The sequence below is a fragment of the Candidatus Merdisoma sp. JLR.KK006 genome, from assembly GCF_036941035.1.
Lineage (GTDB): Bacteria > Bacillota > Clostridia > Lachnospirales > Lachnospiraceae > Laedolimicola.
In genome coordinates, this window is sequence record NZ_JAYMNS010000013.1 from 1 (window position 1) to 57,671 (window position 57,671).

General features: G+C 44.5%; 55 protein-coding genes and 3 pseudogenes (1 of these 58 running past the window's edge). 45 read left to right on the forward strand and 13 right to left on the reverse strand.

What is annotated here, in order from left to right; genetic code table 11:
* Positions 1–342 (forward strand): LuxR C-terminal-related transcriptional regulator (locus VSQ61_RS11480; protein ID WP_334344567.1); only part of this gene is annotated, 342 nt, incomplete at its 5' end.
* A 1-nt stretch (position 343) separates the two neighbouring features.
* Here VSQ61_RS11480 and VSQ61_RS11485 read toward each other — a convergent pair.
* The 3 genes from VSQ61_RS11485 to VSQ61_RS11495 all read right to left on the reverse strand — a co-directional run bounded on the left by VSQ61_RS11485 (position 344) and on the right by VSQ61_RS11495 (position 2,805).
* Positions 344–886, reverse strand: coding sequence for a trigger factor (locus VSQ61_RS11485; RefSeq protein WP_334344568.1), 543 nt, complete (start codon positions 884–886; stop codon positions 344–346).
* Positions 887–955: 69 nt separating this feature from the next.
* Entirely contained in the window at positions 956–1,846 is an 891-nt protein-coding gene (locus VSQ61_RS11490; protein ID WP_334344569.1) for a 3-methyl-2-oxobutanoate hydroxymethyltransferase, read from the reverse strand.
* Positions 1,847–1,875: 29 nt separating this feature from the next.
* Positions 1,876–2,805, reverse strand: coding sequence for an SDR family NAD(P)-dependent oxidoreductase (locus VSQ61_RS11495; protein ID WP_334344570.1), 930 nt, complete (start codon positions 2,803–2,805; stop codon positions 1,876–1,878).
* A gap of 404 nt (positions 2,806–3,209) precedes the next feature.
* Here VSQ61_RS11495 and VSQ61_RS11500 point away from each other — a divergent pair, with 404 nt between their 5' ends.
* The 12 genes and pseudogenes from VSQ61_RS11500 to VSQ61_RS11555 all read left to right on the forward strand — a co-directional run bounded on the left by VSQ61_RS11500 (position 3,210) and on the right by VSQ61_RS11555 (position 16,182).
* Positions 3,210–4,100: a LysR family transcriptional regulator gene (locus tag VSQ61_RS11500; RefSeq protein ID WP_334344571.1), complete on the forward strand. Its 891-nt coding sequence runs from the start codon at positions 3,210–3,212 to the stop codon at positions 4,098–4,100.
* Positions 4,101–4,211: 111 nt separating this feature from the next.
* On the forward strand, positions 4,212–4,382 hold the full coding sequence (locus VSQ61_RS11505; protein WP_334344572.1) for a hypothetical protein: 171 nt from the start codon (positions 4,212–4,214) through the stop codon (positions 4,380–4,382).
* A gap of 72 nt (positions 4,383–4,454) precedes the next feature.
* On the forward strand, positions 4,455–5,165 hold the full coding sequence (locus VSQ61_RS11510) for a flavodoxin (RefSeq protein ID WP_334344573.1): 711 nt from the start codon (positions 4,455–4,457) through the stop codon (positions 5,163–5,165).
* A 47-nt stretch (positions 5,166–5,212) separates the two neighbouring features.
* Entirely contained in the window at positions 5,213–5,902 is a 690-nt protein-coding gene (locus tag VSQ61_RS11515; RefSeq protein ID WP_334344574.1) for a DUF4405 domain-containing protein, read from the forward strand.
* Between the two features lie 230 nt (positions 5,903–6,132).
* Positions 6,133–7,479, forward strand: a complete 1,347-nt coding sequence (locus VSQ61_RS11520) for an MATE family efflux transporter (protein WP_334344575.1) — start codon at positions 6,133–6,135, stop codon at positions 7,477–7,479.
* A gap of 59 nt (positions 7,480–7,538) precedes the next feature.
* Positions 7,539–7,799, forward strand: a pseudogene (locus tag VSQ61_RS11525) (flavodoxin); the annotation flags it as partial.
* 416 nt (positions 7,800–8,215) lie between these two features.
* A complete protein-coding gene (locus VSQ61_RS11530) occupies positions 8,216–9,526 on the forward strand; it encodes a hypothetical protein (RefSeq protein WP_334344576.1) in 1,311 nt (436 codons plus the stop codon).
* Positions 9,527–9,989: 463 nt separating this feature from the next.
* Positions 9,990–10,289: pseudogene (locus VSQ61_RS11535) on the forward strand (DUF4393 domain-containing protein); the annotation flags it as partial.
* Positions 10,290–11,127: 838 nt separating this feature from the next.
* Positions 11,128–12,081 carry an HNH endonuclease gene (locus tag VSQ61_RS11540; RefSeq protein ID WP_334344577.1) on the forward strand — a complete coding sequence of 318 codons (954 nt, stop codon included), beginning with the start codon at positions 11,128–11,130 and terminating at the stop codon, positions 12,079–12,081.
* 324 nt (positions 12,082–12,405) lie between these two features.
* The gene (locus tag VSQ61_RS11545; protein ID WP_334344578.1) at positions 12,406–15,351 is read left to right on the forward strand and encodes a TOTE conflict system archaeo-eukaryotic primase domain-containing protein; all 2,946 of its coding nucleotides are present in this window, start codon (positions 12,406–12,408) and stop codon (positions 15,349–15,351) included.
* Between the two features lie 110 nt (positions 15,352–15,461).
* Positions 15,462–15,680 carry an AAA family ATPase gene (locus VSQ61_RS11550; protein WP_334344579.1) on the forward strand — a complete coding sequence of 73 codons (219 nt, stop codon included), beginning with the start codon at positions 15,462–15,464 and terminating at the stop codon, positions 15,678–15,680.
* Between the two features lie 25 nt (positions 15,681–15,705).
* Entirely contained in the window at positions 15,706–16,182 is a 477-nt protein-coding gene (locus VSQ61_RS11555; protein ID WP_334344580.1) for a PD-(D/E)XK nuclease domain-containing protein, read from the forward strand.
* Positions 16,183–16,236: 54 nt separating this feature from the next.
* On the opposite strand, the gene VSQ61_RS11560 is transcribed toward VSQ61_RS11555, so the two are convergent.
* Positions 16,237–16,836 (reverse strand): TetR/AcrR family transcriptional regulator, encoded by a 600-nt coding sequence (locus tag VSQ61_RS11560; protein ID WP_334344581.1) that lies wholly within the window; start codon positions 16,834–16,836, stop codon positions 16,237–16,239.
* Positions 16,837–17,010: 174 nt separating this feature from the next.
* Here VSQ61_RS11560 and VSQ61_RS11565 point away from each other — a divergent pair, with 174 nt between their 5' ends.
* The 3 genes from VSQ61_RS11565 (at position 17,011) to VSQ61_RS11575 (ending at position 18,678) form a co-directional block, all read left to right on the forward strand.
* Positions 17,011–17,781 (forward strand): ATP-binding protein, encoded by a 771-nt coding sequence (locus VSQ61_RS11565; RefSeq protein WP_334344582.1) that lies wholly within the window; start codon positions 17,011–17,013, stop codon positions 17,779–17,781.
* Between the two features lie 78 nt (positions 17,782–17,859).
* Positions 17,860–18,045: a hypothetical protein gene (locus VSQ61_RS11570; RefSeq protein ID WP_334344583.1), complete on the forward strand. Its 186-nt coding sequence runs from the start codon at positions 17,860–17,862 to the stop codon at positions 18,043–18,045.
* A 117-nt stretch (positions 18,046–18,162) separates the two neighbouring features.
* Complete coding sequence (locus VSQ61_RS11575) at positions 18,163–18,678, forward strand: DUF3786 domain-containing protein (RefSeq protein WP_334344661.1); 516 nt, start codon at positions 18,163–18,165, stop codon at positions 18,676–18,678.
* A 2-nt stretch (positions 18,679–18,680) separates the two neighbouring features.
* Here the strand turns inward: VSQ61_RS11575 and VSQ61_RS11580 are convergent, their stop codons facing one another.
* Together VSQ61_RS11580 and VSQ61_RS11585 are read right to left on the reverse strand one after the other, a co-directional pair.
* Positions 18,681–19,589 (reverse strand): helix-turn-helix transcriptional regulator, encoded by a 909-nt coding sequence (locus VSQ61_RS11580; protein ID WP_334344584.1) that lies wholly within the window; start codon positions 19,587–19,589, stop codon positions 18,681–18,683.
* Entirely contained in the window at positions 19,558–19,965 is a 408-nt protein-coding gene (locus VSQ61_RS11585) for an ArsR/SmtB family transcription factor (RefSeq protein ID WP_334344585.1), read from the reverse strand. Before VSQ61_RS11585 ends, VSQ61_RS11580 begins: the two co-directional genes overlap by 32 nt.
* 177 nt (positions 19,966–20,142) lie before the next feature.
* Here VSQ61_RS11585 and VSQ61_RS11590 point away from each other — a divergent pair, with 177 nt between their 5' ends.
* From VSQ61_RS11590 to VSQ61_RS11625, 8 genes are all read left to right on the forward strand, one after another.
* Complete coding sequence (locus VSQ61_RS11590) at positions 20,143–20,361, forward strand: cation transporter (protein ID WP_334344586.1); 219 nt, start codon at positions 20,143–20,145, stop codon at positions 20,359–20,361.
* Between the two features lie 242 nt (positions 20,362–20,603).
* Positions 20,604–22,529 carry a heavy metal translocating P-type ATPase gene (locus VSQ61_RS11595; protein WP_334344662.1) on the forward strand — a complete coding sequence of 642 codons (1,926 nt, stop codon included), beginning with the start codon at positions 20,604–20,606 and terminating at the stop codon, positions 22,527–22,529.
* Positions 22,530–22,667: 138 nt separating this feature from the next.
* Positions 22,668–23,552, forward strand: a complete 885-nt coding sequence (locus VSQ61_RS11600; RefSeq protein WP_334344587.1) for a class I SAM-dependent methyltransferase — start codon at positions 22,668–22,670, stop codon at positions 23,550–23,552.
* A 134-nt stretch (positions 23,553–23,686) separates the two neighbouring features.
* Complete coding sequence (locus VSQ61_RS11605; protein ID WP_334344588.1) at positions 23,687–24,904, forward strand: NADP-dependent isocitrate dehydrogenase; 1,218 nt, start codon at positions 23,687–23,689, stop codon at positions 24,902–24,904.
* On the forward strand, positions 24,894–26,348 hold the full coding sequence (locus VSQ61_RS11610; RefSeq protein ID WP_334344589.1) for an MBOAT family O-acyltransferase: 1,455 nt from the start codon (positions 24,894–24,896) through the stop codon (positions 26,346–26,348). Before VSQ61_RS11605 ends, VSQ61_RS11610 begins: the two co-directional genes overlap by 11 nt.
* A gap of 153 nt (positions 26,349–26,501) precedes the next feature.
* Positions 26,502–27,500, forward strand: a complete 999-nt coding sequence (locus VSQ61_RS11615) for a hypothetical protein (protein ID WP_334344590.1) — start codon at positions 26,502–26,504, stop codon at positions 27,498–27,500.
* 309 nt (positions 27,501–27,809) lie between these two features.
* A complete protein-coding gene (locus VSQ61_RS11620; protein WP_334344591.1) occupies positions 27,810–28,172 on the forward strand; it encodes a BlaI/MecI/CopY family transcriptional regulator in 363 nt (120 codons plus the stop codon).
* Positions 28,169–30,439 carry a M56 family metallopeptidase gene (locus VSQ61_RS11625; protein ID WP_334344592.1) on the forward strand — a complete coding sequence of 757 codons (2,271 nt, stop codon included), beginning with the start codon at positions 28,169–28,171 and terminating at the stop codon, positions 30,437–30,439. The genes VSQ61_RS11620 and VSQ61_RS11625 overlap by 4 nt, the downstream gene beginning before the upstream one ends.
* Positions 30,440–30,634: 195 nt before the next feature.
* On the opposite strand, the gene VSQ61_RS11630 is transcribed toward VSQ61_RS11625, so the two are convergent.
* The 6 genes and pseudogenes from VSQ61_RS11630 to VSQ61_RS11655 all read right to left on the reverse strand — a co-directional run bounded on the left by VSQ61_RS11630 (position 30,635) and on the right by VSQ61_RS11655 (position 35,005).
* Positions 30,635–31,990, reverse strand: a complete 1,356-nt coding sequence (locus tag VSQ61_RS11630; protein WP_334344593.1) for a sensor histidine kinase — start codon at positions 31,988–31,990, stop codon at positions 30,635–30,637.
* Positions 31,981–32,640 carry a response regulator transcription factor gene (locus VSQ61_RS11635; RefSeq protein ID WP_334336757.1) on the reverse strand — a complete coding sequence of 220 codons (660 nt, stop codon included), beginning with the start codon at positions 32,638–32,640 and terminating at the stop codon, positions 31,981–31,983. Before VSQ61_RS11635 ends, VSQ61_RS11630 begins: the two co-directional genes overlap by 10 nt.
* Before the next feature lie 33 nt (positions 32,641–32,673).
* Positions 32,674–32,811 (reverse strand): annotated as a pseudogene (locus tag VSQ61_RS11640) (YccF domain-containing protein); the annotation flags it as partial.
* 14 nt (positions 32,812–32,825) lie between these two features.
* The gene (locus tag VSQ61_RS11645; protein ID WP_334344594.1) at positions 32,826–33,578 is read right to left on the reverse strand and encodes a lantibiotic immunity ABC transporter MutG family permease subunit; all 753 of its coding nucleotides are present in this window, start codon (positions 33,576–33,578) and stop codon (positions 32,826–32,828) included.
* Positions 33,571–34,299: a lantibiotic immunity ABC transporter MutE/EpiE family permease subunit gene (locus VSQ61_RS11650; protein ID WP_334344595.1), complete on the reverse strand. Its 729-nt coding sequence runs from the start codon at positions 34,297–34,299 to the stop codon at positions 33,571–33,573. Before VSQ61_RS11650 ends, VSQ61_RS11645 begins: the two co-directional genes overlap by 8 nt.
* Positions 34,277–35,005 carry a lantibiotic protection ABC transporter ATP-binding protein gene (locus tag VSQ61_RS11655; RefSeq protein ID WP_334344596.1) on the reverse strand — a complete coding sequence of 243 codons (729 nt, stop codon included), beginning with the start codon at positions 35,003–35,005 and terminating at the stop codon, positions 34,277–34,279. The genes VSQ61_RS11650 and VSQ61_RS11655 overlap by 23 nt, the downstream gene beginning before the upstream one ends.
* Positions 35,006–35,611: 606 nt before the next feature.
* On the opposite strand from VSQ61_RS11655, the gene VSQ61_RS11660 reads away from it, so the two are divergent.
* The 21 genes from VSQ61_RS11660 to deoC all read left to right on the forward strand — a co-directional run bounded on the left by VSQ61_RS11660 (position 35,612) and on the right by deoC (position 56,341).
* A complete protein-coding gene (locus VSQ61_RS11660; protein ID WP_334344597.1) occupies positions 35,612–36,253 on the forward strand; it encodes a histidine phosphatase family protein in 642 nt (213 codons plus the stop codon).
* A complete protein-coding gene (locus VSQ61_RS11665) occupies positions 36,219–36,734 on the forward strand; it encodes a methylated-DNA--[protein]-cysteine S-methyltransferase (RefSeq protein ID WP_334344598.1) in 516 nt (171 codons plus the stop codon). The genes VSQ61_RS11660 and VSQ61_RS11665 overlap by 35 nt, the downstream gene beginning before the upstream one ends.
* Positions 36,735–36,808: 74 nt before the next feature.
* Positions 36,809–37,531: a DNA alkylation repair protein gene (locus tag VSQ61_RS11670; RefSeq protein WP_334344599.1), complete on the forward strand. Its 723-nt coding sequence runs from the start codon at positions 36,809–36,811 to the stop codon at positions 37,529–37,531.
* An 83-nt stretch (positions 37,532–37,614) separates the two neighbouring features.
* The gene (locus VSQ61_RS11675) at positions 37,615–37,854 is read left to right on the forward strand and encodes a hypothetical protein (RefSeq protein WP_334344600.1); all 240 of its coding nucleotides are present in this window, start codon (positions 37,615–37,617) and stop codon (positions 37,852–37,854) included.
* Positions 37,855–38,032: 178 nt separating this feature from the next.
* Positions 38,033–38,743 (forward strand): response regulator transcription factor, encoded by a 711-nt coding sequence (locus tag VSQ61_RS11680; protein WP_334344601.1) that lies wholly within the window; start codon positions 38,033–38,035, stop codon positions 38,741–38,743.
* Complete coding sequence (locus tag VSQ61_RS11685) at positions 38,736–39,653, forward strand: sensor histidine kinase (protein WP_334344602.1); 918 nt, start codon at positions 38,736–38,738, stop codon at positions 39,651–39,653. The genes VSQ61_RS11680 and VSQ61_RS11685 overlap by 8 nt, the downstream gene beginning before the upstream one ends.
* Before the next feature lie 169 nt (positions 39,654–39,822).
* Positions 39,823–40,017, forward strand: coding sequence for a helix-turn-helix transcriptional regulator (locus tag VSQ61_RS11690; RefSeq protein ID WP_334344603.1), 195 nt, complete (start codon positions 39,823–39,825; stop codon positions 40,015–40,017).
* Positions 40,018–40,035: 18 nt separating this feature from the next.
* Positions 40,036–40,743, forward strand: coding sequence for a hypothetical protein (locus VSQ61_RS11695; RefSeq protein WP_334344604.1), 708 nt, complete (start codon positions 40,036–40,038; stop codon positions 40,741–40,743).
* Positions 40,695–41,063 carry a hypothetical protein gene (locus VSQ61_RS11700; protein WP_334344605.1) on the forward strand — a complete coding sequence of 123 codons (369 nt, stop codon included), beginning with the start codon at positions 40,695–40,697 and terminating at the stop codon, positions 41,061–41,063. Before VSQ61_RS11695 ends, VSQ61_RS11700 begins: the two co-directional genes overlap by 49 nt.
* Before the next feature lie 425 nt (positions 41,064–41,488).
* Positions 41,489–42,163, forward strand: coding sequence for an ABC transporter ATP-binding protein (locus tag VSQ61_RS11705; protein ID WP_334344606.1), 675 nt, complete (start codon positions 41,489–41,491; stop codon positions 42,161–42,163).
* Between the two features lies 1 nt (position 42,164).
* Positions 42,165–44,771: an FtsX-like permease family protein gene (locus VSQ61_RS11710; protein ID WP_334344607.1), complete on the forward strand. Its 2,607-nt coding sequence runs from the start codon at positions 42,165–42,167 to the stop codon at positions 44,769–44,771.
* A 339-nt stretch (positions 44,772–45,110) separates the two neighbouring features.
* Positions 45,111–46,226 carry a BMP family lipoprotein gene (locus VSQ61_RS11715; protein ID WP_334344608.1) on the forward strand — a complete coding sequence of 372 codons (1,116 nt, stop codon included), beginning with the start codon at positions 45,111–45,113 and terminating at the stop codon, positions 46,224–46,226.
* A 227-nt stretch (positions 46,227–46,453) separates the two neighbouring features.
* On the forward strand, positions 46,454–47,980 hold the full coding sequence (locus VSQ61_RS11720) for an ABC transporter ATP-binding protein (protein ID WP_334344663.1): 1,527 nt from the start codon (positions 46,454–46,456) through the stop codon (positions 47,978–47,980).
* Positions 47,973–49,040 carry an ABC transporter permease gene (locus VSQ61_RS11725; protein ID WP_334344609.1) on the forward strand — a complete coding sequence of 356 codons (1,068 nt, stop codon included), beginning with the start codon at positions 47,973–47,975 and terminating at the stop codon, positions 49,038–49,040. The genes VSQ61_RS11720 and VSQ61_RS11725 overlap by 8 nt, the downstream gene beginning before the upstream one ends.
* Before the next feature lies 1 nt (position 49,041).
* A complete protein-coding gene (locus VSQ61_RS11730) occupies positions 49,042–49,977 on the forward strand; it encodes an ABC transporter permease (RefSeq protein ID WP_334344610.1) in 936 nt (311 codons plus the stop codon).
* 195 nt (positions 49,978–50,172) lie between these two features.
* Entirely contained in the window at positions 50,173–51,717 is a 1,545-nt protein-coding gene (locus VSQ61_RS11735; protein WP_334344611.1) for a YjjI family glycine radical enzyme, read from the forward strand.
* A 65-nt stretch (positions 51,718–51,782) separates the two neighbouring features.
* Positions 51,783–52,568 (forward strand): uridine phosphorylase, encoded by a 786-nt coding sequence (udp, locus tag VSQ61_RS11740; protein WP_502877033.1) that lies wholly within the window; start codon positions 51,783–51,785, stop codon positions 52,566–52,568.
* A gap of 11 nt (positions 52,569–52,579) precedes the next feature.
* A complete protein-coding gene (locus VSQ61_RS11745) occupies positions 52,580–53,815 on the forward strand; it encodes a phosphopentomutase (RefSeq protein ID WP_502877034.1) in 1,236 nt (411 codons plus the stop codon).
* A 104-nt stretch (positions 53,816–53,919) separates the two neighbouring features.
* Positions 53,920–54,759, forward strand: coding sequence for a YjjW family glycine radical enzyme activase (locus VSQ61_RS11750; RefSeq protein WP_334344613.1), 840 nt, complete (start codon positions 53,920–53,922; stop codon positions 54,757–54,759).
* A gap of 14 nt (positions 54,760–54,773) precedes the next feature.
* Complete coding sequence (gene deoD / locus VSQ61_RS11755) at positions 54,774–55,484, forward strand: purine-nucleoside phosphorylase (RefSeq protein WP_334344614.1); 711 nt, start codon at positions 54,774–54,776, stop codon at positions 55,482–55,484.
* A 191-nt stretch (positions 55,485–55,675) separates the two neighbouring features.
* The gene (gene deoC, locus VSQ61_RS11760; RefSeq protein ID WP_334344615.1) at positions 55,676–56,341 is read left to right on the forward strand and encodes a deoxyribose-phosphate aldolase; all 666 of its coding nucleotides are present in this window, start codon (positions 55,676–55,678) and stop codon (positions 56,339–56,341) included.
* 91 nt (positions 56,342–56,432) lie between these two features.
* Here the strand turns inward: deoC and purF are convergent, their stop codons facing one another.
* Positions 56,433–57,671, reverse strand: the 3' portion of a protein-coding gene (gene purF / locus VSQ61_RS11765) for an amidophosphoribosyltransferase (protein WP_334344616.1). It continues 177 nt past the right edge of the window; only the last 1,239 of its 1,416 coding nucleotides appear in the window; the start codon falls outside the window, past its right edge — the gene reads right to left on this strand; it ends in the stop codon at positions 56,433–56,435.

The window sequence follows — 57,671 nt, forward strand, 5'->3', positions numbered from 1 at the left end:
TGTATTCGCTGCATCTTATCTTTGGATCGTATTAAAGATCATCGCTATTCCGAGGATGAGATTGCATTTGTTAGATTTCTTCACCCGTTATTGAATAATTTATTTACAAAATTTTTTACAAACCCACCAAAAGCATTTTCGCACAGAGATTTTATGCTTGTAGAGGCCTCTCTTACAAAACGAGAGCAGGAGATTGCTGGACTGATGTTGGGAGGATCTTCTCCTGCCAGCATTGCAGAGAGGCTTTTTATTAGTAAGAATACAACTTATAAACATATTGCGAATATGTATAAAAAGCTAAAGGTTTCAAATCGTCAAGAATTTTTCGCAAAACTAAAATAAGTTATTCGTTTTGGATCACCACACTATCCATTATAAGGCGGATTGCCTTTTCAGTTAGGAGCTCCCTCTTTAACGGCTCAAGATTCGAACCCATGAAATCTTTTATCTCAGAAATAGATACATTCTGTCGTTTTGCCATAGCCTTAACTTCTTGCTCCAATTCTTCTGATGAGATGGTCAGATGTTCTGCTTCTATAATATATTGAAGCACCATACGAATTTTTACATTGATGTGGGCTTGAATACGGATTTTCTTATCTTGCTTGGCTGTTTCATCAGGAAGGAAAGGCTTATAATCTCCGCAGCCAAAGAGCTGATTGTGTCTTTGCTGATCCAGCTCCATATAGAGTTCATCCATTTCCTGTTCTATAAGGGTCTCCGGAATAGGAAAGTCATTATTTGCAGCCAAGCTTTGCAGCACCGTTGTCTCAAAGTTTATGTTTTTTCCGGAAGGGATAGAACCATGCCATGTGATGGGTAAATGCTTATATTGAAGATTTTGAAGCATTATTAGAGGTCCTTTCATAATATTATTTTGGATCACATAGAAGACGGCAGGAATCCTGCCGCCTTTCTTATAGGGATCTGGCCTAATATGTAAAGGCTGAGATGCCTATGATTTTTTGATATTCGGGTACTTTTTGTCAAGTTCGTTCTGGAATTTTTCGAATTCAGCAGTATCCATACCCCATCCATGTTCTTCAGCAGGATAGATCTGTCCCTTTACTTCATGATCAAAGGACATAAAAGCATTCATACAGTCATCAAAGGTGCCGGTGTAGTATTTTCCGTGCTTAGCCTGAGCCGCCTTCGGTACAAAACCGAGCAGATCAAAAATTACCATTTCGGAGCCATCGGCCACGCCGCCTGCTGCTACCTGAATGACTGGAATGCGAAGCTTCTTGGCAATGAGATTTGTGAGTTCTCTGGAAGTCATTTCAGTGGTCATGCCCACCATGCCGGATTCCTGATATTCATAGGCCATTCGGAATACTTGCATGGCTTCCTCGGCAGTCTTTCCCTGACGGCGATAGCCGCCGAACTGGCCTGTCTGCCATCCGGAGAGACAGCCTACATGCCCAAATACAGGAATGTAATGGTTAGACATATATTCAACTGTATCAGCCGGAACTCCCATGGGCATTACAGAGTCGGCACCATCGCCCAAAAGAACGGCAGCTTCTTTTACAGCCGTATATTTGTCCGCATACTGCTGTGTCTGCATTACTGCATTCAGGCAAATATTCGGGGCACTCTTACGGATCATTCGAGTCCACATAGGCATAAGCTGTGCCCTTTGCTGAGAGTTTTCGGCAGGGCAGGTATAACGTACCAAGTCAATACCGGCTTTTTCGCACATCATAACATAGATGGGATCCAGATAAGCCGTACCAACCATAGAAATCAGCTTACCTTCATCCTTCATTTTCTGGAGATGCCAGATCGTTTTTCTTTCGAGAGAGATGGGCATCATTTCAATATCAGTTCCTTTTCCTTTTGGCATTGTTAAAATCTCCTTTCAAGGTTTTTAATTTATTTTGTGTTTGGGCCTGGAATACAGCCTTCCACAGTATAACTTAAGGGTGAAGTCTGGAATTTCAGCATAGTACCGCCGTTGACATTGATTATTTCTCCATGCATAAAATCAGACATAGGTGTGCACATGGCGAATACCACACGCCCAACCTCATCCGGATTCATGGCAAGAGGTGTTTCAGGAGCCGGATTTTTTTGGGCTTCTTGATAGGCGGGACCATATTTGGCAGGATACTCCGTGCCTTGAGAAAATATACCAGCTGAAAGCATTCCTCCTGGGGCAACACAGTTGACGCAGATACCATATTGCTTCAATTCTTCCGCAGCACCTCGGGTAAGTCCGGTTACACCTGCTTTAGCTGCCTGGTAGTAGGTGTTCATAACAAGATTGGAGGGCCCCTCCCCTAAGTGGGCTGCTGATGAGATAAATACAATTTTCCCTTTGATTTTGTTGGCAACCATATGACGGGCTGCTGCCTGTCCCATAAAGTAGGAGCCTTTCAGATCCACATCTAAAATATGGTCATAAAGTTCTTCTGAGACATCCAGATAAGAACAAGAAGACCATCCGGCCGCATTGGATACCAGAATATCCACCTGACCATAGGTTTTTACAGCAAAATCTACTGCTGCGTAGCAGTCTGCCACTACAGAGACATCTGTCTGAACCCATACCGCTTCATAACCTTTCTCCTTAAAATCAGCCACGGCCTGCTTTCCTCTTTTTTCATTTCTCGAAGCTATAACAACTTTTACTCCCGCCTCACAGAGGCGGTTTGCCACACTGTAGCCAAGGCCCGTGGCTCCGCCGGTTACAATAGCTGTTTTTCCCTTCATGGAAGTTTGGAAGACTTCTTCGTTGGAAGGAGTCTTTGCTATATTCATTTTGGCAAGAGCTTCCGGATCCAATTGTTTTGGATCTACCATAATCATATCCCTCCTTTTGGAATAGCTTTTATGTTGGCAATTATATAATTTTGTGCAGGTAACGGAAATAATCAATTTTAAGTATTTATTTCAAGAATCTATATCTACCCGGGAAAACATGTTGAGGTTCTGTTCACAATTACGGTTGATGATATGAAAATACCCTCCGGGGCATACACTTCCATGTCCGAAAAAGGAGGAGAATGGAGGGAAAGGATGGAGTAATGGTTAAGCAGTAGAAGTGTTTGTGCATGAACCCTCCCAACAGAAATTTGAACCCTTTGTTTCTAAAAATTTGAACCCTCTAAAGGCAAAATCAAACGATATGGTTGTATTGCTTAAAAGGCATAAAAATGTTATAATACAATCTGCAAAGCATGGATAAGGCTGAGAGGAGTTTGCATATGGAAATCAGGGTTCTTCGCTATTTTCTTACCGTAGTCAGGGAAGAAAGCATTACAAAAGCCGCAGAAGTTTTACATATTACACAGCCGACGCTTTCCCGCCAGCTTGCACAGATGGAGGAAGAAATTGGTGTCAGGTTGTTTGACAGGGGGACACGGAAGATTCGGCTGACGAATGAAGGCCTGCTGCTCCGGCGTCGGGCAGAGGAAATTCTACAGTTGGTTGATAAAACAGAAAAAGAATTGGTAGAGCAGGAAGAACAGGTAGAGGGAAAGATTTCTATTGGATGCGGGGAAGTTGCGTCTGTGCAGATGCTCCCGGATCTGATTCGGAATTTCCATCAAAAATATCCCCTTGTTACTTTTGATCTGTTTACAGCGACTGCGGATCTGGTAAAAGAACAGATGGATAAGGGACTGCTTGATTTAGGTTTGCTCCTGGAGCCGATTGAGATGGGGAAATATGAGTTTATCCGCTTGGATATGAAAGAAAGATGGGTGGTTTTGATGCCGCCGGATGATCCGCTTGCAAGGAAAAAGTATGTCAAGGCAGACGAACTGGCAGAACTGCCGTTGATTCTTCCGAGAAGGATGCAGGTGCGGAGTGAATTGGCAAGCTGGTTTGGGAACTATTATAAAAACCTGAATATCCTGTTTACCAGTAATCTGAGTACCAACAGTGCGGTTATGGTAAGCAGGGGATTGGCATATTCTTTGGTCATTGAGGGTGCGGTCCCCTTTTGGGATTCATCAAAGATTGCTTGTCGGCCGCTGTATCCGGAGCTTATGGCAACGTGTGTTTTGGCATGGAAACGGGAACAGCCATTTAGTCTGGCAGCTACAAAATTTATAGAATATGCAAAATGCTTTTTAAGCATGTGTGAGTCATAAAAACTGAGTATTTGATATATGTTAGGTATGTGATTATTATGTAAGTGCAGGATGGAGCAGTCAGCTTCGGAACCGCACTTACATTTTTGTTTTAGGAGGAAATGCTTTTTCATGGAACCAGATATCTATGCTCTTTCCAAAGCCGGCTTCAGTAAAGAGCGGATTGAGGTAATAACCAGGTGCGATGATAAGGAGATACAGATACGGATGCTGCTACTTCAGCGAGTATTGTGCCTGATGGAGATGGGCGATATGGTACGACAGAGTATATTGCAAATATGATAGCGGATGAAGTAGACGGGGATTTACACCTTTAGAGAGTGGGATTATGCTAATAAAAAATTGGAGGTATTTATGATGAAAAAAGTGATTACTGTTTTAATTTCTCTGTTGATGATTTTGAGTCTGACAGCTTGTGGAAACTCTGCAGGCCAGACCGTGCAGCCTTCTACGGAAGAGAAGCCGGCGGCAGGCACTGTGAATAGTAAGGAACCTGCAGAAAACACGGACACTTCTGAAGGACAGACGAACGAATCGGAGAATCCGGAAAATCCGGATATTCCGGAAGAACAGGGAACAAAGGTGCTGGTGGCTTATTTTTCCGCTACCAATACAACCCAAGGGATAGCAGAGCATATCGCAAACGGATTGAATGCAGATATTTACGAAATTGTTCCGGAAGAACCATATACGGATGCAGATCTGAATTATAATGACAATAATAGCCGTACCACGATTGAAATGAATGATCCGGATGCCCGTCCTGCGATTACCGGTTCAGTGGAAGATATGGAACAGTATGATATTGTGTTCATTGGATATCCGATCTGGTGGGGAGAGGCACCAAGGATTGTCAGCACTTTCGTGGAGAGCTATGATTTTTCAGGAAAGACGATTGTTCCATTCTGTACTTCCGGCGGCAGTGGCGTGGGTTCTTCCGCAACTAATTTGGAGCAGTTCACAGATGGAGCAGACTGGCTTCCGGGAATGCGATTGAATGGCAGCGATTCGCAGGATACGGTTATGGAATGGGTAAACGGTCTTGGTTTGGATTTTGGAGAATGATTTGAGGGCAGCAAACGGATTCTGTTCTGGAAGGGAGGCAGTGCCTTATGCAGACAAAAATGAAAATAAAAACAGGAATTGATTTATTGATGACGGTACTGCTTCTCCTGTTAATGGCATATCAGATTACCGGGCAGGAGCTGCATGAGTGGTTTGGTGCAGGGGAGCTTCTGCTGTTTCTGCTGCATAATATCCTGAATATGAAATGGTATGGTAATTTATTCAAAGGAAAATACAGGCCGTCTCGTATCATACAGACGATCGTTAATTTCGGTATCCTGATTACAATGTTGTGCCTGGGATTCAGTGGGATTGTAATGTCACGCCATGTATTTGCAGCGCTTTCTATCCATGGTCCGATGGCAACGGCAAGAATGATGCATTTGGCGGCCTCCTATTGGGGATTTGTGCTGATGAGTGTGCATTTAGGGCTTCATTGGAGGATGATTTTAGGAATGTGCCGGAAATTGACAGGCAGTAGGGAAAAACTACGGGCTGTTACATGGATTTTACGAGTGATGGCAGCCTTGCTTGCCATGTACGGGCTGTATCTCTTTTGCAGAAAGGATATTCTTTCTTATATGTTCCTTAAGCAGCAGTTTGTGTTTTTTGATTTTGAGCAGAGTGCGGGGGCTGCATTTGTGGAATATATTGCAATGATGGGCTTTTGGGTTTATGCTGCCTGTTATATATCGAAGGGAATCGCAAGTATTCTCACATTAAAAAACTCTGTGTAGAAAAATGAGGAGAAGGAAGAAGGCTCACGATGAAAGGAATCCGTGCATTCACTGTTTTGACAGAGCCTGACAGCAATCTCAAAACTGGCTTTGGATGCAGTGATGGGCGAGGCTTTGTCAGTACATTATTCTGGAGGCAGCGGCCTGCCGGATGATGTGGAAGAATGGCTGAGGACAAATGGGATAATAGAATAGGCAGGATATGAATCTTTTGAAAAAGGAAAAGTATAATGGGCGAGAATGATTTATTTTCTAATCAGGAACTGAAAAAAATGATTGTACCTCTGTTTTTAGAGCAGCTTCTGGTGATGTTTGTAGGGCTTGCGGATACGCTGGTTATCAGTTATGCTGGGGAATCAGCGGTATCCGGGGTGTCCCTGGTCAATCAGTTCAATACCATATTTATTTACCTGTTTACAGCGCTTGCTTCTGGAGGGGCTGTTGTGATCAGCCAGTATATAGGCAGGCAGGATACAGACCTTGCGGGAGAGTCCGCAAGCCAGCTTTTGATGTTCTCTTTTGGTTTTTCTGTACTGCTTGGGGCGGCGGTCCTGCTTGGGAATGAAGCGATGCTATGCCGGCTGTTTGGGAAAGTGGAGCAGCCGGTTATGGAGGCATGTATTACATATCTGAGAATTTCAGCCTATTCCTATCCGGCGCTTGCCGTTTACAATGCGGGGGCGGCTGTTTATCGCAGTCTTGGAAAAACAAATGTGACGATGTATCTCTCGGTAGTGTCCAATGTGATCAATGTCATTGGCAATGTGATTGGTGTTTTTGTTTTTCGTGCCGGGGTAGCCGGTGTTGCATGGCCGTCCTTCATTGCCCGTGTTTTTTCCGCAGTGGCAATCACCTTTCTTTGCTTTCGGGAAAAGAACAGGGTGGTATATAGGGGAAAGTGGATTTTTAGCTGGCATGGCAGTTTGATGAAAAGTATTCTGAATGTGGCTGTACCAAACGGCATAGAAAACGGTATCTTCCAGCTTGTCAAGGTAGCGCTGAGCAGTATGGTGGCATTGTTCGGAACTTATCAGATTGCCGCAAACGGTGTGGCGCAAAGTATCTGGTCGCTGGCAGCTTTGGCTGGTGTCGCCATGGGGCCGGTGTTCATTACTGTGATTGGGCAGTGCATGGGAACCGGAAATACCGAAGCGGCAGAATATCACTTTAAGAAACTTACAAAGCTGACACTTTTCGTTTCGGCGGTATGGAATCTTTTGGTCTCTATTCTAACCCCGGTGTTTCTGCATTTTTATTCGCTGTCGCCGGAAACAAAACGGCTGGTAGTTTGGCTGGTTCTGATCCATAATGTGTTCAATGCTGCCTTTTATCCTTTTTCCGGGGCGCTCAGCAACGGACTTCGTGCGGCAGGGGACGTGAAATTTACCATGTATGTGTCAGTTGTTTCTACGGTTGCAGTGCGTCTGCTTTTGTCGTATCTGCTGGGGATTACCCTGCAGATGGGTGTGATCGGGATTGCCCTTGCCATGGTATGTGACTGGGTGGTCAGGGCTGCTCTGTTTATTTGGAGGGAAAGAACCGGAAAGTGGAAAACTTTTCAGGTGATCAAACAATAGAATTCATGCTTTGCAAGAATTCTATTGTCATGAATCATAAAATTATGGAGGTAATTGTAATGAGCAAAAAAATGTTAGTAGCATATTTTTCAGCAAGCGGTGTGACGGCCAAAGCAGCATGGAAGCTGTCAGAGGCGGCAGGCGCAGACTTGTATGAGATTAAGCCGGAGATTCCTTACAGCAGGGAAGATCTTGACTGGATGGATAAGAAAAGCCGCAGCAGTGTGGAAATGAATGATCCCGCATCCCGCCCTGGGATTGCCGGGAAAATGGAAGATATGGACCGGTACGAAGTGGTGTTTGTCGGTTTCCCCATATGGCTTGCGTACCACAATTTGATACAATGCACCCAAGCATGACTTTGGGTGCAAATTTTAACGATAGGAATATCGCCTGTGTCGGAAGCAATAACCTTGGTATCCCAAAGCACTCCAATACCTAATAGGGCATAGCGATATCGGTGTCACGCTGAATACCTATACGCACCTTGGCTTGGGGAATGCCGCAGACGAACTTCGGAGGATGGAAGAGCTGGAGAATGCCAGAAAGGAACTGGAAAAGAACAAGGAGGAGAAGCTCGTTTCATAGAAAATGTTTCGAGCAATTTGATATATGGAGAGTTTGTGTGCCCTGCTTCGGCAGGGCATTTTTTATGTAAATATATGGTGGTAGGGGTGAAATGTTTCTGATATAATTATTCTAAAAATGAGCAAGCATTTACTTGGGAGTTTGAAGTATGTATGATGATAAAATTGAAGAAATAAAGAAAACCTTATGCGAATTAGCCTTGATAATGCTAAATTTAAAAAGAGGTGCTAATTTAGAAGAATATGAATTTATCAATTTTCAGACAAATCTTGCAGAATGTTTATATAATGCAATGTCTGTGTATAGGGAGATATCTCAAAAAGAACGGGAATATATAGAAATAAAAGAATCCTTAGATAAAGAGGATTTTTTAGAAAAAATGCAAAAATGGAAAAATCAAAAGCTAGAAATTAAAGAAGTGATTAGCATAGGGAAAAGTATTGGAGATTCATTTGCCTATATATTTTATAGAGACAGTATTGAGGAATTAGAAAAACATTATAAGCATCCAGATAATGGATTATTTGTTTCAGGCATAGGTGGAAGAGGAGAAATTGAGTTCATTAAAGAAAATCCTACTATTGACGGTTATTTAGTAGTATATCACTCCATTACAAATATGCTGCGAATAGGGGACTTTTCTGTATGTTCATTAGATGGAAAGGTGATTGGAACAGGAGAAATAAAAAGTGAATATATAAATGACAAAAGAGTTCTTGCATCAAGTGTATATATGTCATCTAAAGTAAAGTTAAAAATTGATGCAGAAGAAGGAGAGGAAATCTACGGAAATAGTACAAAAGAAAAAATACAAAAACAGCTAAAAAATCAAGATGATTTATTGCTAAGTGATTCTGGTGACATTATGAAGGATAAAAGAAAAATGAATGAACAGCATTTTTTGATTGATGCTGCTTGTAATAATGAAAAAGGGATTGCATATAACGAAGAAATAAATACATTGATTGTAGCGATAAAGGAAGAAGAATATTATGCATCAGAAAACTTTGATGATATTTTAGGAGAAAAAATAGATAATATTGTAAAAAAGATGATAAAGGATTCCCCATATAACAATATAAGGATGGAACAAATTGGGAAAGAGTACAAACCATATAGGAAGCCAATTATATGGTGGAATATCAGTGATGATATTATTTTGGATATTCTTTTTGATAAAAGAGCAATTTTTTCTGTTGTTAATTTTGCGACTTATTATGAGCGTCTTACGGAAATGGGATTTCAGATTGAGTTTAAAGAAAATGAAATTGTTGTTGGAAAGAAGTGTGGAGAATACATTGCCAAATTAGAGGATTTTGAAATGATAGAGGATTTGATAACACATGAGTTGTATACACAAGAGGATATCGCAGAAATGGTCAGTTATATAGTAGAAAATTCTCATAATCAAAGTGATGGAGATGCAATTGTTAGAGTTAGTATAAAAAGAAATTTTTAGCAATTTGAAATAGGGTAATCGTAGTAGTAAAAGCCCCCAATTCCTACTATGTTTGACGGCATCAACTTGTCCCGTTTTGCCTCGATTTGCCATTTTCGTTACATTTTTCACAATTTGTGTGCCACGGCAGCACGGCGGCTAGCCGGGAATTGGCGGCACTTGTGGGGCAGAACGGGGCAAATCATGGCAATAGGAGTGGTGGGGTACTACGGGTTTTACTACGAGTGAGGAAGTGAAAAACCGAATGTGTAAAAACTACTCTTAAGTAGTAAAGTAAAAATATATATGATAGACGGAGGAAATACATATGTCGGATAAATCGAAGAATAATATTGGCTTAATCAATGCAGAGATGCCAGAATGTGTTGATAAGGCTTTAACTAATTTAACAGAACAGCCAACGAAGGCCATTGGTAGTACAGTGTCAGATATTTGGTTTTTAGTTTTTGGTGGTATTGGACATATGGCTGAGAAACGCAAATTGCGCTATGCAGTAGAATTAGAAAATTATAATCGGGAGTTACATGAAAAAATAGAAGCTATCCCAAATGAGAAAAGGGTAGAACCAGATATTCAGATTGTTGCTCCAGCTTTGGAAGCTTCAAAGTATTGTGTCGAAAAAGAAGAATTGAGGGAAATGTTTGTTAATTTGATTGCGTCGTCAATGAGTAGTGATAAAGCGGTAAAAGTGCATCCAATTTTTACAGATATTATAGGTAAATTATCATCTACAGATGCGTTGCTCTTTAAGTCGATAGCAAACGGAGATTATGATGACGAATGCGTGATATTTGGAGCTTCAATTGAAAGAATATCAGTATTGAAAGATAAGGGAAGAGTATCTGCAGAGATTGCTAAAAGCTTTGCCGAGAGTGAATTTGAAAAATATAGAATTATACAGGATAAATTGTATCAAAGTGATTTTGATAAGTTATTGCTTGGAATTGGCAATACTCTACCATACTCCCTATGAAATTAAGCGGGTTCTAGCGATTTCTGCTTAAAGAAAGTGAAAAAAATTCGTGGTAAAAGCTTGACATCATCGGGATATGGTGCCCTGGACTTGTATAGCAGTTTTCAGTTGTTAGGAAGATTTTAGAAAAACTTAAGTGCTTTTGCGGCGATAGAGAGGAATTACCCGTCCCGACTTTGCGGGCAATAGAAATACAAAGAAACTCTCTGCCTATGGAGTAACATAAGGCCTGCCCCCAATCTTATTGAACATTAATAGTTCAATCAGCATGAATTGTAATTCAAAAAAAGAAAAATTTTGCCTGGGCTTAATTGCTCGGACATTCTTTTAGTAGTGTGCCTGGCGGCGTTCTAACCAGTGCAAGTCCAGAATCCGTCCGCCCAGTAATTTATTAAAATGTGTAGTGGATAAAGAATTTCTATGTTATACTTAAAGAGAGCAAATCTTAATCCTTTTTGTATATGCAAAAAGATGATTGGCAAATCCTTAGTCAAGCTGTTATAAGGATTACCCTTTGAGGTTTCAGCGGTAGGTTGCCCTATGTGCCGGTCAAAGTATTTGCCTAATTTAATAAGGAGGTCAAATACAAATTATACTTCTCATTTTATGAGAAAGGGAAGTATGATACATGAAAAAATTTATGGATCTAAACAAAGAAACTGCCAGCAGATTGTGGGTACAACAGTTTGGCAAAAGACAAAAGGCGATTGATTTTGCCGGGCGTGAAATCGCAAAAGCCGCTTACAATGACAGGAACAGTAATTATGGCTGGAATGTTGATCATATTTTACCGTTATCAAGAGGAGGTAAAACGGCAGATCATAACCTGGTTTGTTGCCATATTCTGACAAATGATGAGAAAGCGGATAAATTTCCGTGTTTCAAAGCCAATTCAAAGGAATTTGAGATTAGAAAGCGACAAAATCATTATGAGATTGTAGCAAAAAGTGCTGATCAAAAGGGAGAAGATGATAAGGTCGTAAACTTTTTGGATGTGGCACAGGGACTTAAATACTGGAAGCAATGTAAGTCTGATAGTGGAGATGTTTTCGTTGGATATATTAAAATTAGAGTTGAGATATCTGACCAATGTGATCAACTTCTTGATAGATACAGGAAGTTTTTGGCTGAATTATTTGGTACAGAAAGCATTTTTGCTGAGGATTATAGCATAGGATATCCAATTAACTACGCTATGTCCTGGCAACAGCATCAGCGGATCTATGTTTTTACTGTTATAGTAGGGAATATTCCGACAAAAGAAGACACAGAAAATCTTCTTGATGATTGCATTGTACTAAATACTTACAATGATTATTTCATAAGCAATACCGAATTTGAAAATATTCAAATTACTTGCGGAATGAAATATTATGATAGCTATTTAAAAATGTCTTTAAATTCTAAAAAAGATATTGTAGATAAGCAGGTGCAGTTTACGGGCTCATTAGCGATTGATGAATTGGTAAAAATCAATTCGAGTGCTGAAAAGGAATTGAAGGATAAGATTTCCCAAAATGGATTTTATCTTTATGATTTCACATTCAAAAAACTTAGAAAAAATCTTGAAAAAATTATCTAAAACTTACTCAGAAGTATTATTTGTAAACCTCTTGAAGAGATGCCGGGCAACAGGTGTCTCTTTTATGATATGTCAGATATTAATAGCTTCTAATTATTGGCAGGTTTTAGAAAAAACGAGTTAATACAGAGTTAGAAACCAATGTCTTATGAGCTATGAAAGGGTTGACTGTTAAGAGACTGAAAAACGAGCAAATATATAATCCTGTTTTTAAAGTAGTCGAATTCGACCACTTTAAAGGCAAGACAAGTCAGAAAGGTTCTATATTTTGAAAGAAATTGCACAAAAATAAATCTAAAGCAGCAGGAGAGGCAATAAAAGAAAATGAACATAGAAGCATATAATTTGGATTCACTTCGAAAGCTGGTGCGAAGTCTTCAGGATGAAAACAAAAGATTGAAAATGCAGCTGGAAAAGGCAAATATTGCATATGAATCAGAGAACCCATTTGAAGAGAAAATTGAGACAAATGAAGAGTATGATCCGGATCAGGGTGAACGCATTCTAAGTAAATATATCACAGAAGATCTGGTAAATAAGTACTTTGCAATGTTTTGGGGAAGGACAGATGTTTATGCCAAAAGAGGCACAAAAGGCGGATACTTTCCACAGTGCAATCATAGATGGAGGGATCAGATATGCCCGAAACAGCGTGGTGAAAAAATCCACTGTGAAGCCTGTGAGCATAAGGAGTGGACAAAGCTTGAGCCCAGGAAAATCATAGAGCATCTTCTTGGCTATAGAGAAGATGGGGCGGATGTATTGGGGATCTATCCGCTGCTTGCGGATGGCACATGCCGTTTTCTGGTATTTGACTTTGATAACCATGAAAAAGGCGCTGAAAAAACGGATTTTGCCAATGCTGATGACGAATGGCATGAAGAGGTTGATGCACTTCGGCGCATTTGCGAAAGGAATGGAATAATACCCTTAGTAGAACGGTCAAGATCGGGCAGAGGGGCACATGTATGGATTTTTTTCAAAAAGCCTGTACCGGCAGCTTTGGCAAGAAATTTTGGGTTTCTTTTGCTGGATAAAGGTTCCGCATCAATTAATTTAAAATCTTTCCATTATTATGATCGTATGTACCCTTCTCAGGATGCTGCAAGCAGTATAGGCAATTTAATTGCGCTGCCACTGCAAGGACAGGCATTAAAAAGCGGCAACAGTGCCTTTGTAGATAAAAATTGGAATGCTTATCCGGATCAGTGGGATATTTTGTTAAATCATACGGAAAAACTGTCATTAGAAGATATTGAAGAGCACATGAAAAAATGGCAGACAGAGCTTGCTGAAGAGAAAGAAATCCTGGCTTCTGCGGCTTCACAAAATCGTCCAAAGCCATGGAAGAAAAAAGATGGTTTTACAAAATCAGATGTTGTTGGGAAGATGCACATTGTTTTCGGAGACGGTATCTATGTTGATACATTAAATCTAATGCCACGATTGCAGAATCAGATCAGAAGTATGGCGGCCTTTGATAATCCTGTATTTTATAAAAATAAGAGGCTTGGATATTCCAATTACTACAACTTTAGCGCCATATATATGGGAAAAGACATAGACGGCTATATTCGCATTCCAAGAGGTCTTCGTGATAATCTGTGCGCTTCCTGCAAAGAAGCAGGTATTGAGTATGAGCTTGTGGATCACAGGGAAAAGGGAAGGCCCATAAGAGTTTCTTTTAACGGCGATTTAAAAACTCAGCAGAATTTGGCGGCACAGCGTCTGCTTGCCTTTGATAATGGAGTTCTCAGCGCCGCTACTGCATTTGGCAAAACCGTTGTCTGCAGCTATCTTATTGCAGAAAGAAAAGTAAATACACTTATTTTGCTTCAAAGTAAAGATTTGCTGGAGCAGTGGGTAGATGAACTAAATAAATTTTTGATTATAGATGAAGAACCGCCGCTCTATAAAACAAAAAGCGGCCGTGAAAAGCGCAGAGACAGCGTTATTGGCATTTTGCACGGCAGTAAGAATACTTTGACAGGTATTATCGATGTGGCCATGATTGGTTCCATGTATAGTAAGGGAAAATTTAATGATTTTATCAATTCTTATGGTATGGTTTTAATGGATGAGTGTCATCACTGCGGTTCCGGCACATCCATTGAAGTTATGCAGAAAGTTAACGCCAGATACATTTATGGAGTATCCGCAACACCAAAAAGAGGGGATCATCTGGAGAAAATCATTTTTATGCTTTTAGGCCCCATAAGGCACAGCTATACTGCAAAAGAACGGGCAGCCGAGCAGGGAATTGGCCATTACGTATATCCCAGGTACACAAGAGTAATTGATACAGACGAGAGCAAAAATGATATTAATGGAGCTTATGCTTTGATTAGTATGAATGCGGCCAGAAATGAGATGATTCTTGAAGATACCAGGTACTGCGTGAAAGAGGGGAGAACACCGGTAATTTTGACAAGATACAAAGAGCAGGCAAAATATCTGTATGATCATTTACAGGGGGATGCATATCATGTGTTCATCCTATATGGCGATAACAGCGATAAAGAAAATTCGGAAGTGAGAAGAAGATTAAAAGAATTGCCAAAGAATCAAAGCATGATTCTGGTGGCAACAGGCCAGAAAATCGGTGAAGGGTTTGACTGTCCGAGATTGGATACATTGATGCTGGCGGCTCCGGTATCCTTTTCAAGCAGGCTTGAACAGTATATTGGAAGACTGAACCGTGATTATGATGGGAAAAAGGAAGTTATCGTGTACGACTATGTAGATTCCCACATTCGTAATTTTGATAATATGTATGCGAAGCGGCTGCGCACATACAAGAGGACAGGCTTTTTGCTAATCACAAGTGACGTTCTTACAAAACAGACAGCAAATGCCATCTATGATTCGGGAAATTACATGGATATATTTGAGAGAGATCTTGTTGAAGCGGAAAAGAGAATCATCGTATCCAGCCCGGAGCTCACTCAGGATAAGGTAGAGCGTTTTATCTATCTTGTGAAATTAAGGCAGGAGGCAGGAGTAGCTGTGACAGTTATTACAACAGATCCACAGAATCTATTTTATGGAAATCCGGAGTTCTGCCAAAGATTGGTGAAAGAAATGCAGGAAAACGGTATTCAAGTAATGGTAAAGGATGAAGTGATCGAACATTTTGCAATTATAGACCATGACCTTGTATGGCATGGAGGGATGAATTTGCTTGGCAGGGAAGATGCATGGGATAATCTGATGCGAATCAAATCCGTACAGGTTGCGGCAGAATTGATAGAGATTGGGTTAAAGAAATAGATATGCGGTTTTGCAGACTTTCCATAAATATCACAAAAGTTGACAGTGCCACCGTATTTGAGTATGATGTAAATAATAGGAAAGAGCATGGGAGAGGAGAGTGAACTTTCGTGGATACGGCCAAAAAGAAGCTTCCTATCGGGATTGAAGATTTTGAGAAGCTAAGAAAAAACGGATTTTATTTTGTAGATAAAACGGGGTTTATTCGTGAATTACTGCAGAATCCGGCAGAGGTGACACTATTTACTCGTCCCAGGCGTTTTGGAAAGTCCTTAAATATGAGTATGATAAAGCTTCCATCTTGCCATTCCCAACCTGGAAGTGCGTGAGATCTTCACAAGGCAGATTATGGATATGTTCAGGGAAGAAGCAAAAAAGGATGGAAAAACGTTGAACGCCTTATGCCATGCATTACAGAGAGGGAATGCTGAAGAGGCACAGCTGCAGCTGCGGAAATACCTGAAAAAGACCATCAGTATCCGTGATACCTTTGCGAGAAAGGAGCTGAAAGAGAACTTTTATCATGGTATGCTGCTCGGTCTCTTGGCTTTTAAGGAAAATTGGGTTGTATCATCCAACAAGGAGGCTGGGGAAGGCTATGCAGACATTCTTGTGGAAATTAATGACGATGATGATCCGATGGGCATTGTTATTGAGGTGAAATATGCACGGGACGGGAATCTGGATGCGGTATGTCAGGAAGCATTAGAACAGATAGAGAAAAGACAATACGGGGATGCTTTCTATGATGAGGATATTGTAAAGGTATTCAAGTATGGCATAGCCTGCTATAAGGATAAATGCAGAATTATGCTGATTCGGGGTGAATAGAATGATACAAGTCTATTTTCCCGGCTGTACAAGCTTCTCCTGAAGTTCATTCCATCAATCTGTCCGTGCCCCATCCCTCTGATCATGAATCAAAAAGCTTTCCAGCCCGGCCCTGATAAAGGAATCAATAACCTTCTGTATCTTTTTCCAATCGCTGCAATGGTTGCGGAGCATCAGCTTATTGATAGTCAGGCAGCCGTTCATCTGGAAATAAAATACGGCTTCCGCTTCCTCAAAAGTAAGAATACTGTGGGACATAAGCCAGGTAATATAATGCTCCTTGTGGTCCGCCATCCTGTCAATGATCCTGCCGGAAATCGTATCATCCAGAAGAAGAGGGCGGAAAGCATCATTGCTGTGAATCCGATCGCAAAAGGGGTAGGAGCAGCTTGAGGAAGAACATTCCTCTGATAGAACATGCTCCATAACACTGGAGGTATTGGAGAGCATATCACTTAGCAGATCATCCAGTACATCATCCATATCATAGTAATGAAGATAAAAAGTCCCCCGGTTAATCTCTGCTAAACGGCATAATTCTGTTACGGTAATCTTCGGAAAGCTGTTTTTTTCCAAAAGCTTTAAAAAGGATTCTTTGATAACCTGCTTTGTATATTTTACACGGCGGTCTTCTTTTTTCGTTTTATCAGCCATATACGTTCTCCTTAATCAACAATTTTCCAAAAGTGTTCAGTAACCATACAGCTTTCTCATATTGTTGCTTGTTTTTTCATTTCCACCCATTATACTGAAAAATATAAAAATAATCAACATGTTGTTGAATATTGGGCTTCCATAAATAACAAAAAGGAAAGAAAGGAAAAAAGAATGGGACATAACATTGCAGTAGCAGGAAAAGGGGGCGTAGGCAAGACGACCCTGTGCGGCCTGCTGATTCAATATCTGTGTGAACATGGAAAAAAACCCGTATTAGCCGTAGATGCGGATGCCAATTCCAATCTGAATGAGGTACTTGGGGTAGAGATGGGAATTACCCTTGGAGAGCTGCGGGAAGAGATCGAGCGGGCCGGCGTGGACAGCCGCTATCAGATTCCCACCGGAATCACAAAGCAGGCATGGCTGGAAAGGCGGCTGGCGGATGCCCTTACGGAAGAGGATGATTTTGACTTCATGGTTATGGGGCGCACCCAGGGACAGGGCTGTTACTGCTTTGTTAACGGGCTGGTGCAGACCCAGATCCAAAAGCTTCAGAGCCATTACCCTTATGTAGTGGTGGATAATGAGGCAGGGCTTGAGCATGTGAGCAGAGGTCTGCTTCCCTCCATGGAGACGGCCATCCTGGTCAGCGATTGTTCCAGAAGAGGCGTACAGGCGGCAGGAAGAATTGCAGCCCTGATGAAAGAACTGGATCTGAAGCCCCGGAGGGCGGGCGTGATTATCAATCGTGCCCCGGAGGGAAAGCTTGACGAGGGCACAAGAGAAGAGATCGAAAAGCAGGGGCTGTCCTTGCTTGGCGTCATTCCCCAGGATGAGATGGTCTACCGCTATGACTGTGACGGAAAACCCCTTGTAGAGCTGCCAAAAGATGCGCCGGTTAAAGGGGCATTGTATGAGATTCTGGAGAGGATGGGATTGTAAATGAGAGAGGATGGGGATTGATTTCCAATTCGAAGCAGCAGAAAATAGACACCAAACTTAGAAAAGGAGAATTGTAATATGGGAGCATTTGCAGATTGCCAGGATGCCAGGAACATGAAGACGATTATGGAGATTACATGTCCAAAATGCCATGAGGAAGATGGGATAGAGATCATTTTAAAGGACGGAGCTACAGTTGGAGAGAGTATCTGCGCCCAGTGCGGATATGTGATACCGGAGGGAACCCATCCGGAGCAGGCGTGAGAAGAGTAAGGAGAGCAGAGTATGGCAGTTGAAAACAGAGCTTTTTTGGAAATGCTAAAACCGGCAAAGGAGCGTCTGCGCGGCCGCCCGGTCGATGATATTGCAGCAAACACGTAGATAGAGTTTCGCAGAAAGCAGCAGGAATTTTATCTGTCCGGCCTGGGGCGTGAGATTACCGTTTCCTATCCCTCCTATGATGTGGAGCCTTCATGGAATGAATGGCATGTATTGATGCTTCTGCACTACATGGATATGGCGGACGGCACGCCATTGTCCTCCGAACTTATAACCTTTGGAGAGCTTAAGGAGGGAATGGTCCGGGGAGGCGGCTTTGACCGGAAGTGCGAGAATGTTATCCGAACAGTTATCGGAAAAAAGGAGCCGGAAAAAGTCAGAAAAGCATGTACGGAGCTGGGAGCTGAGTTTATCCCCTCAAAAGCGGATCTTTGCGCAGTTTTTAAGCCTTTTCCCCGTTATCCCGTGACGTTCAATATCTGGTTTGCAGATGAGGAGCTGGAGGGTTCGGGCAGAATGCTTCTGAATGCCAATGCAGAGCACTATCTGTCTGTGGAGGATGCGGTAACGGCCGGGGAGCTGATTTTGGAGGAACTGACGAGGCGGCTTTCCTCATAGCATTACCCTTGATGAGTTTTGCGGTATTCCTTCGGCAAAGTGTGAAAATATGCTTTGAATGCGGAAGTAAATCTGCTCTGGCTCTCATATCCCACCTGCTGTCCGATTTCTGCGATGCTAAGGTTTGTCTCAAGCAGAAGCCGGGCAGCCTGTTCCATGCGGTGTTCCTTGATATGGGCGGCAATGGAAGTTCCATAGACAGACTTAAATACCTCTTTTAGGGTGGTAGGATTGATTAAATATTGCTTGGAGAGGGCTTCAATCGTGATTCTCTGTGCCATATTCTGCGTCAGGTGTTCATGGACCTTGCGGACAATTTCGATCTGCTCCGATTGATATTCCGTCAATGGGCTGTTTTGGCCCAGTTCCATTTTCTCCAGATAGAGAAGCAGCTCCAGACTTTTGAGCTTTTGGTATGCCGTCCTCAAATGCTCCGGCTGTCCGTAAAATGCCGAAAAAACAGCTTCCGTCTCTTCATTTCCGGCAAAGGAAGCAAATGTGCCGTTTTTGCAGAATTTTTCATAAAGCATCTCTCCCCGGATGCCTGTTCCAGATAAAAGCTTTGGCGGGTGTGCTGACAACTCCTGCAGATTGATGCAGAGTGTCAGTCCCTCATATTCTCCGGCAGGAAAATACAGGGCTGACCTTGCGCAGGTATCCGGCGTGTGCACAGAGAAATCCCCGGGGCCAAGATGGATCTCATTTCCGTTATCCATTTTCCATCCAATCCGCCCCAAATGGCAGTAATTAATCTCCATGATATGCTTCCATTTCGGGTGCTCCATAGAAATGCTGTCTGCTTTCACGGTAAAGAAATATAATTCAATGCCTTTATAAAGTGCGATTTTCTCAATATGATTCTGCGGGCAGGCCTGCAGGTCATTTCTGATTTTTTCCAGTTCTTTTTCCATGGGAGGTTCCTTTCTGGTTAAGGCAGGTGATTTCCATGACCTGCTCAATAATCTGATGCAGCAGGCGGCTCTGGCTGGTATCCGCAGCACGGTAATATACTTCCTTTCCCTCACGGCGGCAGACGATCAAACCGCTGTTTTTCAGCGGTCTTAAGTGATGGGAAACAGCGGGGCTTGACATTTCCAGCATGGCTGAGATATTCAGCACACATTCCTCGCAGTGGCACAGCAGCCAGAAGATGCGGATTCGGGTAGTGTCACTTAACTGCTTCAATATATCTGCCACCATCTGAAAATCATCTACATGGCTTAGCTGCTCCCGGATAAGCAATGTTTCCTGTCCCTCTCCGTGATAGTGAGGTAATTCCTTGTGCATGGTATGCTCCTTTCTTTTTATATTTTCGCCAAATTAGAAATACATTTCGCCCATTTGGCAGGGATTGGGCTCAAGTCATTGACTTGCTTCCCTGTCAGCATTATACTATGGCCATAACAATTAAACAAGTACTTAATTGTTAAATTAAAAAAGATTCAACAAGGAGGATTTATCCCAATGAAAAAGACTTACAAAATCGAAGTAGACTGTGCGAATTGTGCCAATCTGATGGAGGATGCCGCCAGAAAAACAGCCGGCGTTCAAACAGCCGCCGTAAACTTTATGACCCAGAAGATGATCGTAGAGTTTGAGGACGGAAAAGAGCCAGGGGCAGTGATGGAGGATGTACTTCGGGCCTGCAGGAAAGTGGAGCCGGACTGCGAAATCTTTCTTTGAGCCGAGAGGGCATTCCTTAAATTGCCGGTGCATCATAACATTGGGCATAATAAGGGATGCCCTTTCAGCATCATAATATGCGCAAAAGGCTGTGAGCAGCATATTTTCGCAATAAACGAAAATTTTATATAAATTCGAAAGGAGTTTTTAAAATGCAAGAATTGATTATAAACGGATTATTGATTGCAGTGATAGCAATGGCAGCCCTCCTTCTCCTTTTGGCAGGCAGGAGGAACGGCGGTATGACGAAGAAGCAGAGGACAATGCTGGTACGCATCCTGGCTGCTTCCGCAATCCTGCTGGGTCTTCAGTTCCTGTCAGCAGAGACCTTCCGCCAGCTTGACGGATACCTGTTCCCATTTGCAGGGCGGTGGGTTCGTTTTGCCCTGTATCTGGCTGACTATTTTATAATCGGCTATGATATTTTGAGGAAAGCCATCAAGGGAATCGAAAACCGACAGGTATTTGACGAAAACTTTTTAATGGCAGCAGCCACCATAGGCGCAATGGCTCTGGCCATATATGAAAACGGCGAATATCTGGAAGCCATTGCCGTAATGCTGTTCTACCAGGTGGGAGAATGGTTTCAGGGATATGCGGTTGGGAAAAGCCGCCGCAACATCAGTGAATTGATGGATATTCGTCCCGATTATGCAAATGTGGAGAGAAAGGGAAAGCTGGAGCAGGTAGATCCGGACGAAGTGGGGATCGGCAGCGTCATTGTGGTGCAGCCGGGAGAAAAAGTACCCATTGACGGAATCATTGTAAGCGGCGCTTCCAGCCTGAACACCAGCGCACTGACAGGCGAAAGTCTTCCCCGTGAAGCAAAAGCGGGCGATGAGATTATCAGCGGATGCATTAACATGACAGGTGTTTTAAAAATCAAGACAACAAAAGAATTCGGCGAATCCACAGTGTCAAAGATTCTGGATCTGGTGGAAAATGCAAGCTCCCGGAAATCAAAGTCCGAAGATTTCATCTCCAAGTTTGCAAAAATATATACGCCGGCTGTCTGCTATAGTGCATTGGCCCTGGCCCTGCTGCCGCCCCTTGTGCGTATGCTGCTTATGGGTCTTTCGGCAGATTGGGGCGTGTGGATTTACCGGGCACTCACATTCCTTGTTATCAGCTGTCCCTGTGCGCTTGTTATCAGCATTCCCTTAAGCTTCTTTGCAGGAATCGGCGGAGCGAGCCAGGAGGGGATTCTGGTGAAAGGCTCCAACTATCTGGAAATCCTTTCCCAGACAAAATATATGGTATTTGATAAAACGGGCACATTAACCCAGGGTGTATTTGAGGTAAACGGCATTCATCACAATAAGCTTAAGGATGCCCAACTGATCGAGTATGCGGCACTGGCGGAGAGTGCGTCTTCCCATCCCATCAGCAGGAGCCTGCGAAAAGCTTACGGGAGAGAGCCTGACCGCACCCGTGTAAGTGATATTCGGGAAATCAGCGGAAACGGGATTCTTGCAAAGGTGGACGGCATAGAGGTTGCTGCAGGCAATGACAAGCTGATGAAGCACCTGAACATTCCCTTTGTGAACTGCCATCAGACAGGAACCATCATTCATATGGCGTTAAACGGCGCCTATGCCGGGCATATCGTTATTTCCGATATTGTAAAGCCCCGCGCAAAGGAAGCTGTTTTGGCTTTGAAAAGGGCAGGTATGGAAAAGACCGTGATGCTGACCGGGGATGCCAAAAAGGTGGCAGACCAGGTGGCGTCTTCCCTTGGCATAGATGAAGTCTACAGTGAGCTGCTTCCGGCGGATAAGGTATCCAAGGTTGAAGAACTGCTTCAAATGAAGTCCGGCAAGGCAAAGCTGGCATTTGTGGGCGACGGCATCAACGACGCTCCGGTATTGTCAAGGGCTGATATCGGCATTTCCATGGGAGCTATGGGCTCAGATGCGGCCATTGAAGCGGCGGATGTGGTGCTGATGGACGACGATCCCGTAAAAATCGCAAAGGCAATCAAGATATCGGGAAAGTGCCTGAGAATTGTGTATCAGAATATTGTTCTGGCCCTGGGCGTAAAATTTGCCTGCCTGATACTGGGAGCTGTGGGCATCGCAAATATGTATCTGGCAATCTTTGCGGATGTGGGCGTTATGATTCTTGCAGTTCTCAATGCAATCCGCTGCCTGTTTGTGAAAAAGCTGTGACAGGGGAGGGAATACCAAAAAAATGTACAAGTGAGTAACTGCTGAGAATCCCGAAATCGCAGGTTGAAATAATTACCTTCAGGTGATAAAATAAAACCGTTCTTTTGACTGTTATAAGATACTAAGGAAGGTATACAAATGAAGCAACTTGCCGCCGCAGCAAAAAAGCATTTGAGAGGGCGCATGGAGCAGGGGCGCCGAAATAAAATGTTAAAGCACATTACCAAAAATCAGACAGGGCTTGAGATTGGCCCATCCTTACGTCCCTGTGCTCCCAAAAGGGAAGGGTATCAGGTAGAGATTGTGGATCACCTGTCCAAAGAAGAACTGACAAAAAAGTACGAAGCTATGGGCCTTGATACCTCCCAAATCGAAGAAGTGGATTACATATGGAAGGGGCAGTCCTACACAGAAGTAACAGGTAAAACCGGGTATTACGACTATGTGATTGCTTCCCATGTAATTGAGCATGTTCCCGACTTTGTGGGATTTCTCAAGGATTGTGCCAATATGCTCAAGATGGACGGCATCCTGTCCCTGGCCGTACCGGATAAACGTTTTACGCTGGATCACTTTCGGATGAGCACTACAGCAGGAAAAGTAATCAACGATTACCTTTCCGCTGATAAAAATGGTTCCACAGGTGCGCTGACCGACTATTGCAGTCATGTGGTAAGCCGGGGCGGGGAAACCTCCTGGTCGCCTCTGCGAGCACCTTTTATGAGCAAAAACTACCGGTTTATCCATGATGAGACATTTAACCAGAAGATATTTCAGGATTCCATAGAGGAAAGCACTTTTCATGATATTCATCAGAATGTTTTTACGCCTTCCTCCTTTGAGCTCATCATCTATGAACTGTGGCAGTACGGGCTCATAACCTTCAAAATAGAGAGCATTGAAAGATCCGCATCAGCGGAATTCCTTGTTTCTCTAAAAAAGACTGCAAACAGGCCGAATTTGTCCCCGAAGGATCGGATGAAGCTTATCCGAAAGGTTTCCCGGGAAAATCTGGTGCGCTAGCAGTGGGAGGCGGCAGACAATTTTGGGTTGCGGGCAGCATAAAGATCGACTATAATTAGGAAACGGAATCATTTTTGTCAAGATCAGGCATTAAGAGATTTTAGCAATATACGAAACCCTGAGGAGGAAAGAAGATGGAAAAAATAAAGATGACAACCCCATTAGTAGAGATGGATGGGGATGAAATGACAAGGATACTCTGGAAAATGATCAAGGACGAGCTCTTGCTTCCGTTTATTGATCTGAATACGGAATATTACGATCTGGGGCTGGAAAAGCGGAACGCCACCAATGACCAGATTACCGTAGATGCTGCCGAGGCTGCAAAGAAATACGGCGTTGCCGTAAAATGCGCCACCATCACCCCCAATGCGGCAAGGATGGAAGAGTATGATTTAAAAGAAATGTGGAAAAGCCCCAACGGAACGATCCGGGCCATTCTGGATGGAACTGTGTTTCGTGTTCCCATTATTGTAAAGGGCATTGAGCCTTATGTAAAGACATGGAAGAAACCTATTACCGTAGCACGTCACGCCTATGGAGATGTGTACAAGGCAACGGAAATCAAGGTTCCGGGTCCCGGAAAGTGTGAGCTGGTGTATACCGGAACAGACGGAACCGAGATTCGTGAGACGGTCCATGAGTTTAAGGAGGCCGGGATCGCCCAGGGCATGCATAATCTGGAGAGCTCGGTGGAAAGCTTTGCCAGAAGCTGTTTCTCCTATGCCGTATCTCAAAAGCAGGATCTGTGGTTTGCCACAAAGGATACCATTTCCAAGAAGTACGATCACTACTTTAAGGATACCTTTCAGGAAATCTACGAGAAAGAATACAAGGAAGAATTTGAACGCCTGGGTATCGAGTATTTCTATACCCTCATTGACGATGCGGTAGCCCGTGTGGTCAAATCTGAGGGCGGTTATATCTGGGCCTGCAAGAACTACGACGGCGATGTGATGAGCGATCTGATCGCCACGGCTTTCGGATCTCTGGCTATGATGACCTCTGTTCTCGTATCCCCCCACGGATACTTTGAGTACGAGGCAGCCCACGGTACCGTACAGCGTCATTACTATAAGCATTTAAAAGGCGAGGAGACCTCCACCAATTCTATGGCAACTATTTTTGCCTGGTCCGGCGCACTGCGCAAGCGGGGAGAGCTGGATAAAAATGAGGCTCTCATAAACTTTGCAGATAAGCTGGAGGAGGCATCCTTAAAAACCATTGAAGCCGGAAAGATGACAAAAGATCTGGCTCTGATAACCACCCTTGAAAATCCCGCCGTACTTTCCAGCGAATCCTTTATCAAAGAGATCCGGAATACTTTAGAGGAACTTTTACATGCTGTTTAATTCCAATGCATTTTATGTATTTCTGCCCATTGTATTTGCCGTCTACTGGATCATTCCGGCAAAATACCGATGGGGTGTGCTTTTTATCTCCAGCTATTATTTTTACATGAGCTGGAATGTAAAATATGTAACCCTGATATTGACCACCACCCTGGTGTCTTACGGGGCGGCATTGCTTATGGAGCGGACAGAGAGCCGTACCAAAAGAAAGCTGTGCATGGCGGCAGCTCTTCTCATCAGCTTTGGCCTCCTGTTCTTCTTCAAATATTTTAATTTTTTAAGCAAAAGCGTCACAGACCTGCTGCAGAACCTGGCTATTCCGGTTCATGAGACAACCCTGAACCTGATGCTTCCTGTGGGTATCTCTTTTTATACCTTCCAGACATTGAGCTATGTGATCGATGTATACAAGGGTGAGACAAAGGCCTGCCGCCATCTGGGAAAATATGCCACCTTTATAGCATTTTTTCCTCAATTGGTGGCCGGGCCTATTGAGCGTACAAGAAATCTTCTCCCGCAGATTGAGGGAGAGCATACCTTTCACACCGAAAAAGGCATCCATGGAGCAAAAATGATCGCATGGGGCTTTTTTAAAAAAATAGCCATTGCGGATACCATAGCCGTATATGTAGACACTGTATATAATGCGGCAGAAAACTTTGTTGGATTTCCCCTGCTTTTAGCCACGGTATTGTTTACCTTTCAGATCTACTGCGATTTCTCCGGTTATTCTGATATTGCGGTGGGAACGGCAGAGCTTTTGGATATTGATTTGATGACCAACTTTAGAAGCCCCTATTTTTCAGCTTCTATACAAGAATTCTGGAGCCGCTGGCACATTTCCCTGTCTACCTGGTTCCGGGACTATGTGTACATTCCCTTAGGCGGCAACCGAAAAGGAAAGTGGCGTACTCGCATAAACCTGCTTATTACCTTTCTGGTCAGCGGCCTCTGGCACGGAGCAAACTGGACATACGTCCTCTGGGGCGGCATCCACGGTTTGGGCCAGATTCTGGAGCGGGAGTGGAACCGCATCTTCCATGTAGATACCAAGAAAAAGACCTGGCTTCGGATAGGGCTTACCTTTCTGTTTGTGAGCATAACATGGATCTTCTTTCGAGCAAACACCATCTCGGATGCGGGCTATGTGCTGACCCACATGTTCGACGGAATTATGAATCCGGTGGCCTATCTGGAAGACGGCTATCACGCATTTCAGGGAGCCGGTATGACACAGGCCTCCGGTGTGATGACCCTTTGTATCAGCCTGGTCTGTATCCTGATTCTGCTGATACACGACTATCTGGAACTGACAAAAAGCATCTGGGAGCGGCTGGGAGCTCTGAAAAAACCCCTCCGCTACGCTCTCTACTTTTTGCTGCTGTTTGCAATCCTCTATAGCCGCCAGTTAGGAGAATACGAGTTCGTCTACTTCCAATTTTAAGTGAGAGATGAAAAATTCAGCCGCTAAGCAGGAAAACGCTTCTACTCAGGCGTGTTAGCCGAATGGCGGAGCAGGAGTAGAAGCGTTTTCCTGCTTGGCGGCATCCGTTTTTACATCATTATTCGCATTAATAAGACCCAAATGGAGATCCAAATGAAAACATTCCTAAAAAAGATAACCCCTTTCGTCCTGTTTATCCTCATCCTTGAGATAGCCATTCCCATTATGGTAGATCCCTACAACATCTTTCACTGGAAACGGATCCGGGACAACGGAGTAGAACCAAACAGCAACTATATAAAAATGCAGTATATTCTTCACAATCCTGACAAATTCGACTCCTTCCTGTTCGGCTCATCCCGGACAGGCTTTATAGACGTAGAAAAAATTCCGGAAGGGAATTGGTACAACATGTCTTATTCCGAGGGTCTTCCCCAAGAACATCTGGAGAATCTGAAAGAACTGATCGAAAACGGGATCATCCCCAAAAATGTCATGATTGGTGTAGACAATATCTCCTGCTTTGTGGATCCCTCTATTCATGAAAACCAATTTTACCGCATTCCCTATCCAAGAGAAAATAAGCTTGCCTTCTATGCAAACTATCTCAGCATCCGGGGTGTCATTGCCTCTCTGGAAGTAAGCGTGGAACATGAGATAGAGGATCCCGACTACGTAGATCGCTACTATCGAAGCGGTTCCACCAAGCGAGACCCGTCTCTGGGGGGACAATGGGAAGGCGATACACCCTATTGGGGAAACTATTACCATTATTATATAGATGATGCGTTAGCAAGTATACGAAGGACGGCGGAATTATGCGAGAAATATAATATCAACCTGATTTTATTTACGAATCCTATCTATGATTCCACCTATCAGCAGTCAAAATATTTTGGGTATGCATCTTTTCTGGAGCTGCTGGCAGAACAGCAAAAGACCGGATACTATAATTTCAGCGGCATCAATGCCATTACTGAAAACCGCAATAATTATTATGAGGCCAGTCATTATACAGAAGATGTAGGTGATATGATTATTGACCGTATTTTCAATAATGTGACAGATGAGCAGTTGGAAAGCCAGGGCTTCGGTTTTTTTGTGACAGAAGATAATCTGGAGGAATTTCGGAAAGCATTGGATAATCATTGATGCTTATGTTGTTTGTGCGTAATTCTTACTCTTTGGCATTTTATTTAGATTTTATATTGATATGATCTTTTTATCTTGACAAGCAGGTCGGTATATTATAGACTTCATATAGGGTCTATAAATTACCGGCCTGTTTTGCGTATGGAAAAAGCTATGGAATGTTTGCAGAGTGAGTAAAGAATAAAATTGGAACATGTATTGACACCACTATGCCTGCATTTTTTGACTTACACACTTAAGAAAACATTCTCTATAATTGGTCCAATTATTTATTAAACACTATACAAGCTTACTACGGGAGGAAAAGAGATGTATAAAATGACAGAAGCGGAAGAGAGATTTGCAGACTATGTATGGGAGCATGAGCCTGTAGGCTCAGGAGAACTGGTGAAGCTTTGCGGGGAAGCCTTTGGATGGAAGAAATCAACCACCTACACTTTTATAAAAAAGCTCTGTGAACAGGGGATTTTAAAAAATGAGAAAGCCATTGTAACCTCCCTTATCACGAAGGAGGAATATCTTCAGGGACAGGGAGAAGCTTTTGTGGAAAAGGCATTTCGTGGCTCTCTGCCAAAAATGATTGCCGCCTTTATGGAGCGAAAACGGCTCACGCCGGAACAGGTGGCGGAGATTGAACAGATGATTGAGGACTATAAGGAGGGAAAGCTATGACAACATTATTTCAAACGGTTTTGCATATGAGCCTTGCAGGTTCTTATGTGCTTTTGATTGTACTTCTGGCACGGCTGCTTCTCTTTCAGTGTCCTAAGAAATATACTTATTTTCTGTGGCTGCTTGTATTCTTACGCTTTGTATGCCCGGTATTTCCGGAAGGGCCTTTCAGTCTGCTCCCGGCATCGGATATCCGTATAAAAACTGAGGTAGGCGTGGAACGGACATTATCACAGGGAAGTGCTTTTGGGATAGGGAATTTTTCAAAGAGCCAGGAGATTTATTCGGATGTGCAGGGGGAAGAAAAAGGAGAAGAGGTGTTCTTTTCGGAGGGCTCTGATAACGCAATTTCCTATTCGGAAAAAGCTTCGGGAGAACAACCGAAGAATCCGCTTTGGAATTTTAGGAATGTCCTTTCAGAGCTGTGGTTTTGGCTGCCTTTTGTGTGGGCTTTTGGAGCAGCGGCATTTCTCTTGTATCATATTTTTGCTTATGTCCGGTTAAAGAGACAGCTTTCTAAGACAATGGAGGTTGAGCCTGGCGTGTATGAGTTTCCTGGAGAGCATATATCCTTTGTGGCAGGCTTTTTCCATCCGTCTATATACATCTCAGGGAGCCTTGAGCCGGAAGTGCGTCAGATCATGCTCTGTCATGAACGGGTGCATTTGAGACGAAAGGATTATCTGGTAAAGCCGATGGCTCTTGTGATTTCCTGCATCCACTGGTTCAATCCCTTTGTATGGCTGGCCTTTTGCCTGATGAATCAGGATATGGAGGTTTCCTGTGATGAACGGGTATTGGAGGAGCTGGGAGAAGAAAGGAAAGAGGCTTACTCCAAAGCCTTATTAGATGCGGCAGACGGGGGAGGCTTTGCCTGCCGAAAGAGAAGTATTTGCTCCCTCCTGTCTTTTGGGGAAAATAGTGTAAAGAACCGGATTCACCATATGTTAAAATACCGGCGTGCATCTTTTTGGGTGGCTGTATCTGCTGTGGCAGTTCTATTGCTTTTGACAGCAGGTCTTTTGATGAATCCTAAAAATACGGGACTTTCAGAAGAAGATTTCATGCAAATTGTACGGACGGCAGGAGACTATAGAGAAGATGCGCAAATACGCTGCTTTGCCAGAGATTATGATGGAGACGGGAAGCCGGAAGCCTATGTGGAGATCGGAAGCTTAGAGGATGCGTATATCAAGGGAGAGCTTTGGTTTGTATCCAGCCAGGGAAGACCCCAGCAGCTTCGGGAAGACATTTTGATGCAGACAGAACAGGAATATTTTGAACAGGGTGGAGATGTCTGGCTTCTAATGAGCTATATAGACGGAAATCCATTGCTGACCGATGTGCATGGTGTGTGGAATGGAAGTCATGTACTCTGTGCGCTTTCCAGCCCGGAGCATAAATACATAGAGGACGGGATGCTGATGTGTATTGTTTCGGGTTATGACATGGATTATGATATAGAAATGGGGATATTTACCGGCCATACGCAGAAGCCCTATCCCTATTATTACAAAAATGACGATGACGGGGGATATTGGGGGCAATATGAGGCAGTTGAAATTACGCGGGAGGATGTGAAAAAATATAAAAACGGGCAGGAGATCCTCTGGGCCATTGAAGAAGCGAATCCCGGCTGTAAATATGAGTATCTTCTTCGTGAAAACGGAATGTTGCATATCAACCGGGCTCAGGTGATGGAGGATTCTATAAGATTTGCTTATACTACGTGTCAGATTAAGGATAATCGCATGACGCTTCTGAATGAGGGGGAGGGCTGTTATCGAAAGATACTCTATTCCGGTATCGATGAGCCGGGAGAAGATGAGCAGAAAAGCTTTGCGTACAGAGTGGCGGAGGAGTACTCAGATAAGATTCGGGACCCGAAAGAGAGGGAATACCGAAGCTTTGCGGAGAAGGTTCGGCATTGTCTGGAACGTGACGATGTGGATGGGCTGTATGAAAAAATGGCAGAGGAGCTTATGTTTTCCGGGGATAAGGCTTTAGAAGAACTGGCAGCGAATGATTTTGTTTCTGGTGATGCAGCTATGGCAACTTTTCATGTGACGGACAGGGATTTTTTTCATTTTCTTTATGAATATCTTTTTACTTCGGAGGTGAAAGAGGCGATCTTCCGGTCAGATTTTAATAATATTTCTGTAAATATGGATGGAGCATGGCTTGGTACGGGGGAATATGTTCTGCAATTTTGTCCTGTGGAGGGAGAAGATGGGGAGTATGAAGTTGTGATGATTAGTGTGAAATAGTAGGGGGTGAGAACGGACCCCATCGGACAAGAAATATACTTCTCGCCCTGCTCCGCCCAGAGGGCTAACACGCCTGGCGAGAAGTATACTTTTTATCCGATGGCTGGTTGTGTTTCTTTATTTATATGCTAACTGTTAATTTTGTGGATTTCATAAAGATTTGAAAAAAGGGCGGCTGGCAAGCCGTCCATGATGTCAATATGGAATTTTGATTATAACCTGTGCGCCGCCAGTCTTTTCAGAGTTGCTTAAAATAAGCTGTCCGCCATGTTGGGCTATTATGGAGTCTGCTACATAAAGACCTATTCCATAATGCGATTTGGAATGTCTGCTTTGTTCGCCCATATAAAATTGTTCGGTCGCATGTTTTAACGCTTCGGGAGAAAAACCGCTTCCCATATCAGTGATAGAACATAGGATTGAATTATCTTTTTCATGCACTTCAAAGAAAACAGTTTTTCCTGCTGGCGTATATTCTATTGCATTTGAAAGAACATTTGCAAAACCTCTTATCAGTTGTTCACTGTCTGCAAAGATATATTCCCGATCAACATTCTCCCTCCATTCCAAATGAATATTTTTTACAGCGCACAAACCTTTTGCCTGTGTATGAATTTCCTGCAATAAGAAAGATAATTTTACATTTTCACGGCGAAAAGAAAAATTCTCTTTTGCTTTTGTCATGTCAATCAGCGTTTCAACATAATCCTGCATTTGAACAACGCTGCCCTCAATATAGTCCGCACATTCTTTCTGATTATCGGCAAGTATCGTATCATACAGCAGCTCTGTATTTCCACGGATAATAGTCAATGGTGTTTTCAAATCATGTGCCAAAGCTGAAATCTGTTCCTGCCGTAATTTATCGGCTTGCCATTGTTCTGCAAGCGAATTTTTTAGTGCCTGTTTCAAGTGTTCTAATGCGGATAAAGCGCGGTCTACTTCAAATATGCCACTGCTTTCAATCTTAAAATCCAAATCCTGCTTCTCAATTTCCTGGGTTACGATAAGCAGTTTCTCAATTTTCCTGCCCGTATATTTCCCAAACCAATGAGAAACAAGGAGCAGCAAAACGATAGTCTCAATTATTATCAGCCCGACAAGGCAAAAGTCGGATGTGGGGCATATCCGCCGAAGCACTGGATTGCTGAATTGTGAAGTCAAACGGTAACGCAAAAGAATGACTTCGTCCCCACGGTCAACAATCCGAACACGGTATGGGTGAATTACATTCTTTCCGTTTGTGGCAGCTTTCTCCCAAAAGGTGTCGGCGGTATCTTCTGATAAAGAACCGTACCGGAACGCACCTGTGGGAGAATAAACGCCATAATCGCAAAAGCTGGGAATGTCGGCTGTATCAAATAATTTATCTGCCTGTATTTTTTCTGCTGCGTCAGCAATCCTATCCTCAATATTCATGGCAGGAATAATGACTTCTGTATTTATACAGAGCATATATAGACCAACATTAACGGCAATAATGAAAAGGATACCTCCGGCAACAGTGAATATATACCGCATGAAGATAGAACGCAGTTTTTTTACTCCCATTTATAACCCACCCCCCAAACCGTTTCAATAGGGGATAATTTGACAGCCGCTAACTTACTGCGAATATTTTTTACATGAGTGGCTATCACACTATCGTCACTTTCTCCCTCAAAACCAAAAACAGCTTCATAAATCTGCTCCTTTGAAAAAACCTGTCCCCGGTGCAAAGCCAAGTATTCACATATTTCATACTCACTTTTGGTTAGAGGGAGTTTATTCCCATTAACTTCCGTTTCTTTTGCGTTGATGTGAAAGATAATGCCCGAAATGGATATGGCATATTTCTTTTCTCTGGTATCTCTGCGTAAATGCGCATTTACACGGGCAAGCAATTCATTTGTACCAAAAGGCTTTGTGATGTAATCGTCGCCGCCAATTCCCAAACCACGAACAATATCGCTTTCCTGTGTTTTTGCAGTCAAGAAAATAATAGGGCAGTCCACAAGGGAACGGATTTGATCGCATAATTCAAAACCGTCCATATCCGGCATCATAATATCCAGCAAAATCAAATCATATCGTCTGAAATCCAAATCAAGAACGGCTTTTGCATTTGCTTGAAGTGTTACGGTATGGGCGTCTTTTTCGAGAATGCGCTTTATCAATTGCAGCATTGGGTTTTCATCATCAACAACTAATATATTTGCCATATCAATCCCTCCTGTCAGGCTTCATTTACGAAAAGCAGTAAATTTGAAACATTGCCGCCCAATCGGTATTCCAATAATGGTTATGCACCAAAAAATGCCCGATATTGTCCATGCCAAGCCCTGCCATAATCCTCCGCACAGGAACCATATCACATTTCCCCAACAACCCATATAATATCATCTCCTCACTCATTTGTACACTTTCCCTCGTACCGCAAAAACCACACGAGCAAAATTACAATAAACAAAACTGTCATGCCCGCACACATGCTTATCCCAAATTTAAGTTCTGCACTAACAGCAGGTAAATCCTGCAAGGCAAATTGAAGCGCAAAATTACTAAGACGTATTCCAAAGCCATATGGCAGCACAAACCACAAGCCTGTACCTAGGCCTGTTTGGAGCAACGCAGCTAATAAACTGCCAATAGCTCCCGTTCCTATGCAGATCGTTCTTCCAAACCGAAATGCCAAAATAATGGAAAGCGCATATAGCAGTATATTACTGCTCCACAAGGTCAGAGCCGGTAATACAAGGGATGATATGGGCAAAAGCAGCTTTGTTCCTGTTGCCGGAAGCAACAAAGTAAATAGAAATATGCCCAATAATACTGCAAGCAATCCGGCGGCAATCAGTAACAGGAATTTAGACAAAATAACTTTCGTTTTGGAACGCAGCACTAAAATATTCTGATAATGCCCCGCCCGGTTTTCCTGTCCTGCGATCATCTCACAAACGATACTAATAACAAAAGGATATGCGATTGCGAAAAGCTGAAAGAATACCGCAGTTTTGTTTATATCGTTTACAGCCGCAAATGTCGCATACAGTAAAACAAGTGCTGCTCCCAGAAATGGGAATAAAACATGTACCCAAAAGAATGAAGAACTGCGCAGCTTGTAAAAATCGCTTTTTAGATAATGGTATAACTCAATCATGTGTTCTGTCTCCTTTACTGAAAAGCCATGCTGTAAGCAAAAAACACAATACCGCCAAAATCAAGCTAAACAAAGCGGCAGGAATGACCGTTCCAGTATTCAGCAGAAAGGAACCATTTTCAATAGGAATACCGTTAGGATGCATTTTGAAAAAGGGGCATACAATGCGTGCTGGAATGGCAAATGGATTGAGATAAAACAAATCGCTTTCTGCTCCAAGCGTGGATAAAATGCTGCAGCTAAAGGAAATAAGTACAGCGGTCAGATAATTTGTTTTTTTCGCAAGCCACATAATAAGCGGAAGCTGCCAAAGGTAAACAAGAAACAATAACATACAGCCGAAAAACCCATTAAGCGGGTCAATGTTCATTACGGTAAAAACACCAAAGAGCGTACAGCCGCCCCACATTACAAAATTGGTTAATAAAAGCAGTACGGCAGCCGCAAACAGCTTGCCAATCCAGATTTTCTTTCTGTCAACAGATAAGCAGAGAATATTCTGATACTGTGTGCGTTTTTCACAACTGATAAAGCTGGCACACCAAATAGCAATCGTAATCGGCAGTATCAAAATATACCACCAATTATAGGCTGTAAGCTGAACAAATTTTCCGCTCAAGATGTATCCTAAGCTCAAAGTAACGATAGGAGCCGCAACAAATAGCTTTAATGTAAACGTATGGCGTACTTTTAATAATTCAGAATGTATAAGATGAAACATTATTTTTTCCCCTTTCGTTATTAGCGGCTACAACACGCATAAAAATTTCTTCTAAACTTGTACTTTTGTTTATTTTGCTTTCATAGCCCAGCTTTCCGGAAGAAATAATTCCAATGTGTTCCGCAATCTGTTCTACTTCGGATAAAATGTGGCTGGATAAAATTACTGTGATTCCATGTGCAGGGAAAGAACAGATAAGTTCTCGTAACTCTTGAATACCAATAGGGTCTAACCCGTTTGTCGGTTCATCTAAAATCAATAATTTAGGTGATGCTAACAACGCAAGTGCAATGCCAAGCCGCTGTTTCATTCCCAAAGAAAAATGTTCCGCCTTCTTTTTTCGGGTGTCTGTAAGGTCAACAATCCGTAAGACTTCCTCAATTCGGGTATCGGGAAGTCCGAGCGCAAGGGTTCGCACTTTCAGATTTTCATATGCAGTCAGATTTTCGTATAGGGGCGGCATTTCAATCAATGCGCCAATAGATTGTAAATCGCTGCGGTTCCATACGTGACCGTCAAACTCAATTTCTCCCGATGTAGGGCGCAAAATGCCAGTGAGCATTTTAAGAATGGTAGATTTGCCTGCTCCATTCGGTCCCAGCAATCCGTAGACGGAATTTCTCTGAATGTTCAGAGAGACATTGTTTACTGCTGTCTGCCCTTTGAAATTTTTACAGAGGTTTGTTGTTTTCAAAATCATATCCATAAATCATCATGTCCTTTCATTTAATTCTATCAATAGCATAAAGAATATTTTTGAAGATTTCATAAAGAAAATGGAATTTTGACGAGAAAGCAAAAGGAATTATTTAAGTCAATATATAGAACTGTGTAGACATGTCCAAAAAGAAAGGTGAACAGTAAAATCCAAAGTACAACGAATATTAAGTTATTGGCAGTTTGACTTGCATGAAAAATAGAGAAATTTATAAATATACAAGATAGTTTAAACTAATGAGCAGTGGGTACACCTTTCCGAAAAGGGAGTTACCTTATATATCTTATAAGACTATTTATTCAAAGTTCTTTTAAGGTGGATGTTAATGAACTATAGAAACCAGATACATCAATAAAACAGTACAACATTACAATGTCAGCCATCCAACCGAGAATATGCTTCCTGTCAGGCGTGTTAGCCCTTTGGGCGGAGCAGGACAGGAAGCATATTCTCGGTTGGATGGCGTCCGTCCGTTTCTCCAACGCTACACAATACAATTCCAAATCCCCACCTTGTATTCCCCCTAAAAATTCGTTATACTAAAACAAGCAAAATATCAGTAAAATAACAGCCGAGAATACAAGGAGTAAAAAAATGGTAATCTATTTAATACGCCATGGAGAAACGGATTGGAATACCAAACGCCTGCTGCAGGGGGCTACGGACATTCCTCTGAATCAGAATGGAATAGAGGTGGCGAGACTTACTGCCGAGGGACTGAAAGATGTAAAGTTTGATCTAATCTTTACGAGCCCTTTAAAGCGGGCGAAGGAAACTGCCGAAATTATTCGGGGAGATCGTAAAATCCCGATTATTGAAGAAGAACGTTTGAAAGAAATCTGCTTTGGACCTTATGAGGGGCTTTGCTGCCAAAAAGAGGGCTGGAACATTCCGGATCCGGATTTTGTGAATTTTTTTAATGATCCTGGAAAGTATGTTCCTCCAAAAGGGGGAGAGTCTATTCTTCATCTCTGTGAGCGGACGACAGAATTTTTGCAGGAGCTGGTGCATAACCCAGAGTATCAGGATAAGACAATCCTGCTGTCTGGGCATGGTGCTGTGGTGAAAGGTCTTTTGAGCAGCATTACCATTAAGGACATGAAAGATTTCTGGAATGGGGGCGTACATAAAAACTGTGCAGTATCTATTCTGGATGTAGAACAAGGGGTCATTACTTTAAGACAGGAGAATGTGATCTATTATGACGAAGCAAGAAGTACCAACTATTTTGAATAAGAAAAAATGTATGGTTCAGACGCCTGTAGGAGAGCTTGAGCTTATGGAGGATGGAAAAGGCATCTGCAGCCTTTCTTTTGGGGCATCGCCGGAAAGTGAGGATGTTTTGGAGGAAGAAACTCCTTTGCTGGCAGAAGCGAAAAAGCAGCTGGAGGAATATTTTGCAGGGAAGCGGAAAGCTTTTGAACTGCCTTTGTCGCTGGATGGGACAGAGTTTCAGATGAGAGACTGGGATGAGCTTCTTAGGATTCCCTATGGGGAGACGAGAAGCTATGGAGAGATCGCCAAAGCCATTGGCTGTCCCAAAGGAAGCAGGGCAGTGGGAATGGCTAATCGGAATAATCCCATTGCCGTTATTGTGCCCTGCCATCGGGTGATTGGCGCCAACGGCAGCCTGACCGGGTATGCAGGGAAGAATAAGGCGTTGGATATTAAGGAGTATTTGCTGAAGCTGGAGGGTGTGAAGCTGAAAAAGCTGTAAAATATAATGCTTGAATCATGTTTAGACGGATTTATGGACACATGACTTTGGGGAGTGGAAAAGGAGAGACACGAATGAGTACTACAAAAGAACCGGACCATAGTTTTACAAGAGAATCTGTAAGGGAACGTCTGCAGGAGCTTGCAGATCCAAAATATAAGGAATTTCAAAGCAAGCTTCTGCCTGGAGTTGACAATGTTTTAGGGGTGCGGGTGCCCCAGCTTCGAAGTCTGGCAAAGGAAATTGCCAGAGGAGACTGGGAGACCTTTCTTGCGGAAAATGATCGGGAATGGTATGAGCATGATATGCTGCAGGGGCTTGTGATTGGCTGTGCCAGGATGGATTTTGAAAAACGGCTTGCCCTCACCAAAGATTTTATTTCACGTATCAATAATTGGGCAGTGTGTGATGTGTTCTGCGGTTCTTTAAAAGAAACAAAGAAGCATAAGGAGAGGACCTGGGAGTTTCTGCAGCCTTTTTTGCGGTCAGATCAGGAATATGAGATTCGCTTTGGTGTAGTGATGCTTTTGAGTCATTTTGTGGAGAAGGAGTATTTGGAGCGTGCGTTTGCGGTCTTTGATGCCATCACCAGTGAGGCTTATTATGTGCGGATGGCCGTAGCATGGGCTGTATCCGTTTATTTTGTGCATTTTCAGGAGGAAAGCATGGATTATTTAAATCATAATCAGTTGGACGACTGGACTTACAACAAGGCTCTCCAGAAAATCACGGAATCTTATCGGGTAGATGGAGAAATAAAGGCGAAGATTCGGAGCATGAAGCGGAAAGTTATGTAAATTATAGCTGCGCTTCCATTACCAGTCATTTATAATGAAAAAGACCGAATGAATTTTGTGCCGTACATCCGGAAGGAGGATTTATGGCACAGAAAAAATTTGGGGAACTGGATTTAAAGAATGCTTTTCTATTTGCTGCGGCATTGGATGAGCCGGAAACCTGCCGACTGATTTTGGAATTAATCTTAGGGCAGAATATTGGCCGTTATCATCAGGCGGAGATGGATTTGATTTTAAAGCCGGGTGAAAAGGAAGGGCTGCTGGAACATTCTGTCTATTGCAAGAATTTGCCATACAAAAGAGAAAAGTTCAAAAATTCTTAAGAAAAGAATCCATTTTTATCAAGGTTATTATCTTACAATCAAAAGAAAAGAAAATAAGTTCCTCGCACACAATGAATGTTACAATTCTCTGTATTGGTTTCACACCAGTCAGATGGTTGATTGGCGTAGGTGCGAAAAGTGACCAAAGAATACATACATAAGGAGCTGAACATATTCCATGGAAAAGATTTTGATTGTAGAGGATGACAAAGCCTTAAGCAACGGCATTGCCCTTGCACTGAAAGCGGAGGGATATATATTTTTACAGACTCAGGATTTGGCCGGAGCCAGAGAAACGCTGGAGCACCATGAAATTACGCTGGTGATTCTGGACTTAAACCTGCCGGACGGAAACGGCTTAGAGTTATTACAGGAGATAAAGGAAAAGCAGGAGATTCCGGTGGTGATTCTCACAGCAAATGATCTGGAAACCGAGATTGTAACAGGCTTAGAGCTTGGTGCGGATGACTATATAACTAAGCCCTTCAGTCTGATGGTTCTGCGTGCCCGAATCAATACCCAGATGCGGAAAAGGCGCAGGGGCGGCATTCAGGTATATCAGGCAGGAAAATTTTATTTTTCCTTTTCCAGTATGGAATTTATCAGGGGGAACCAGCGTATAGAGCTTAGTAAAACCGAGCAAAAGCTCTTGCGGCTTCTCATAGAGAATCGGGGACTTACCCTCTCACGGGCGGAGCTGGTAGATCGAATCTGGACAGACGGTGCTCAATATGTTGATGAGAATGCCTTGTCGGTTACGATTAAACGTCTTCGAGATAAGCTTGAGGATAATCCTTCCACACCCAGATACATTAAAACAGTCTATGGAATCGGCTATACCTGGTCGGATGAGCGTACCGGTGCCCTGCGAAGCGGAACCCATGGATAACTATATGATTTTATGCTCAGGGCTGATCTTTGCAGCCTTTCTTGGGGCAGTAGGATATATTTTTGTACAGCGAAAGCAGACAGAACTTCTTATGGAACGGCTGGAAGAGATGCTGGAGACGGCAGTGGACGGAAGCTTTGAGGAACAGCATTTTGACGAAAGCCATCTATCCTCAATAGAAGCAAGGCTTTGCCAGTATCTTCGGCGGCAGGAAGGAAGAGAACAAGAGCTTTCAAAGGAACAGGGAGAGATTCATTCCCTCCTTGCAGACATTTCCCATCAAACAAAAACTCCCATAGCCAATCTGCTTCTCTATGCCGGACTCCTTTCCGAACAGGCACCAAAGGAAGCGGGGGAATTGGCTTATCAACTGAATGCTCAGGCAGAAAAGCTGAAATTTCTCATAGACTCACTGATTAAAAGTTCCAGGTTGGAACAGGGAATCATTCAATTATCTCCAAAGGAATATTCGGTGGGGAAGCTTTTGCATGAAACAGCAGAGGAAGGCACCCTCTTAGCCGAACAGAAACAGATTCAGATTCACTGCCGCATAAAGGAGGGTCCGGAAACGGCTTTCTTTGATTATAAATGGACGGCGGAAGCACTTTGGAACATTCTGGATAATGCAGTAAAATACACCCATCCAGGTGACACCATACTCATCCAGGGTTCCCCCTACGAACTTTTTTACCGGATTGACATCGTAGATCACGGAATGGGAATCAGAGAGGAAGAACTTCCCAAAATATTTCAGCGATTTTACCGTTCCGGGCGAGTCCGGGAAAAAGACGGCATCGGCCTTGGCCTTTATCTGGCAAGAGAGATTATACGTGCACAGGGCGGATACATCAAGGTTACATCCGGAGAAGAAACCGTATTCTCCGTATTTCTTCCAAGAAGAACAGGGTGACAGAACCAGAGGTGAAAACAACTTTGGCTCTGTTATTTTGTGCTCTTATATGTAAAATATATTTGACAAAATGTCATATAGATGATATTCTGATTTTAGATAGGAGATAGCAATGGGTGAATAGCAAACCGAGATAGAAACCAGAGAGACCGGTTAGGAGGTGGAGATCATGGCAAAGAACCTGAAGCTGAAAGCCGCACGGGCAGAACTGGATTATTCCCAGGAGGATCTGGCAAAGGCGGTAGGCGTATCCCGGCAGACCATCAACATGATCGAACGGGGAGACTATAATCCCACCTTAAATCTATGCTTAAGCATCTGCCATGTTTTAGGAAAAACACTGGATGAAATATTTTGGAAATAGGGAAAGGAGGAAGACTTCATGAAAAAAGAATGGATTTTGTGGAATGCCCTAAAAGAGCCGGAGAGCATCATAAAAGACGAACGGATGGAACAAATTCAATGGAAAAGCTATTACTGGTGCTACCGGACATTGATTCGAATACTCATTTTTCTCATGATTTTCTGGCCGATGATACTTGACCTTTTAAAAAAATATTTGGGTGAAAGTTTGATTGGGGAGATGTTTTTTCAGCTTCTAACTTTTGGGATTATCTCAGTTATGGAAACAGGAAGATTCCTTTATAGCTGCTATTACGGAAATCAGGAATTTTATGAGAAAGGAAAAGGAAAATGGAATTTCTGGAGTTGCAGCTTGTCTATGGGAGCTTTTCCATGGCTCATGTTTTTCATTTTTTGCGGTGCAAAGCATCCGCTTCCATGGGTAATGGCAGTACTAGGAATCCTGCTGGCGGTTTTTCTCAGTCATTTGGCATATCTTCATTATGCCTTGTTGATTGATGAAGAGACAGGAGAAAAGGGACGTAGAAGCGAAGCATGGATCCCGAAAATGAAGACACCGTATACAGAGAATACTACCGGAAAGATCCGGACACCCTTGAATGGTATATGGCTGATCAGGGAAAATGGATTTCCGAGGAGGAATGGCTTCAGGCCTATACCGAAGAATGGACAACAGACATGCTCGATCATACATTCCACAACACACAGCCCATCTGCGGCCTTTTAGACATCACTCCCAAAACCGTAGAGGTCATTACAAAAGAATACCAGGACGGGAAAACCTGCTATACCATAATTTACAACAATAAATACAAGCAAGTAGCAGGAAGTCTGGAAAACAGTGATGAAATCAAAGAAGCAAAAGCCACAGAATCCTACACCATCAACGAATACGGTGTCCTTACAGAATACGAACGTATAGAAACCGGAACCATAAAAGCAACCAATGAGCCATGCACCATGCACTGCTCATTCACCATCCTAAGTGCCAACAGAGAAGCCATCCAGTTAGAAATAGATAGCCTAAAAAACCAATACCTCTATTAAAACCTATTTTTCATAACCAAACTTTTATAGACAAACCAGGGAGAATGGCAGGCCGGGGAGGGATTTCCAATATCCAAGCGTCCGCCTTTTCGAGACATCTGTATGATTTAGGCGAACAATGCCCCACAAGAACATTCAGAAAAGTTCAAAGCTTGGAGGGGGCATTGTCCGAATGAAGCATACAGATGTAACGAGAAATTGCGAACACAGGATATGGAAATTCCTCCCCGGCCTGCCATTCTCCCGTCCGTCTTAGAAAACCTAAATCATTGAAAATGACAAATCTTTCAAAACCGTTATATTTCAGAAAGAATCCAGAAATTTTCATGTGCTATACTCCCAATATAAGCACCAAACATTGCTGCATAGAAATCATATATAACCATATTCTGATTTCATTAAAATCAAAAATGGAGGAAAAAAACATGACCATTCTGGAAACAAAGGACCTGCGAAAGCATTACGGTTCCGGCGAAAACACAGTAAAAGCCCTGGACGGCGTAAACCTGAAGATAGAAAATGGCAGCTTCACTGCCATCGTAGGAACATCGGGAAGCGGCAAATCCACCCTGCTTCATATGCTGGGCGGCCTGGACCGTCCCACGGCGGGAAAAGTCCTGGTAGACGGCAAAGACATCTTTTCATTCAAGGAAGAAGCCCTGACCATCTTCCGACGAAGAAAAATCGGCTTCGTATTCCAAAACTACAACCTGGTACCGGTACTGAACGTAAAAGAAAACATCCTGCTTCCCATCGAACTGGACGGCGGCCGCCCGGATACAAAATACATCGGGCAGATCATAGATCTCCTTGGCCTGGAAGAAAAGCTGGAAAACCTCCCGGGAAACCTGTCCGGCGGACAGCAGCAGCGAGTGGCAATCGCCCGTGCCCTGGCCGGCAAACCGGCCATCATCCTTGCCGATGAGCCAACCGGCAATCTGGATTCCAAAACCAGCCAGGATGTTATGGGACTTTTAAAAGTTACCAGCCAGCGTTTCCATCAGACCATCGTTATGATTACCCACAACGAAGAGATAGCCCAGATGTCCGACCGCATCATCCGAATCGAGGACGGCCGAATCGTAAAGGACGGTGAGTAACATGCTGCGTGTAAAAAACAAAAAGACCATACGCCGTTTGGCAGACAGAAGCTTTGCGGCAAACAAAACCAGAAATATCATGGCAGTTATCGCAGTCATACTGACCACCCTGTTATTCAGCGCCCTGTTCACAGCAGCCATTTCCATAAAATATTCTACCGAGCAAAGCACTATGCGTCAGGTGGGCGGTTATGCCCACGGCGGCTTCAAGGAAGTAACAGATGAGCAGAAAGAGGCGCTTATCACTCATCCTCTCATAGAAAAATACGGGACAAATAAAGTGCTGACCGCCCTGCAGGATGGCATATTTTCTAAGGAAAGGGTGGAGGTGCGCTATTCGGATGATATTGGGGCAGACATGTACTTCTGCAAGCCCACAACCGGAAGCATGCCAGGAGAGAAGATGGAGCTTGCCACTGACACACGTATATTGGATCTGCTGGGGGTTCCCCATAAGGTGGGAGAGAAGATTACCGTCCCCTTTGTCTTTCATGGGGAAACACGGGAAGAAACCTTTACCCTAAGCGGATTCTGGGAACGTGACGAGGCGGCTATGGTCAGCGAAATGTGGCTGTCAGAAGCCTTTGTAGATGAAATGCTCTCGGAATATGAGCCGGATTCCATTATGGAATCAATGGGAGCCGGATTGTGGAATGTAAATATCTGCTTTAAAAACAGCCAGAACATCGAAGAAAATCTTCGGAAGATCGCAGAGGACAACGGTTATGACACCGAAGATCCCATGGCGGAAAATTATCTGCGCACAGGCGTCAACTGGGCATATTTAAGCACCCACACAGATACGGGCGGAGCGCTTCTGAATATAGGGGCAATCGCTGTTCTGTGCATGATGATTGTTTTGACCGGATATCTCATCATCAACAATATTTTTCAGATATCCGTGTCGGGTGATATTCGTTTCTATGGTCTCTTAAAAACCATCGGAACCACAGGACGGCAGATTAAGGCCCTGATCCGCCGTCAGGCGTTAAAGCTCTGTATTCTGGGACTTCCCCTGGGGATGATTGCAGGCTATCTGGCAGGAAATCAGATAACATCCCTGATTATGCGCAACATGTCAGAGGAGAAAGCCTACCTGACCTTAAATCCGTGGATATTCATTGGTGCGGCGCTGTTTTCCCTTTTTACCGTACTCCTTAGCTGCCGTAAGCCCGGAAAAATAGCGGCATCCGTCTCCCCGGTAGAAGCCGTGCGTTATGTAGAGGCATCTCCCTTAGGAAAACGTCTCCAAAGGAAAGAGAAAAGGGGATCCAGGATTTTAAACATGGCATTGGCCAATCTGGGACGAAGCAGGAAGCGGACTATCCTGGTAATCCTGTCCCTGTCCTTAAGCGTTGTCCTGCTCTACGGCGTAAGCGCCTTTTCCGCAGGCTTTGATATGAACAAATTTGTGGGCAAATTTGTGACAGCCGACTACCTGATTGCCAACAAAGATTTATTTAAAAGCATGTTCGGCAGTAAAAATCAGGAGCTTGATAAGACCGTTATCCAGACAGTGAACAGCCAGGAGGGGATCAAAGAAGCAGGACTCGTTTATTATGACACGGGGATTACCCATGCTTCCATGACAAAGGAGCAGTATCTTCGAACCTTGCTGGCAATACAGCTGCAGACCCTGGATGATGAAATACGGGCCATGAACGACAATGACTGGATGGAAGCGGCTGCCGATCTCTTCGGGCTGGATGAGGTTCCCTTTCAATATCTGGATTTTGTGGAGGGACAGGTGGATTATGAGGAGCTGAAAAAAGGAGATACCATTATTCAGCTTGTGCACAAGGATGATTATGGAGTTCCTTATCTGGAGAAGGCGCCCTACTCCGTGGGAGATAAAGTAACCCTTTCCTTTGCGGATGATTATGAATATATTGGAGACGATATGGATGCAGAGCTTATTGTCCATAAAAGTCATGAAAAGACCTATACCATCGGCGCAACAGCAGTACTGCCTAACTCCCTGTCATTACGCAGGTATGGCGGAGTTGACTTTGCTATGGCTTCGGATGTGCTCAAAGGGGAAAAAGGTGATGACGCTACCCGCATGTGCTATATACTGAATATGGAGGAAGATGCTGTTCCGGCAATGGAGGACTTTCTTGAGCAGTATACGAAAGAGATCGATCCGTCCCTTGATTTTGAATCGAAAAAGAGCTACAGCGATCAGTTTCAGTCTTTCCGCCGGATGTTTCTCCTTGTGGGCGGATCCGCCAGTCTGGTGGTGGCGCTGGTAGGCATCTTAAATTACATCAACGCCATTGTGACGGGAATCCGTGCAAGACGCCGGGAGCTTGCGGTGCTTCAAAGCATCGGCATGACCGGGCGCCAATTAAAAGAGATGCTGATTTTAGAGGGCTCTACTTATGGGATCCTGGCCATCCTTTTGTCCCTGCTCTTAAGCCTTGTACTGCAGGGACTCGTTCTGAGACAATTGGAGCACCTGCTCTGGTTTTTTACGGCAAAATGGATCTGGGCGCCGATTTTTGGAATGCTGTTTGTATTTTTGGCTCTGGGCGTTGTGATTCCCGTACTGGCTTACCGCATCGTGGAAAGGCAGAGCGTGGTAGAGCGTCTGCGTGAGGCGGAGTAAGGCGGATGTCTGCTTTGACTTTGGAAAAACACTTTTTATGCAAATAATATTGAATGTGAAAGAGAAACGGGTTGTATGTTATGCATGGTCCTTGGGGCATAAGTAAACTGCTCGTTTCTTTTTTGCGTTCCTGATAGAAAAATTATCATGAAAGAATCATAAGAAATTAAAACGAAATAGTTAAAAATTCTATCTTTTATTTTTGCTCTAAAGATGTTAATATAGGACTTAGGAGATTGTCCCAATCACGGCAGTGATTTAGCTGTTATGCCAGACAGCGTAAGCCGTGGGAAGGACAAGCTTCCGGCGTAAGCCAAAAAAGAAAAAGGAGAGAAACATATGAAAAAGAAATTACTGGCAGTATTATTGACTGCGGCAATGGTGGCGACCATGGCTGCATGTGGGGGAGGCTCTTCGGATCAGGGAACGGAAGCACCGGCAGAAGGCAGTGAGCAGGCCGGTGATGATGCAGAGGCACCTGCAGAATCTGACGCAGAGGCTCCATCCGGAAACGGCGCAGACTTTAAGATTGGTCTGATTACAGACGTAGGCGGCGTAAATGACGGTTCTTTCAACCAGTCCGCATGGGAGGGCCTTCAGAGAGCCATCTCAGAATTAGGCGTTGAGGCTAATTATCTGGAGTCCAAGACAGACGCAGACTATGCTCCCAACATTGAGGCATTTGTGGATGAGGACTATGATCTCATTATCTGTGTAGGCTATATGCTTGCAGATGCTACCAAGGCAGCGGCAGAGGCTAATCCGGATGTGAAGTTCGCTATCATTGATGATGCTACCATCGAGCTTGACAATGTAAGCTGTCTGATGTTCAAGCAGGAGCAGGCTTCCTACCTGGTAGGTTATGTAGCCGGACTTATGACAGAGAAGAACAACATCGGCTTTGTAATCGGTATGGCTAATGACAACATGAACCTGTTCGGATACGGTTACTGCGCAGGTGCACTGGATGCCAATCCGGATGTAAAGATCCAGCAGTTTAATGCAGACTCTTTTGCAGATCCGGCAGGCGGCAAGAGCAATGCCAACACAGCAATTACCAACGGTGCGGACATTATCTTCCATGCGGCAGGCGGAACCGGTCTTGGCGTTATTGAGGCATGTAAGGAAGCGGACGGCGTTTATGCAATCGGTGTGGACAGTGATCAGTCCAGTCTGGCACCGGAGACAATTATCACTTCTGCTATGAAGAGAGTGGACAATGCCGTATACGATGCGGTAGAGGCTCTGATCGGAGGAACTCTGGAGAGCGGCGTACATACTTATGACCTGGCAGCAGGCGGTGTTGATATTGCACCTACACAGGATCTGCTTCCGGCTGAAGTAATCTCAGCAGTTGAGGAAGTGAAAGAAAAGATCGTCAGCGGTGAGGTAGTTGTACCATCTTCACAGGAAGAGTTCGAAGCTGCACACGGCGATGTATATGAGCTGGATTAATCTTCTTTAACAGGAACGGCTTCATATGCTTTAAGAAAAGAATGAAATAGTGTGAGCGCCGGGGCAGCTTTTTGTTTGCAGGATGAAAGCGGTCCTGGCGTTCTGCTTTTTGGTGCACAGATACTTGCAGATGCTTGCGGGTGTCCGGCACGGCAGGCGGGAAAGGTTTTCCGGCAGAATTTAAAAAAGGGATAAAGGAGGTAGGGGGAGTGGGAAAAGTGAGCCACATGGATGAAAGTAAAACGGTCATCCAAATGAAAGACATTGTAAAGAAATTTGGGGATTTTACAGCCAACGACCACATCAACCTGACGGTGCACAAAGGGGAGGTCCACGCCATTTTAGGGGAGAACGGTGCAGGCAAAAGCACTATGATGAACGTGCTCTGCGGCCTGTATAAGCCTACCAGCGGACAGATTTTTATCAATGAAAAAGAAGTTCAGTTTTCCAGCCCCAAGGAAGCCATTGATATGGGAATCGGCATGGTTCATCAGCATTTTATGCTGATTCAGCCATTTACGGTTGCGGATAATATCATCCTTGGAGTGGAACCGGTAAAGGGTTTGGTAGTTGATCACCAGACGGCCCGTGAAAAGGTTGTGGAATTATCAGAACGTTATGGGATGAAAGTAGATCCGGATGCCAAAGTGGAGGACATTTCCGTTGGTATGCAGCAGCGTGTGGAAATTTTGAAAGTGCTTTACAGGGGAGCAGACACGCTGATTCTGGATGAGCCTACGGCTTCCCTGACACCTCAGGAGATCGAGGGACTTATGGAGATTATTGAGAACCTTACGGCAGACGGAAAGAGTGTGATTCTCATTACCCATAAGCTGAAAGAGATTACGGCCTGTGCGGACACCTGTACCATTATCCGCCAGGGAAAATACATTCGTACCGTAAAAGTGGACGAGGTCAATGAAAATGAACTGGCGGCTATGATGGTAGGCCGTGATGTGAATTTTGCAGTGGAAAAGAAAGAAATGATTCCCGGTGAGATTGTTCTTGAGGTCAAGGATATCCATGCAAAGGATTACCGGGATGTGGAGATATTAAAAGGGTTCAATCTGAATGTAAGAAGAGGCGAGATTGTAGGACTTGCCGGTGTGGACGGCAACGGTCAGACGGAGCTTGTGGAGGTACTGACGGGACTACGCAGGGCAGACGCCGGAGAGGTAAGGATTCTCGGAAAGGATGTATTTAACAAATCTCCCAGAGAGACTTTTGAAAGCGGAATCTCCAGTATTCCGGCAGATCGCCAGAAGCACGGACTGATTCTGGATTTTTCCAATGAGGACAATCTGATTCTTCAGCATTTTGAGGAAGAACCATTTTCCAGTAAGAGGATTCTGAACCGGAAAGCCATTCGTGAGCATGCACTGGAGCTTGAGGAAAAGTTTGATATCCGGCCCAGAGGCAGTGCCGGTGCTCCGTCAGGAACTCTTTCAGGTGGAAATCAGCAGAAAGTTATCATAGCCCGGGAGGTAACCAACGATAAGGATCTTCTGATTGCGGTAAATCCTACCCGTGGTCTGGATGTGGGTGCTATTGAGTTTGTACATAAATATCTTGTTGAGCAGAGAAATAAGAACAAAGCGGTACTTTTGGTATCCTTTGAACTGGATGAGATTATGAGCCTGTCGGATCGGATTGAGGTTATTTTTGACGGACAGATAACGGGAAGTGTGGCCGGAAAAGATGCGGATGAGAAAGAGCTTGGCTTTATGATGGCAGGAGGTAAGAAGCATGAATAAAAAGAAAAGTATTTTGGAAAGTAATGTATTCTATACTCTGATTGCCATTCTGGCAGGTTTCATTATCGGAGCAATCTTTTTGATGATTGCAGGCATTAGCCCGGCTGTGGCGTATGGAAAGCTGTTTAGCAGTATTTTTGGAAAATCCAAGTATCTGGTGTGGACCTTGATCTATGCAAGTCCTCTGATTTTTACCGGACTGAGCGTAGCCTTTTCTTTCCGGACGGGCGTGTTTAATATCGGAGCTGAGGGACAGTTTGTAGTGGGGGCTCTGACTGCCTGCTGCATCGGAATTCTTGTGGACGTTCCGGCATGGATTCATGTGCCGCTGTGTATCATCGGGGCTGCGGCGGCAGGATGTATCTGGTCTTTGTTCGTAGGCATTTTAAAAGTAAAACGGGGAATCCATGAAGTGCTTTCTTTTATTATGTTTAACTGGATTGCTTTCTATCTCTCCAATTACGTGGTGAATCTGTCGGTGATTCACAAGGAGGGCGGCGGCGAAGCCACCAAGGATGTTCTGGATTCTTCCAGAATCCTGTTCCCGGAGGGGCTTCGAAAAGCCCTTGACTGTACTTCCGCCAACTGGGGCATTGTTCTGGCTGTTGCGGCGGCAATTATTATCTGGATTATCATTGAGAAGACGACGCTTGGTTATAAATTAAAAGCCGTAGGATTTAACAGCAACGGAGCCCTGTATGGAGGAATCAATGCGGACGCTTCCATACTGACAGCCCTTGGAATCTCCGGTGCCCTGGCAGGACTTGGGGGTGCGGTGCAGATTCTGGGAATGGCAGGACGGTTAAGCCAGTTTGCAGGTCAGGAGGGCTTCGGGTTCGAGGGAATCACGGTAGCCCTTATCGGCTCATCCAGTCCCATCGGATGTATTTTCTCAGGTCTTTTCTATGGAGCCATGAAGTACGGCGGATCAAAGCTCAGTATGGTGAAAGCGCCCTCTGAGGTTGTAAATATTATTATGGGATGTGTCATTCTCTTTATTGCCATTTCCCATGTGTTCCGTACGTTGTTTGCACGCTTTATAAAAAAGGAGGGAAAGTAGAATGGATGTCTTAATTAAAAATCTTGGTCTGCTTATCAACGCAACACTGATCGCTACGCCGCCTCTTTTGCTGGCAGCACTGGGCTCCTGCTTCTCAGAACGCAGCGGTGTTGTAAACATTGGAATTGAGGGGATGATGACAATCGGGGCCTTTACGGGGGCTGTTATGGGACTTGTATCCGGAAACGGCTGGATTGCCTTTTTCTGTGCAGGTCTGGCCGGGGCCTTATTTGGCGTGATTCATGCGGTGGCATGTATTTCCTTCCATGCGGATCAGACCATTGCCGGAACGGCCATTAATTTCCTTGGACCCGGTCTTGCGGTGTTTCTCTGTAAGGCAATGTTTGATAATTCTTCGGATACGCCGGCTATGGATACAAGCTGCAAGCTGCCGAAGCTCTTTGAGGGAGTATTTCCCACCGGATCATTCTGGAGTAATGTGCTGAATGTTTATTCTATGGCATATTTGGTGTTTATCGTGGCCTTTGTATGCTGGTTTGTCTTTTATAAGACAAAGTTCGGCACACATTTAAGGGCGGTGGGCGAGCATCCGGAGGCATGTGAATCCCTGGGTATTGACGTGTACAAGGTACGCTATATCTGTGTGATTCTTTCCGGCTTTATGGCAGGACTTGGCGGAGCCTTTGTGACGCTGGCTACAATCAACCAGTTTCGGCCCAGTGTTATCGTCGGACAGGGCTTTATTGCTATTGCGGCGGTTATTTTCGGAAAGTTCTCTCCGGGTGGCGCTATGAAAGCCTGCCTGCTGTTCGGGCTTTGCAGCGGCATTAAGACACTGGCGGGACAGAGCAATACCATTTCCCCCAATCTGGTCTCCATGATCCCGTATATTGTGACCATTCTGGCACTTGTACTCTTTGTAGGAAAGGCTCATACGCCGGCGGCAAATGGAAAGATCTTTGTGAAGTCGAAATAAAATATAAAAAGGGAAATGAATTCTTCTGTTAAGGGGGGCATCTGCAGGGGGTGCGGAACAAAAAACAGTAAAAGCCTGGACAGTGCCAGATGGATATTCGGACGGTATTTAACGGCCGAACATCCATCTATATAAAGGGTGCTGGCAGGGCTTAAGCGGAACTAGGATAAAAAGTTGGAATAGGAGTGATGAATAATGAGAGATATTTCTATGGAACGTGTAAATGAAACCAGGAAAAGGATTCTGGAGATTATTGAGAGTCCCACCCTGACTCATGAGCAGAAGCTGACCAATCTTGCAGGCCAGGCAGACTCTCTGATGGAGGTTCTGGATCTGCCGGAGGGACTGGATGAGCTTCTGAATGTGGGAATTGACAAGCAGTGCATCTGCGACCTTTCGGAGGGCCATGCGCCTGTGCGCCCCCGCTATATTGCGCCGGACTATGCCAAGTTTATGAAAGAGGGCTGTGAATTCCTGCAGCTTCCTGCCCCCGCAGATCTCTATGAGGCACTGAACGGTCTTTTGATCTTCTACAAGCATGTGCCCAGCGTTACCAATTATCCCGTTTACGTGGGGCAGCTGGATGAGCTTTTGGAGCCTTTTATTGACACCGTGGATGAGGAACAGGCAAAGAAGCTTCTTCGTATGTTTATGATTCATGTGGATCGCACGGTTCTGGATTCTTTCTCCCATGCCAATATCGGCCCGAAGCCTACCAAGGCAGGGCGGCTGCTTCTGGAGGCAGAGACGGAGCTTGAGCATGCGGTGCCCAATCTGACCCTGAAGTATGAGGAGGGAGTCACGGATGATGACTTTATGCTGAAAGCCATTGACTGTGCCCTCCACAGTGCAAAGCCAAGCTTTGCCAATCACAAGATGTTTAAAAGCGAGCTTACCGAGCAGTACGTGATTGCAAGCTGCTACAATGGACTGCCTTTGGGCGGCGGCTCCTATACCCTCTGCCGGCTGATTTTGGGTAATATTGCTAAGAGAGCCAAAAATATTCAGGATTTTAAGGAGAGAGAGCTTCCCTATGTGATGGACATTATGGCAAGGTATATGGATGCCAGAGTCCGCTTCGAGGTGGAGGAAAGCGGCTTCTTTGAGAATCATTTCCTGGTAAAGGAGGGCTTTATCCGCAGAGACCGCTTTACGGCTATGTATGGCCTTGTGGGGCTTGCGGAGTGTGTAAATCTTCTGTTGGAGAAAGAGGGTAAGACGGGCAGGTTCGGACATGATGAGTATGCCAATAACCTTGGCGTGGAGATTATGAACCAGATCGATGCCTTTAATAAGCAGCATGAGGCTCCTTACTGCGAGGTAACCGGAGGACATTATCTGCTTCATGCACAGGTGGGGCTTGCGGAGGATCAGCATGTGACTCCGGGAACACGGATTCCCATTGGGGAAGAGCCCCAGGAGTTGATTGAGCATCTTCAGGTTATCAATCGGTTTCATAAGTATTTCCCATCCGGAACGGGAGATATTTTCCCCATTGATCTGACGGTACACAGGAATCCGGAATTTGTTCTTGATATTATTAAGGGCGCTTTCCGGCAGGATTTGAGGTATCTGTCTTTCTATTCCAGCGACAGTGATGTGATCCGTGTTACGGGGTATCTGGTAAAACGTTCCGAGATGGAGAAGCTGGACAGCGGCCTTGCTGTGCTTCAGAATACCACAGGGCTGGGCTTGGGAGCTTCTAAGAACGGGCATATTTTGGAGCGAAAGATTCGATAGAGAGAAATTATGTAACTTTACCCTTTAGTGCCATCATGCAGTGATTTTAATAGGAGGAACAGATTATGAATTATTCGGAAGATGCCAGCAAACAATATCATATTCAGGCAGGTCAGGGGGACGTGGGGAAATATGTGATTCTTCCGGGAGATCCCAAGCGTTGCGCAAAGATTGCCGCCTATTTTGACGATGCGGTTCTTATGGCGGACAGCCGGGAATACGTCACTTATACAGGATATTTGGATGGAGTTAAGGTAAGTGTAACCTCTACCGGAATCGGCGGCCCCTCCGCATCCATTGCCATGGAAGAGCTGGTAAATGCAGGAGCAGACACCTTTATCCGTGTGGGAACCTGCGGAGGTATGCAGCTGGATGTAAAGAGCGGTGATCTGGTGATTGCCACCGGAGCTATCCGCATGGAGGGAACCAGCAGAGAGTATGCGCCCATTGAGTTTCCGGCTGTGGCGGATATCGGCATTGTCAATGCTCTGATTGCATCTGCCAAGGAGATGGAAAAGGATTATCATGCGGGAGTTGTCCAGTGCAAGGATTCCTTTTACGGACAGCACTCACCGGAGACAAAGCCTGTAAGCTATGAGCTTTTGAATAAGTGGGAGGCGTGGAAGCGTCTTGGCTGCCTTGCTTCTGAGATGGAGTCTGCGGCGCTGTTCGTGGCAGCAAGCGCTCTGCATGTACGTGTAGGCTCCGTATTTCTGGTAGTTGCCAATCAGGAGAGGGAAAAGGAGGGGCTTGAGAATCCGGTGGTTCATGATACGGATATGGCAATCCGGACAGCGGTAGCGGCACTTCGCAAGCTAATTAAGGAAGATGTAGCGGCCTCAAAGAAATAGGGTATCCCTTTATGCACAAGAAACATGTGCAAATTAAGGAAAGGAGAAAATGCGTTTTGGGGAAATATAAACGTGTGTTTGTAGTAGTGGTAGATTCTCTGGGCGTTGGAGAAATGACGGATTCCAAAGAATACGGGGATGTGGGAGTGAATACCTTAGAGCATATTTCAGCCTCTGTGGATTCCTTTGAGATCCCCAATCTGAAACGCCTTGGACTGGCTAATTTATGCACCTTAAAACAGGTGGAACCGGTAGAAGCTCCCTTGGCTTATTACACAAAGATGAATGAAAAAAGCCGCAGCAAGGATACCATGACCGGACACTGGGAGATTATGGGTCTTGAGGGGAAGCAGCCCATGAAGACCTTTACGGACACAGGATTTCCGCCGGAGCTGATTCGGGAGCTGGAGGAACGGACGGGCCATAAGGTGATCGGCAACAAGAGCGCCAGCGGAACGGAGATTCTGGAGGAGCTTGCAGAGGAAGAGATTGCCACAGGCCATATGATTGTCTATACTTCCGCCGACTCGGTGCTGCAGATCTGCGGAAATGAAGAGACCTTTGATTTAAAGGAGCTTTACCGCTGCTGCGAGATTGCAAGGGAAATCACTATGAAAGACGAGTGGAAAGTTGGCCGGGTAATCGCAAGGCCCTATGTGGGGAAGAAACGTGGGGAGTTTAAGCGGACCAGCAACCGTCATGACTATGCCTTAAAGCCTTTTGGGAAAACGGCTTTGGATGCTTTGAAAGATAATGGTCTGGATGTGATTTCCGTTGGTAAGATCAAGGATATCTTTGACGGGGAGGGCATCACCCGGGCTTTGAAGTCCCAAAGCTCCGTGCATGGCATGGAACAGACCATTGAGATTGCAAAGGAGGATTTTCATGGTCTGTGCTTTGTGAATCTGGTGGATTTTGATGCTCTGTGGGGCCATAGGCGGAATCCCGCGGGCTATGCCCAGGAGATTGAAAAGTTTGATAAGAATCTCGGCGTGCTTATGGAGCTTCTGAAAGAGGACGATCTTTTGATTATTACAGCAGACCATGGAAATGATCCTACGTATACCGGAACGGATCACACAAGGGAAAAGGTGCCGTTTTTGGCTTACTCGCCCTCTATGAAAGGCCATGGAATGTTACCCGAGACAGATACCTTTGCCGTGATTGGCACAACCATAACGGATAACTTCGGTATTCCCATGCCAGATGGAACCATTGGAACCTCTCTTCTTAAGAAGCTTGTATAAATGGTATTTCGGGAGCTTGTGGAAAAACCATATTCCGGTGCATCTTTTGTACAGGAGAAGCCGGCGAAAGGTATACCAGGATTTAGAAAAGGAGACTACGGCAGATGAAAGCAGTCGTAAATCGGATTATCCCTTTCAGCAGCGTGGACGGCCCCGGCAACCGGACAGCCATCTTTCTGCAGGGCTGCAATATCAACTGCAAATACTGCCACAATCCGGAGACAAGGGGCATGTGCAAAAACTGCGGCGTCTGTGCAGATAATTGCCCTGCAGGGGCATTGGCATTGGAGGCGGGAAGGGTTCATTTTGACGGGACAAAATGCGTCCAGTGCGATACCTGTATCCATGTCTGCCCTTATGACAGTTCTCCGAGAACGGAAGAACTGACGCCCCAGGAAGTATTTGAGCGGGTAAGGAAGCAGATGCCCTATATCCGGGGAATTTCCGTGTCCGGAGGGGAGTGCATGCTGCAGCCGGAATTTCTTACGGAGTTGTTTTCACTGGCAAAGGAGGAGGGGCTTAGTACCTTAATTGACAGCAATGGGACCATTCCTTTTCAGGAGTATCCTAAGCTTGTGGAGGTTACGGACGGCGTCATGCTGGATATCAAAGCCTTTGACTGTGAAGAGCATAAGAACGTAACAGGGACAGGCAATGAGACGGTTCTTGAAAATGCGGTCTGGCTGGCGGAGCATAAGAAGCTTTATGAGGTGCGGGCCGTGATCGTTCCGGGGCTCTATGACACGGAGAACAGTATCCGTAAAATGGGTGAGTTTCTGGCACCTTATCTGGCAGTTCAGGAGTTTCGGATAAAAGTGATTGCCTACCGGCCAATGGGGGTCAGGAGAGAATTTGCCAATTATCAGGTGCCCAGTCAGGATTACTTAAACAAATTGGCGGATATTCTGCGGGAATATGGTTTCCGTGAGATTATTCTTATTTGAAAGGAGAAAAGCGTATGTCTAATGTACCAACACCACACAATAGCGGAAAAATGGGCGATTTCGCCAAAACAGTTCTGATGCCGGGAGATCCCTTGCGGGCAAAATATATTGCCGAGACGTATCTTGAGAATCCCAGACAGGTAAACGGCGTGCGGAATATGCTGGGCTTTACGGGAACCTATCATGGAAAGGAAATTTCAGTAATGGGAGCCGGTATGGGAATGCCCTCTATTGGAATTTATTCTTATGAGCTTTATAATTTTTATGATGTGGACAATATTATCCGCATCGGATCCGCGGGAGGACTGCAGGATTGCGTTAAGGTTATGGATGTAGTTATCGGCATGGGGGCCTGCACGGATTCCAATTATGCTTATCAGTTCGGACTTCCGGGAACCTTTGCACCTACTGCGGATTACGGGCTGTTAAGCCGGGCCGTTGAGATTGCAAAAAAGCAGGGGACCAATGTGGTTGTGGGAAATGTATTGTCCTCGGATGTATTTTACAATGCGAAAAGCGATGTCAATGACCTGTGGAAAAGCATGGGAGTGCTGGCGGTGGAGATGGAAGCGGCAGCACTTTATATGAATGCGGCCAAGGCCGGGAAGAAAGCCCTCTGCCTGCTGACTATTTCCGATCATATTTATACGGGAGAGGCATTGAGCGCTGAGGATCGGCAGGTTGGATTCGGAAAGATGATGGAGATTGCGTTGGAACTGGCGTAAAAGGAAATTAGAATTATAAACAGTACCTCTTAGGTTAAACTGAAAGGATGTTACGGAACTGGGAACAGTAACATCTTTTCAGTGTGCAAATCAATTTACAGACACATGCTCTTGTGGCAGGGAATTGATTTAGGTAAAGGTGCACTGAAAGGATGTTACGGAACTGGAATAAGAATAGGAGAACAGATAGAATGGAAACAAAAAAAATATTAGGACACGTGGATCATACCCTGCTGACACAGACGGCTACCTGGGAGGAAATCCGGCAGATTTGCGATGATGCCATTGCTTATGGGACGGCATCCGTATGCATTCCCCCCAGCTATGTGAAGCAGGCTAAGGAATATGTGGGGGACAAGATGGCAGTCTGCACGGTGATTGGATTCCCCAACGGATATATGACCACGGCGGCCAAGGAGTTTGAGACAAAGGATGCACTGGCCAACGGGGCGGACGAGATTGATATGGTGATCAACATTGGCTGGGCAAAGGATGGAAAGTTTGATGCCATAGAGGAAGAGATCCGCACTTTAAAAGCAGCCTGCGGGGAGAAAATTTTGAAAGTTATCATTGAGACTTGCCTTTTGACAGAGGATGAGAAGATTGAGCTCTGCCATGCGGTAACAAAGGCAGGAGCAGATTTTATCAAGACGTCTACAGGCTTTTCTAAGGCCGGGGCTGCCTTTGAGGATATTGAGCTGTTTTCTGAGCATATCGGTTCCGGTGTGCGGATGAAAGCGGCCGGAGGCATTTCCTCTATGGAGGATGCGGAAAAGTTTCTTGAGCTTGGGGCGGATCGTCTGGGGACGAGCCGGATCGTAAAGATCGTAAAAAACGAGCAGGCTACGGGGTATTAAGTAAGATAAGAAACAGACTTTTCCAGAGCATATCAAGTAGAAATACTTGGTATGCTCAATTTATAAAGGTTAGAGAAGTACTATATAATTACTAAGGGATTTCCATAGGATAACAACTGTCAAAGCAAGCCTTGCACAAGGGCAGCCCATCCACGGCTGCATCCAGATCCTCCACACGCATGTACCCAAGGGAATCAGCGCCGATCATCCGGCGGATTTCCTCAACGGAATGGGAGGCAGCCAAAAGCTGCTGGTTGGAGGGAACATCCGTACCAAAGTAGCAGGGATAGAGAAAGGGCGGAGAGCTGATTCTTACATGTACCTTGCCTGCCCCAGCCTGCTTTAAGAGGCGGATTAGGTTGGCGATGGTGGTGCCCCGGACTATGGAGTCATCGACCAGAACCAGATTTTTTCCTTTTACGGCAGCTTCCAGGACGCTCAGCTTCAGGCGCACGCTGGATTCCCGTTCTTTTTGGGTGGGCTTGATGAAAGTTCTGCCTACATAGCTGTTTTTGTGAAAGGCCAGACCAAAGGGAATGCCGGAAGCTTTCGCAAAGCCCTGGGCGGCAGCGATTCCGGAGTCGGGAACACCGGTTACAAGGTCGGCATCTGCCGGATATGCTTTGGCTAAAGCAGCACCGGCTTTTAACCGGGATTCGTAGACGGAGATCTTGTCAAGAGTACTGTCAAGACGGGCAAAGTAGATATATTCGAAGATACAATGAGCCTGTTTCTTCTGGCATAATTCCAGATTGGAGGCAATGCCTGTACGGGAGATGGTTAAGATCTCTCCAGGGAGTATATCTCGAACAAACCGGGCTCCCACGGCGCTCAGTGCGCAGCTTTCTGAAGCAATCATATAAGAATCTCCCCGCTTTCCCAGACAGAGGGGTTTTAGGCCAAAGGGATCCCGGACGCCGATAAGCTTTCTGGGACTGGCAATGACGAGACCATAGGCACCCCTGATTTTGGAGGCGGTCTTTTGGAGCGCTTCCTCCACGGATTTTGTATGTACTCTTGCACGGGCGATGTGATAGGCAATCACTTCGGAGTCCGTAGTAGTTTGGAAAATGGCGCCTGTGCGGACAAGCTCTTCCCGAAGCTCTTTCGTATTCACCAGATTTCCGTTGTGGGCCAGAGCGAGGGTACCTTTGATATAATTTAGTACAAGGGGCTGGGCATTGTTCAGATCCGAAGCGCCTGTAGTGGAGTAGCGGACATGTCCTACCCCCAGATTTCCTTTTAATTCGTTTAACCGGGTGTCGGAAAATACCTCATGGACAAGGCCCATGCCCTTGTGGACGTTCATATTACCCATGGGGCCGTCTGT

What these genes read in the sequence shown, in the direction of transcription:
- VSQ61_RS11490 (WP_334344569.1), bottom strand. Translation starts at nt 1,846, where the DNA reads ATGCCAAAAGGAAAAGGAACTGATATTGAAATGATGCCCATCTCTCTC.
- VSQ61_RS11495 (WP_334344570.1), bottom strand. Translation starts at nt 2,805, where the DNA reads ATGGTAGATCCAAAACAATTGGATCCGGAAGCTCTTGCCAAAATGAAT.
- VSQ61_RS11500 (WP_334344571.1), top strand. Translation starts at nt 3,210, where the DNA reads ATGGAAATCAGGGTTCTTCGCTATTTTCTTACCGTAGTCAGGGAAGAA.
- VSQ61_RS11505 (WP_334344572.1), top strand. Translation starts at nt 4,212, where the DNA reads ATGGAACCAGATATCTATGCTCTTTCCAAAGCCGGCTTCAGTAAAGAG.
- VSQ61_RS11510 (WP_334344573.1), top strand. Translation starts at nt 4,455, where the DNA reads ATGATGAAAAAAGTGATTACTGTTTTAATTTCTCTGTTGATGATTTTG.
- VSQ61_RS11515 (WP_334344574.1), top strand. Translation starts at nt 5,213, where the DNA reads ATGCAGACAAAAATGAAAATAAAAACAGGAATTGATTTATTGATGACG.
- VSQ61_RS11520 (WP_334344575.1), top strand. Translation starts at nt 6,133, where the DNA reads ATGGGCGAGAATGATTTATTTTCTAATCAGGAACTGAAAAAAATGATT.
- VSQ61_RS11530 (WP_334344576.1), top strand. Translation starts at nt 8,216, where the DNA reads ATGTATGATGATAAAATTGAAGAAATAAAGAAAACCTTATGCGAATTA.
- VSQ61_RS11540 (WP_334344577.1), top strand. Translation starts at nt 11,128, where the DNA reads ATGAAAAAATTTATGGATCTAAACAAAGAAACTGCCAGCAGATTGTGG.
- VSQ61_RS11545 (WP_334344578.1), top strand. Translation starts at nt 12,406, where the DNA reads ATGAACATAGAAGCATATAATTTGGATTCACTTCGAAAGCTGGTGCGA.
- VSQ61_RS11555 (WP_334344580.1), top strand. Translation starts at nt 15,706, where the DNA reads ATGTTCAGGGAAGAAGCAAAAAAGGATGGAAAAACGTTGAACGCCTTA.
- VSQ61_RS11560 (WP_334344581.1), bottom strand. Translation starts at nt 16,836, where the DNA reads ATGGCTGATAAAACGAAAAAAGAAGACCGCCGTGTAAAATATACAAAG.
- VSQ61_RS11565 (WP_334344582.1), top strand. Translation starts at nt 17,011, where the DNA reads ATGGGACATAACATTGCAGTAGCAGGAAAAGGGGGCGTAGGCAAGACG.
- VSQ61_RS11570 (WP_334344583.1), top strand. Translation starts at nt 17,860, where the DNA reads ATGGGAGCATTTGCAGATTGCCAGGATGCCAGGAACATGAAGACGATT.
- VSQ61_RS11580 (WP_334344584.1), bottom strand. Translation starts at nt 19,589, where the DNA reads ATGGAAAAAGAACTGGAAAAAATCAGAAATGACCTGCAGGCCTGCCCG.
- VSQ61_RS11585 (WP_334344585.1), bottom strand. Translation starts at nt 19,965, where the DNA reads ATGCACAAGGAATTACCTCACTATCACGGAGAGGGACAGGAAACATTG.
- VSQ61_RS11590 (WP_334344586.1), top strand. Translation starts at nt 20,143, where the DNA reads ATGAAAAAGACTTACAAAATCGAAGTAGACTGTGCGAATTGTGCCAAT.
- VSQ61_RS11595 (WP_334344662.1), top strand. Translation starts at nt 20,604, where the DNA reads ATGACGAAGAAGCAGAGGACAATGCTGGTACGCATCCTGGCTGCTTCC.
- VSQ61_RS11600 (WP_334344587.1), top strand. Translation starts at nt 22,668, where the DNA reads ATGAAGCAACTTGCCGCCGCAGCAAAAAAGCATTTGAGAGGGCGCATG.
- VSQ61_RS11605 (WP_334344588.1), top strand. Translation starts at nt 23,687, where the DNA reads ATGGAAAAAATAAAGATGACAACCCCATTAGTAGAGATGGATGGGGAT.
- VSQ61_RS11610 (WP_334344589.1), top strand. Translation starts at nt 24,894, where the DNA reads ATGCTGTTTAATTCCAATGCATTTTATGTATTTCTGCCCATTGTATTT.
- VSQ61_RS11615 (WP_334344590.1), top strand. Translation starts at nt 26,502, where the DNA reads ATGAAAACATTCCTAAAAAAGATAACCCCTTTCGTCCTGTTTATCCTC.
- VSQ61_RS11620 (WP_334344591.1), top strand. Translation starts at nt 27,810, where the DNA reads ATGTATAAAATGACAGAAGCGGAAGAGAGATTTGCAGACTATGTATGG.
- VSQ61_RS11625 (WP_334344592.1), top strand. Translation starts at nt 28,169, where the DNA reads ATGACAACATTATTTCAAACGGTTTTGCATATGAGCCTTGCAGGTTCT.
- VSQ61_RS11630 (WP_334344593.1), bottom strand. Translation starts at nt 31,990, where the DNA reads ATGGGAGTAAAAAAACTGCGTTCTATCTTCATGCGGTATATATTCACT.
- VSQ61_RS11635 (WP_334336757.1), bottom strand. Translation starts at nt 32,640, where the DNA reads ATGGCAAATATATTAGTTGTTGATGATGAAAACCCAATGCTGCAATTG.
- VSQ61_RS11645 (WP_334344594.1), bottom strand. Translation starts at nt 33,578, where the DNA reads ATGATTGAGTTATACCATTATCTAAAAAGCGATTTTTACAAGCTGCGC.
- VSQ61_RS11650 (WP_334344595.1), bottom strand. Translation starts at nt 34,299, where the DNA reads ATGTTTCATCTTATACATTCTGAATTATTAAAAGTACGCCATACGTTT.
- VSQ61_RS11655 (WP_334344596.1), bottom strand. Translation starts at nt 35,005, where the DNA reads ATGGATATGATTTTGAAAACAACAAACCTCTGTAAAAATTTCAAAGGG.
- VSQ61_RS11660 (WP_334344597.1), top strand. Translation starts at nt 35,612, where the DNA reads ATGGTAATCTATTTAATACGCCATGGAGAAACGGATTGGAATACCAAA.
- VSQ61_RS11665 (WP_334344598.1), top strand. Translation starts at nt 36,219, where the DNA reads ATGACGAAGCAAGAAGTACCAACTATTTTGAATAAGAAAAAATGTATG.
- VSQ61_RS11670 (WP_334344599.1), top strand. Translation starts at nt 36,809, where the DNA reads ATGAGTACTACAAAAGAACCGGACCATAGTTTTACAAGAGAATCTGTA.
- VSQ61_RS11675 (WP_334344600.1), top strand. Translation starts at nt 37,615, where the DNA reads ATGGCACAGAAAAAATTTGGGGAACTGGATTTAAAGAATGCTTTTCTA.
- VSQ61_RS11680 (WP_334344601.1), top strand. Translation starts at nt 38,033, where the DNA reads ATGGAAAAGATTTTGATTGTAGAGGATGACAAAGCCTTAAGCAACGGC.
- VSQ61_RS11685 (WP_334344602.1), top strand. Translation starts at nt 38,736, where the DNA reads ATGGATAACTATATGATTTTATGCTCAGGGCTGATCTTTGCAGCCTTT.
- VSQ61_RS11690 (WP_334344603.1), top strand. Translation starts at nt 39,823, where the DNA reads ATGGCAAAGAACCTGAAGCTGAAAGCCGCACGGGCAGAACTGGATTAT.
- VSQ61_RS11695 (WP_334344604.1), top strand. Translation starts at nt 40,036, where the DNA reads ATGAAAAAAGAATGGATTTTGTGGAATGCCCTAAAAGAGCCGGAGAGC.
- VSQ61_RS11700 (WP_334344605.1), top strand. Translation starts at nt 40,695, where the DNA reads ATGCTCGATCATACATTCCACAACACACAGCCCATCTGCGGCCTTTTA.
- VSQ61_RS11705 (WP_334344606.1), top strand. Translation starts at nt 41,489, where the DNA reads ATGACCATTCTGGAAACAAAGGACCTGCGAAAGCATTACGGTTCCGGC.
- VSQ61_RS11710 (WP_334344607.1), top strand. Translation starts at nt 42,165, where the DNA reads ATGCTGCGTGTAAAAAACAAAAAGACCATACGCCGTTTGGCAGACAGA.
- VSQ61_RS11715 (WP_334344608.1), top strand. Translation starts at nt 45,111, where the DNA reads ATGAAAAAGAAATTACTGGCAGTATTATTGACTGCGGCAATGGTGGCG.
- VSQ61_RS11720 (WP_334344663.1), top strand. Translation starts at nt 46,454, where the DNA reads ATGGATGAAAGTAAAACGGTCATCCAAATGAAAGACATTGTAAAGAAA.
- VSQ61_RS11725 (WP_334344609.1), top strand. Translation starts at nt 47,973, where the DNA reads ATGAATAAAAAGAAAAGTATTTTGGAAAGTAATGTATTCTATACTCTG.
- VSQ61_RS11730 (WP_334344610.1), top strand. Translation starts at nt 49,042, where the DNA reads ATGGATGTCTTAATTAAAAATCTTGGTCTGCTTATCAACGCAACACTG.
- VSQ61_RS11735 (WP_334344611.1), top strand. Translation starts at nt 50,173, where the DNA reads ATGAGAGATATTTCTATGGAACGTGTAAATGAAACCAGGAAAAGGATT.
- udp (WP_502877033.1), top strand. Translation starts at nt 51,783, where the DNA reads ATGAATTATTCGGAAGATGCCAGCAAACAATATCATATTCAGGCAGGT.
- VSQ61_RS11745 (WP_502877034.1), top strand. Translation starts at nt 52,580, where the DNA reads ATGCACAAGAAACATGTGCAAATTAAGGAAAGGAGAAAATGCGTTTTG.
- VSQ61_RS11750 (WP_334344613.1), top strand. Translation starts at nt 53,920, where the DNA reads ATGAAAGCAGTCGTAAATCGGATTATCCCTTTCAGCAGCGTGGACGGC.
- deoD (WP_334344614.1), top strand. Translation starts at nt 54,774, where the DNA reads ATGTCTAATGTACCAACACCACACAATAGCGGAAAAATGGGCGATTTC.
- deoC (WP_334344615.1), top strand. Translation starts at nt 55,676, where the DNA reads ATGGAAACAAAAAAAATATTAGGACACGTGGATCATACCCTGCTGACA.